At 71.0% G+C, this 57671-nt stretch carries 39 protein-coding genes (1 of these 39 only partly in view); 12 read left to right on the top strand and 27 right to left on the bottom strand.

Annotated features, from left to right (window positions below; translation table 11 throughout):
* Positions 1-252 precede the first annotated feature (252 nt).
* Both O2L01_RS13250 and O2L01_RS13255 read right to left on the bottom strand, forming a co-directional pair.
* Positions 253-9633, bottom strand: coding sequence for a ricin-type beta-trefoil lectin domain protein (locus tag O2L01_RS13250; protein WP_270122418.1), 9381 nt, complete (start codon positions 9631-9633; stop codon positions 253-255).
* Between the two features lie 187 nt (positions 9634-9820).
* Positions 9821-10645: an SDR family NAD(P)-dependent oxidoreductase gene (locus tag O2L01_RS13255; protein WP_270122419.1), complete on the bottom strand. Its 825-nt coding sequence runs from the start codon at positions 10643-10645 to the stop codon at positions 9821-9823.
* Positions 10646-10781: 136 nt separating this feature from the next.
* Between O2L01_RS13255 and O2L01_RS13260 the strand changes: the two genes are divergently transcribed.
* From O2L01_RS13260 to O2L01_RS13270, 3 genes are all read left to right on the top strand, one after another.
* The gene (locus O2L01_RS13260) at positions 10782-11450 is read left to right on the top strand and encodes a TetR/AcrR family transcriptional regulator (RefSeq protein WP_270122420.1); all 669 of its coding nucleotides are present in this window, start codon (positions 10782-10784) and stop codon (positions 11448-11450) included.
* Positions 11451-11615: 165 nt separating this feature from the next.
* A complete protein-coding gene (locus O2L01_RS13265; protein ID WP_270122421.1) occupies positions 11616-12347 on the top strand; it encodes a hypothetical protein in 732 nt (243 codons plus the stop codon).
* 465 nt (positions 12348-12812) lie between these two features.
* Entirely contained in the window at positions 12813-15755 is a 2943-nt protein-coding gene (locus tag O2L01_RS13270) for an AfsR/SARP family transcriptional regulator (protein ID WP_270122422.1), read from the top strand.
* On the opposite strand, the gene O2L01_RS13275 is transcribed toward O2L01_RS13270, so the two are convergent.
* The 17 genes from O2L01_RS13275 to O2L01_RS13355 form a co-directional block, all read right to left on the bottom strand.
* Entirely contained in the window at positions 15673-16449 is a 777-nt protein-coding gene (locus O2L01_RS13275) for a hypothetical protein (RefSeq protein WP_270122423.1), read from the bottom strand. The genes O2L01_RS13270 and O2L01_RS13275 overlap by 83 nt on opposite strands.
* Before the next feature lie 9 nt (positions 16450-16458).
* Positions 16459-17109, bottom strand: a complete 651-nt coding sequence (locus O2L01_RS13280) for a hypothetical protein (protein ID WP_270122424.1) — start codon at positions 17107-17109, stop codon at positions 16459-16461.
* A 47-nt stretch (positions 17110-17156) separates the two neighbouring features.
* Complete coding sequence (locus O2L01_RS13285; protein WP_270122425.1) at positions 17157-17933, bottom strand: hypothetical protein; 777 nt, start codon at positions 17931-17933, stop codon at positions 17157-17159.
* 9 nt (positions 17934-17942) lie between these two features.
* A complete protein-coding gene (locus tag O2L01_RS13290) occupies positions 17943-18596 on the bottom strand; it encodes a hypothetical protein (RefSeq protein ID WP_270122426.1) in 654 nt (217 codons plus the stop codon).
* Between the two features lie 254 nt (positions 18597-18850).
* Positions 18851-19663, bottom strand: coding sequence for a dienelactone hydrolase family protein (locus tag O2L01_RS13295; RefSeq protein WP_270122427.1), 813 nt, complete (start codon positions 19661-19663; stop codon positions 18851-18853).
* 185 nt (positions 19664-19848) lie between these two features.
* Positions 19849-23214, bottom strand: a complete 3366-nt coding sequence (locus tag O2L01_RS13300) for an alginate lyase family protein (RefSeq protein ID WP_270122428.1) — start codon at positions 23212-23214, stop codon at positions 19849-19851.
* A 23-nt stretch (positions 23215-23237) separates the two neighbouring features.
* Complete coding sequence (locus O2L01_RS13305) at positions 23238-25004, bottom strand: glycosyl hydrolase family 28 protein (RefSeq protein WP_270122429.1); 1767 nt, start codon at positions 25002-25004, stop codon at positions 23238-23240.
* Positions 25005-25108: 104 nt separating this feature from the next.
* A complete protein-coding gene (locus O2L01_RS13310) occupies positions 25109-26326 on the bottom strand; it encodes an alginate lyase family protein (protein WP_270122430.1) in 1218 nt (405 codons plus the stop codon).
* Between the two features lie 177 nt (positions 26327-26503).
* Complete coding sequence (locus O2L01_RS13315; protein ID WP_270122431.1) at positions 26504-28960, bottom strand: glycoside hydrolase family 2 protein; 2457 nt, start codon at positions 28958-28960, stop codon at positions 26504-26506.
* Between the two features lie 149 nt (positions 28961-29109).
* Entirely contained in the window at positions 29110-30753 is a 1644-nt protein-coding gene (locus O2L01_RS13320; RefSeq protein ID WP_270122432.1) for a type 2 periplasmic-binding domain-containing protein, read from the bottom strand.
* 119 nt (positions 30754-30872) lie between these two features.
* On the bottom strand, positions 30873-31847 hold the full coding sequence (locus O2L01_RS13325) for a carbohydrate ABC transporter permease (RefSeq protein WP_270122433.1): 975 nt from the start codon (positions 31845-31847) through the stop codon (positions 30873-30875).
* A 13-nt stretch (positions 31848-31860) separates the two neighbouring features.
* Positions 31861-32811 carry an ABC transporter permease gene (locus O2L01_RS13330; RefSeq protein WP_270122434.1) on the bottom strand — a complete coding sequence of 317 codons (951 nt, stop codon included), beginning with the start codon at positions 32809-32811 and terminating at the stop codon, positions 31861-31863.
* A gap of 161 nt (positions 32812-32972) precedes the next feature.
* A complete protein-coding gene (locus O2L01_RS13335) occupies positions 32973-33962 on the bottom strand; it encodes a LacI family DNA-binding transcriptional regulator (protein WP_270122435.1) in 990 nt (329 codons plus the stop codon).
* Positions 33963-34108: 146 nt separating this feature from the next.
* Complete coding sequence (locus tag O2L01_RS13340) at positions 34109-35056, bottom strand: glycoside hydrolase family 43 protein (RefSeq protein WP_270122436.1); 948 nt, start codon at positions 35054-35056, stop codon at positions 34109-34111.
* A gap of 199 nt (positions 35057-35255) precedes the next feature.
* Positions 35256-37295: an alpha-galactosidase gene (locus O2L01_RS13345; protein ID WP_270122437.1), complete on the bottom strand. Its 2040-nt coding sequence runs from the start codon at positions 37293-37295 to the stop codon at positions 35256-35258.
* A gap of 69 nt (positions 37296-37364) precedes the next feature.
* Entirely contained in the window at positions 37365-37625 is a 261-nt protein-coding gene (locus tag O2L01_RS13350; RefSeq protein ID WP_270122438.1) for a hypothetical protein, read from the bottom strand.
* Positions 37625-38443, bottom strand: a complete 819-nt coding sequence (locus O2L01_RS13355) for a phytanoyl-CoA dioxygenase family protein (RefSeq protein ID WP_270122439.1) — start codon at positions 38441-38443, stop codon at positions 37625-37627. The genes O2L01_RS13350 and O2L01_RS13355 overlap by 1 nt, the downstream gene beginning before the upstream one ends.
* 70 nt (positions 38444-38513) lie before the next feature.
* On the opposite strand from O2L01_RS13355, the gene O2L01_RS13360 reads away from it, so the two are divergent.
* Positions 38514-39302: a helix-turn-helix domain-containing protein gene (locus O2L01_RS13360; RefSeq protein WP_270122440.1), complete on the top strand. Its 789-nt coding sequence runs from the start codon at positions 38514-38516 to the stop codon at positions 39300-39302.
* Between the two features lie 106 nt (positions 39303-39408).
* Here the strand turns inward: O2L01_RS13360 and O2L01_RS13365 are convergent, their stop codons facing one another.
* The 4 genes from O2L01_RS13365 to O2L01_RS13380 form a co-directional block, all read right to left on the bottom strand.
* Positions 39409-41088, bottom strand: coding sequence for a CBM35 domain-containing protein (locus O2L01_RS13365; RefSeq protein ID WP_270122441.1), 1680 nt, complete (start codon positions 41086-41088; stop codon positions 39409-39411).
* A gap of 110 nt (positions 41089-41198) precedes the next feature.
* Positions 41199-42260 carry a Gfo/Idh/MocA family protein gene (locus tag O2L01_RS13370; RefSeq protein WP_270122442.1) on the bottom strand — a complete coding sequence of 354 codons (1062 nt, stop codon included), beginning with the start codon at positions 42258-42260 and terminating at the stop codon, positions 41199-41201.
* Between the two features lie 13 nt (positions 42261-42273).
* Positions 42274-42987, bottom strand: a complete 714-nt coding sequence (locus O2L01_RS13375) for a cupin domain-containing protein (RefSeq protein ID WP_270122443.1) — start codon at positions 42985-42987, stop codon at positions 42274-42276.
* Entirely contained in the window at positions 42984-44114 is a 1131-nt protein-coding gene (locus O2L01_RS13380; protein WP_270122444.1) for a Gfo/Idh/MocA family protein, read from the bottom strand. Before O2L01_RS13380 ends, O2L01_RS13375 begins: the two co-directional genes overlap by 4 nt.
* Before the next feature lie 112 nt (positions 44115-44226).
* Between O2L01_RS13380 and O2L01_RS13385 the strand changes: the two genes are divergently transcribed.
* Positions 44227-45222: a LacI family DNA-binding transcriptional regulator gene (locus tag O2L01_RS13385; RefSeq protein ID WP_270122445.1), complete on the top strand. Its 996-nt coding sequence runs from the start codon at positions 44227-44229 to the stop codon at positions 45220-45222.
* Positions 45223-45282: 60 nt separating this feature from the next.
* Here O2L01_RS13385 and O2L01_RS13390 read toward each other — a convergent pair whose 3' ends face one another.
* The gene (locus O2L01_RS13390; RefSeq protein WP_270122446.1) at positions 45283-46368 is read right to left on the bottom strand and encodes a DUF5937 family protein; all 1086 of its coding nucleotides are present in this window, start codon (positions 46366-46368) and stop codon (positions 45283-45285) included.
* A 99-nt stretch (positions 46369-46467) separates the two neighbouring features.
* Between O2L01_RS13390 and O2L01_RS13395 the strand changes: the two genes are divergently transcribed.
* A complete protein-coding gene (locus O2L01_RS13395) occupies positions 46468-47658 on the top strand; it encodes an MFS transporter (RefSeq protein ID WP_270122447.1) in 1191 nt (396 codons plus the stop codon).
* 209 nt (positions 47659-47867) lie between these two features.
* Here the strand turns inward: O2L01_RS13395 and O2L01_RS13400 are convergent, their stop codons facing one another.
* A complete protein-coding gene (locus O2L01_RS13400) occupies positions 47868-50168 on the bottom strand; it encodes a hypothetical protein (protein WP_270122448.1) in 2301 nt (766 codons plus the stop codon).
* A 229-nt stretch (positions 50169-50397) separates the two neighbouring features.
* Between O2L01_RS13400 and O2L01_RS13405 the strand changes: the two genes are divergently transcribed.
* From O2L01_RS13405 to O2L01_RS13425, 5 genes are read left to right on the top strand one after another with little or no spacing between them, the layout of a single operon-like run.
* A complete protein-coding gene (locus O2L01_RS13405) occupies positions 50398-51426 on the top strand; it encodes a LacI family DNA-binding transcriptional regulator (protein WP_270122449.1) in 1029 nt (342 codons plus the stop codon).
* Positions 51423-53030, top strand: coding sequence for an FAD-dependent oxidoreductase (locus O2L01_RS13410; protein ID WP_270122450.1), 1608 nt, complete (start codon positions 51423-51425; stop codon positions 53028-53030). Before O2L01_RS13405 ends, O2L01_RS13410 begins: the two co-directional genes overlap by 4 nt.
* A gap of 12 nt (positions 53031-53042) precedes the next feature.
* Positions 53043-54299: an ABC transporter substrate-binding protein gene (locus O2L01_RS13415; RefSeq protein WP_270122451.1), complete on the top strand. Its 1257-nt coding sequence runs from the start codon at positions 53043-53045 to the stop codon at positions 54297-54299.
* Positions 54296-55255, top strand: a complete 960-nt coding sequence (locus O2L01_RS13420; RefSeq protein WP_374727692.1) for a carbohydrate ABC transporter permease — start codon at positions 54296-54298, stop codon at positions 55253-55255. The genes O2L01_RS13415 and O2L01_RS13420 overlap by 4 nt, the downstream gene beginning before the upstream one ends.
* Positions 55245-56111, top strand: coding sequence for a carbohydrate ABC transporter permease (locus tag O2L01_RS13425; protein ID WP_270122453.1), 867 nt, complete (start codon positions 55245-55247; stop codon positions 56109-56111). The genes O2L01_RS13420 and O2L01_RS13425 overlap by 11 nt, the downstream gene beginning before the upstream one ends.
* Positions 56112-56223: 112 nt before the next feature.
* Here O2L01_RS13425 and O2L01_RS13430 read toward each other — a convergent pair whose 3' ends face one another.
* Together O2L01_RS13430 and O2L01_RS13435 are read right to left on the bottom strand one after the other, a co-directional pair.
* Complete coding sequence (locus O2L01_RS13430) at positions 56224-56937, bottom strand: hypothetical protein (protein ID WP_270122454.1); 714 nt, start codon at positions 56935-56937, stop codon at positions 56224-56226.
* Positions 56938-57010: 73 nt separating this feature from the next.
* Positions 57011-57409, bottom strand: a complete 399-nt coding sequence (locus O2L01_RS13435) for a YbaB/EbfC family nucleoid-associated protein (protein WP_270122455.1) — start codon at positions 57407-57409, stop codon at positions 57011-57013.
* Between the two features lie 187 nt (positions 57410-57596).
* Here O2L01_RS13435 and O2L01_RS13440 point away from each other — a divergent pair, with 187 nt between their 5' ends.
* A protein-coding gene (locus tag O2L01_RS13440) for an AfsR/SARP family transcriptional regulator (RefSeq protein WP_270122456.1) crosses the window boundary here: on the top strand, positions 57597-57671 show its beginning. Its footprint extends 2682 nt past the window's final position; only the first 75 of its 2757 coding nucleotides appear in the window; it begins with the start codon at positions 57597-57599; its stop codon lies beyond the right edge, outside the window.

Raw genomic sequence — 57671 nt, forward strand, 5'->3', positions numbered from 1 at the left:
CCGAGTCGCCTTCGCGGACCGGCGCGCCCGGGTCGCCGTCGCGGACGACGGTGATGGCGATCGGACCCTCGTCGGCCGCCTGCGCCGGGGCCGCGCCGCCCAGGAGGGCCGCCGCGACTCCCGTCGCGCCCGCAGCCGTCCGAATCCAGTGCAGCATGGCCTTCTCCTCGCCCTCCGAGTACCGTTCCCGTGCCTGTTGTAGCCCACGCGGGCGCGCGGAGCGGCGCGACACGACCGAAACCTCCGCAGGACCTACCGTCGCCGGGCCCGCGGACGCGTCGCAGCCGTCGCGATGACCAGACCCGCCAGGATCGCACCGAGGCCGGTGAGGACGAGGGCGAGCGAGTCGCCGCCGGTCCGCGCCAGGCCGTCCGCGCCGTCGGAGTCGGCATCGCCGGAGTCGGAATCGCCGGGGTCACCGGCGTCCGCGTCGTCCGCATTCGATGTCCGGACGCCCCAGGTCGCCGTGTCCGAGCTGCCGTCCGGGTCGTTCGGGTCGAGGTTCAGCGCCGCGGTCCCGCCGTCCAGGTAGGCCGATTCGGGGGCGTCCTCGTCGACGCCCACGGTGATCGAGGCGGTCCAGCTCGTGGCCGGAGCGGCCTCGGCGATCGCCAGCGACTCGGTCGGCCGTGCCGCCTCGGGCAGGCCCGTCGTCGCGGCCTCGGCCTGCGGAGCCAGGTCGGTGTCGAAGGCGCAGACCACGGTGTCGCCGTCAGCCGTGCACCCGTTCGGCAGGTGACCGGCCACCGCGACGTGCTCGGGCATCCCGATCGCCACTGTGACCGGGCCGTCGAGGGTCGAGGGTCCGCTCGACTCGACGGTGAACTCCACTGTGGTCGTGTCCCCTGGTGCGGTCGCGGAGCCTTCGTTCACGCTGATCCTCCGGTCGTAGACGGGATCGCCCACGCCGCCGGGCACTCCGGTCTGGGAGGCGGTGTCGTTGCCGGCGTCGGGATCGACCGCGTCCGAGGCCACGGCGACGGTGTTGGTGATGTCCTGGCCGTCGCCCCGGTAGGACGGGTCGAGTCGCACGGTCATCGCGGCGGTCGCCGAAGCGCCCGGTTCCAGGTTGTCCGTGAGGGCGCACGAGACGGCCTGTCCCGCAGTGCTGCAGGCGATCGGCTCGCCGGTGTCGGCGTCCGCGGCCGCGACGAACGCGAGTTCGTCGGGCAGCGTGTCGGTGACGGTCACGTTATCGGCCGTCTCGGATCCGCCGAGGTTGGTGACGGTGACCAGGTAGCCGAAATCGGTGCCCGGGGTGACCGGCCCGGCCGTGTCGGGGTCGAACTCCTTGGCGACGGCGAGATCGGTGACGACCCGCACCGGCGGGCCGACGGCGGTCGCGCTGTCGCCCTCCGGATCGGTGTCGGCAACGACCATTGCGGTGTTCTCGATGGTCGTACCGCTGTCGACCGCCTCGTCGACCAGGACCGTGAGCTCGATCGTGGCGTCGTCACCGGGATCGAGATCGTCGAGGGCGCAGGAGACCTGCTGCCCGGAGGCGGAGCAGACGTCCGGGGACGCGGACACGAACGTCGTGCCCGGGTCGAGCTCATCGGTGACCGTGACGCCCGTGGCCGTGGACGGGCCGGCGTTGGCGGCGTCGATCGTCCACACCGCCTCCCGACCGGCGATCATCGTGTCCGGCGCGGTCTTGGTGATCGACAGGTCCGAGACGGCGTCGCTCACGCCGCCGTCCATCGTCGCGGGCGCGTCGTTGTTCGGCAGGGCCGGGTCGTCGTTCGAGGAGTCGACGCCGGCATGGCTGCTGATGTCCGAGCCGTCGCCGACGTAGTCCGGCTTGAGCCTGACGGTGACGATGAAGAACACCGACTCGTTCGGCTCGAGCCGGTCGATCGTCGGGCAGGTGATGGTCCCGCCGTAGACCCCGACCTCGCCGGTGCACCCGTCGATCGAGGACACGAACGCGAGCTCGGGCGGGAGCTGGTGGGTGACGACCACGTCCGTCGCCGTCGAGATCCCGTAGTTGTTGAGGCTCAGCAGGTTGTTCGTGGTCTGGCCGGGCGCGATCGGGCTCCCCGGGAAGGCCGCGAAGCCCTGCGTGAGCATGAGGTCGCCGCTGGGGCCGTTCACCGCGACCGCGGCGGCGGCCGCACTGTTGTTGCCGGGCACCGGGTCCGCGGTGGCGGACGAGACGACCCCGCTGCTGACCAGGTCGGAGCCGTCACCGGTGTACGAGGCGTCGAGCTCGACGGTCACGGTGAAGGTCCGAGTGGCCCCGACCGGGATCTCCCTGTCGGTGGCGCATGCGACCGTGTTGCCGTCACGCCGGCAGGCGGCGGCGGGCGGAACCGACTGGACCCAGTGGAGCGGAGCGGGCAGCGTGTCGGTGAAGGCCAGGCCCGCGGCGACCGAGGGCCCGGCGTTGGTGAGGGTCAGCTCGTACGTGAAGGTGTCGCCGGGCGTGACCGGGTCGGACGACGTGAGGGTCTTGACGACCGACAGGTCGGCGATCGGGGCCGCGGCGGCGCCCGTGGGCAGGCCGGCCCTCGCGGTGTCGTTGTCGCTCACCGGGTCGGGCGTCTCGCCGTCGACCGTTGCCCTGGCGCGGTACCGCTCGCCGCTTCCGGTGAACCGCGGGTGGAGTTTGACGGTGAGGGTGAAGGTCAGCTCGTCGCCGTTGGCCAGTGGCGCACCGGCCGCGCAGGTCACGGCCCTGCCGAAGGTCCCGGCGGTACCGGTGCACCCGCTCGGGGAGGCGACGAAGCCCAGCAGGATCGGCAGCTCGACGGTGACGACCGGGGCGGCGGCGTCCGACGGGCCCTCGTTCGCCACAGTCACCTGGTAGTCGAAGGACTGGCCAGGCGCGACTGCCTCGGTCCCCAAGGGGGCCATGGCCACCGAGAGGTCGGCGCTCACGCCGACCTCGGGGCCGGTCGCCGTCGCCGTCGTGTCCGGCGACGTGTTGGCGGTGGCGGTCGCCAGCTCGGCGGTGTTGTCGATCCGCGTGCCCGCCGGCGTGTCGGCGGCGAGCCGGACGGTCACCGCGACCGAGGCCGGCACTCCGTCCGCGACGGTCCCGATCTCGCAGGTGAGCAGGTTCGAGCCGTCGGCCGTGCAGGTCGCGCCGGTGGCGGACGCGAAGGTCAGCCGCGGGTCGAGCTGGTCGGTGATCACGACGCCGGTGGCGTCGGACGGCCCTTGGTTCTGGACGGTGAAGGTGTACTGCGCTTCAGCTCCGGCGGTCATCGATCCGGGCGGCGTCTGCGCGAGGGACACGGCCGCTTCGGCGATGGCCGTGAAGTCGGCGCTCGTCGTGGTGTCGTCCGCGGTGTTGGCGGTGGCCGTGGTGACCTCGGCCGTGTTGGTCAGCACCTCCCCGGCGGCGGCGGCCTCGTCCACGTCGGCGGTGAGCGTGAGGGCGACTGCGGCGCCGGGGCTCATCGCGCCGAGGGCGCAGGTGACGACGGCGCCGTCGGCGGTGCAGTCCGCACCCGTGGCCGAGGCGAAGGCCAGACCGGCGGGCAGCGTGTCGGTGACCGTCACGTCTTGGGCGGTCGAAGGCCCGGTGTTGGTGACGGTGAGTGTGAATGCGGCAGTGCTGCCCGCGACCGCCGAAGCGGGCGCGGTCTGCGTGATCGACACGGCGGCTTCAGCGGCCGCGACAGTGCCGCCGGGGACGCCGGCGGCGGCGGCGGTGTTGTTCGCCGTGTCGGGGTCGGCGCTGGCCGGTGTGGCGACGGCGGTGGCGGCGATGTCGTCTCCGGTGCCGTTGTAGGCGGGATCGAGCCGGACGGTGACGGTGAAGGTGGTCTGGTCACCGACCGCGAGTTCGTCCACAGTGGCGCAGATGACGGTGGCGCCGAAGTCGGCGTCCGCGGTGCAGTCGTCGCTCTCGACGAAGGCGAGCGCGGCGGGAAGCGCGTCGGTGACGGCGATGCCCGTGGCGGTCGAGGGCCCGGCGTTGGCCACGGTGAGCGAGTAGCCGAAGGTCTGTCCGGGCAGGACAGGGTCGCTGCCGATCACGGCGGCGGTCAGGCTGACGTCGGCGCGCGCGGCCGCGACCGATCCGCCGGGGACGCCGGCGGCGGCGGTGTTGTTCGCGGTGTCGGGATCGGCGGTGGTCGGCGTCGCGGTCGCGGTGCTGACCAGGTCGTCCCCGGTGCCGGTGTAGGCGGGGTCGATGCGGACCGTGACCGTGAAGGCCCGCTGCGCGCCGACCGCGAGTGAGTCCACTGTGGCGCAAGTGAGGTCCTGGCCGGTGGCGGTGCAGTCGTCGGACGCGACGAAGGCGAGCCCGGTCGGGAGCGCGTCCGTGACGGCGATGCCCGTGGCGGTCGAGGGACCGGCGTTGGCGACGGTGAGCGTGTAGTCGAAAGACTCACCGGGGGCCGCCTGGTTCGCACTGGCGGCGTTGGTGATCGCGACGTCCGCGCTCGGGGCGGCGACCGTGGGTGAGGCCTCGGCGGTGCCGGTGTTGTTGCCGCTGTCCGGATCGGCGGTGTCCGCGGTGACGGCGGCCGAGTTGGCGATGTCCGAGCCGTCCCCGGTGTAGTCGGCGGAGAGCCGCACGGTGAGCACCCAAGTGTGCGATCCGACCGGCAGCGCGTCGTCATGCGAGCAGGTGACCGTCTGACCCGAGACCGTGCATTCGTCCAGTGTGGAGGAGATGAAGGCGAGGTCGTCGTCGAGCGTGTCCGTCAGGGTCGCGCTCTGGGCGATGGACGGGCCGAGATTGTCCACGGTGAGCGCGTACCGGAAGGTCTCGCCGGGCCGCACCTCGGCGGTGGAGTCGAGCCGCTTGGTCAGCCGGAGGTCCGCCCCGGGCGCGCCGATGCTCGGGACGACCTCGGGCGCGGTGTTGTTCGCGGTGTCCGGGTCGGCGGTGGCGGCGGTCGCGGTCGCGGTGCTGCCGAGGTCGGCGCCGGTGCCCGTGTAGGCGGGGTCGACGGTCGCCCGGTAGAGGTGGGTGCGGGTGTCGCCCGCCGCGATCGCGGCGGTCGGGCCGCAGGTCACGGTCTGGCCGTCGGCGGTGCAGGCGTCGTTCGCGGCGCCGGCGAAGGTGAGGCCGTCCGGCAGCGTGTCGGTGACGGTGACGTCCGCGGCGTCCGAGGGCCCGGCGTTCGCGACCGAGACGCGGAAGTCGATGACGCCGCCGGGGATGACCTCGCCGGATGTGGTGATCTCCTTGGCGGTCTGGAGGTCCGCGGACGGGTCGGTCACGGTGACGCCGCCCGTGGCGGTCGCGGTGTCGTTGGCGGCCACCGGGTCGTCGGTGTCGGAGGCGACGGTCGCGGTGTCGGTGAGGTCGCTGCCGTCGCCGGTGTAGTCGGCGTCCACTTTGGCCGTGGCGTCGAAGCTCGCGGTGGCGAGCCTGGCGAGCTGGAGCGCGCCGAGCGCTTCGGGCGGGCAGGTCAGCGTCTGCCCGGCGAGGGTGCAGCCGCTCGGGTAGGCGTCCCAGCTCATGCCGGCCCCGAGCGTGGCCGTGACGGCGGGGTTGACGGCGGTGGACGGGCCGTTGTTGTGGACGCTGGCCCGGTAGGTGAAGGTCGCGCCGGGGGCGATCGACGGCGAGCCGACCACGGCCGCGTCCATCGACAGGTCGGCCTCCCCGGCGGCGAGGGCCGGGACGCCGGTCAGATCGGTGCTGTCGTTGGCGCTGTTCGGGTCCGCGGTGCCCGAGGCGACCGCGGCGGCGTTCACCACGTCCGTGCCCGACCCTGTGTACGCGGGGTCGAGTTCCACGGTGACGGGGTACGCGACCGTGTTGCTGCCAGCCGCCGCGGGCAGCGACCCGAGCGGTCCACAGGTGACAGTGCCGCCGAGTTCGCCCACGGTGCCGGTGCAGTCGGCGGCGGACACGAAGGAGACCGAGGCGGGCAGCGTGTCGGTCACGGCGACGTCCGCCGCATCGCTCGGGCCGAGGTTCTCGACGGTGAGGGTGTAGGTGAACTGCTCGCCGGGAGCGACGTGTCCGGCGTCGGCCGCACTGGACTTGGCGATCGCGAGGTCGGCGGACGGGGCGGACACGCCGCCCGCGGAGAGCTGCTCGGAGTCGGAGTTGTTCGCGGTATCGGGGTCGGCGGTGGCGGCCGAGGTCGCGGTGGCGGCGTTGGCGAGGTCGCCGCCGTCGCCGGTGTAGTCGGCGTCGACGGTCGCCGCCAGGTGGTAGGCGACGGCCGCGCCGGGCGCGAGCGAGGCGATCCGCGGGCAGGTCACGTCCTGACCGGAGGCGGTGCATCCCTCCAGTGAGGATGCGAAGGTCATCCCGTTCGGGAGCGTGTCCGTGATGTCCACGTCGACCGCCGTCGACGGGCCGTCGTTGAGGGTGTTGAGGGTGTAGGTGATGGTCTCGCCGGGGGCGACCGGGCCGGGCGTGATCTGGGCCTTGGACATCGAGACGTCGGCGCGCGCGGCGGCGACGGTGCCGCCGGGCAGGCCGGCAGCGGCGGTGCTGTTCCCGCCGTCCGGGTCGGCGACGTCCGAGACGGCCGCGGCCGAGCTGGTGACGGCGGCGTCCGAACCGGTGCCGGTGTACGCCGGGTCGAGCCTGACCGTGATCAGCAGGGCGGCCTCATCGCCGCGTCCGAGCGCGCCCGGTTCGCAGGTGACGGTGCCGCCGTATTCGCCTGCGGCGCCGGTGCATCCGGACTCGGAGGCGACGAACGCCAGCGCCGACGGCAGGTCGACGGTGACGACGGTGCCGGGGGCGGCCGAGGGCCCCTGGTCGACGACGTCGACGAGGTACGTGAAGGTCTCGCCGGGCGCGATGGGCGTGTCGGTCGTGGTCTGGTTCGTCAGGGCTAGGTCGGCGCTCGCGTCGCCGACGGCCGGGACGGCGGTGCCCGAGGTGTTGTTCGCGGTGTCGGGGTCGGCGGTGGCGGCGGTGACGGCAGCGCTGTTGGGCAGGTCGGTGCCGGTGCCGGTGTAGGCGGGGTCGACCTGCGCGGTGAGCGTGATGGTCTGGGTGCCGGGCGCGAGCGCGGCGTAGTCGCAGGTGACCGTGGGGCCCGCGGCTTCGCAGGTCGCTCCGGTGCCGGTGGCGGACACGTAGGCGAGCTGGGCGGGGAGCGTGTCGGTGACGGCGGCGTCGACGGCGGTGGAGGGGCCGTCGTTGTGGACGGTGAGCGTGTACTCGAACTGGTCGCCGGGCGTGACGGTGCCTGCGGCGGCGGTCTTGTCGATGTGGAGGTCGGCGGAGGCGGCGGCGACGTCGATCGCCCATTCGGCGGTGTCGTTGCCCGCGTTGGCGTCCTCGCCGCCGGCGACCAGCGCGGTGCCGGTGGCGGTGCCTTCGGCCGCGGCGGGGTCGACGGTGTAGGCGAGGGTCAGGTCGGTCTCGGCGCCGGGTGCGACTCCGGCGGGGACGGTGCAGGTGAGCTCCCGTTCCGTGCCGGTGCATCCGGTGGGTTGGCTGCCGGTGTCCCAGGTGGCGGCGGGAGGGGCCTGGAGGGTCACGGTCGCGTCGGTGACCGAGGTGGAGGGACCCTGGTTGCGGAGGGTGAAGGTGACTTCGCCGCCTTGACCGGGGACGACGGTGGCGGGGTCGGTGGCGGTGAGGCCGAAGTCGGCGGCGGCGTCTCCGGCGGTGACGGTCAGGTCCGCGGTGTTGTTGCCCGCGTTGGGGTCGAGCACGTAGTCGACGGCGGCGGCGCCGGTGAAGACGGTGCCGGCGGCGGTGTCGGCGGGCACGGCGGCGGTGAAGGCGAGGCCGGTCGAGGCGCCGACGGTCAGGGTCGCGGCGGGGATGGTGCACGTGGCGGTGCCGTCCCCGTTGTCGGCGCAGCGGGAGTCCAGATCGGAGACGGCGGCGCCGTCGGGGAAGGTGAGGGTGACGACGGCGCCCTCGGCGGCGTCGGCCGGGCCGTTGTTGCGGATGGTGGCGGTGACGGTCCCGGAGGTGCCGGGCGCGAGCGTGACGGGCTCGGAGGTGACTTCGAGGTCGGTGTAGTTGCTGACGGTGGTGTGGGTCGAGGCGCCGGCGGCGCCGTTGTTGCCGATGCCGGAGGGCATGGTGATGCGGGCGGTGTTGGTGACGGTGGTCCCGGCGGCGGCGGTCGCGACGGTGCCGGTGACGGTGATGACGGCCTGCCCGCCGGCGGGGACGTCGACGGTGGTGGCGATGTCGTTGCCGGTGCCCGAGGCGGTGCCGCACGAGCCGGAGCCGGTGGCGGTGCAGGTCCACGAGTCGACGTCGATGTCGGCGGGGACGGTGTCGGTGACGGTGGCGCCGACCAGTCCGGTGGCGCCGTCGTTGGCGACGGTGAGGGTGTACTCGATGGGGCCGCCGGGGAGGGCGGTGTCGCCGCCGGTCTTGGTGACGTCCAGCGTGACGTCGGCGTCGACGGCCAGGGTGTGGGCGGCGGTGTTGTTGCCCGATTCGGCGTCCCTGGACTTGCCGGAGACTGAGGCGGTCGCCGTGACGTCACCGATGGTGCCGCCCGCGCTCAGGCCCGAGGCGACGGTGCCGGTGACGGTGAACGCGGCCGCGGCGGTGTTCGCGAAGGTGTTCGTGGGCCCGGTGCAGGTCTTGGCGGCGAGCGCGCAGGTCCAGCCCGTGGGCCCGGTGATGCCGGTGACGGTGAACCCGTCGGGCGCGGCGAAGACGGCTTTGGGGACGCCGGCGGTGTCGGGTCCGTTGTTGGTGAGGGTGAAGGGGACCTCGACGGCGGTGCTGGGCTCGACGGTGGTGCGGGTGGCCCTGCCGCCGGTCGCGGTGTTGGACATGGCCAGGTCGGAGGCGAGGTAGCCGACGGTGATCTTGGAGCAGGCCGTGTCGTTGCTCGCGACGACATCGTTTGTGGGGGCGAGGGTGTTCGTGCCGCAGACCTGGTACTCGGCGCCGGGGACGGCGTCGGCGGGGATCGCGGTGTTGACGAGGACGGTGCCGGTGCTCCCGGTCGTCCAGGTGGCGCCGGCCGGGCAGGACGCGGCGGTGGCGGAGGCAACAGTGCAGTCGGCGTAGCCGGTGCTGGCGGCGTTGTAGCGCTGCAGGTTCGCGATCGTGAGGCCGGTGTCGGCGGTGACCGCGAAGCTGTTGTAGCTGGCGGCCTGCGGCCCGGAGTTGAACACGGTGAACTGCGGTTGCACGGTCGCGCCGGGTTTGCCGGTGGTGTTCGCGGCCGTGACGCGCATGTCCACGGAGCCGATCGAGAACTGCTCGTACGCGGCGGTGGTCGCGCACGGGCTGCGCACGACCGACGCGGTGGAGGTGATGGCGCCGTCCTTGATGGCCATGCAGACGCCCGCGTAGGTGTTGATGAAGCCGCCCGCGGGGGCGCCGGTGGCCGAGTTCGCCTTGAGCTGGTACGGCCAGGTGGCGTTGGTCGCGCCGGAGGCGCAGGAGGTGGTGAGTGTGAGCGGGTTGTTCGCGCTGCTGTTGTTGCCCGGGTTGCCGATGCACCGGGTGGTGTCCGACTGGAGCTGGATCCGGTCGTCGCCGGTGATGGTCCACCGCTGCATCGAGTCGTCCTCGCCGCAAGGACGCAGGCGCAGGGCCGCCGTACCGACGGCGGCGTTGGCCGTCACGCACAGGTCGGGGTGCTGGGTCGGGGTGATGTAGACGTCGGTGACGGCGGAGCTGAACGTGCCCGCCCGGGCGGGCGCGGGGACGGCGAGCATCCCGACCGCCGCGATGGCGGTCACCGCCACGAGCACCCCGACGCGTCGCATTCCTGCGATCGAATCCACTGTCGCCACCCCGGTCCCCGCGCTGTCACTATGAGCGACGAAAGAATAACAATGAGGATCGATTACCGTCCCATTTAGGACGAAACAGCGGCGCAAGAGGCGGTTCGCGGGTGCCGGCATGGCCCATGCGCGGACCGGCACCCGCCCGTATTCCGATCGGACCCGGGTCTCAGAAGTCGACGGATTCGGAGACGGCCCGCCAGCGTTCGTCGGACTCGGCCTGTGCCGCGGCCGTCGCTGCCGCGAGCGCGTAGGCGTCGGCTCCTATGACGAGGCGCAGCGGCGCGTCGTCGCGGCCGGCCAGGTCCCGCACGACATCGGCCACTTTGGAGGGGTCGATGGGCTCGGTGCCCGCGGCGGCGCGGCGGCGCTCGGCGGAGGCGCCGACGGTGGGCAGGTACGGGTCGCTGATCGGCGGGATGGCCATCGAGGAGCCCGACCAGTCCGTGCGCATGCCGCCCGGCTCCAGCACGGTCACCTTGACGCCGAGCGGGGCGACCTCCTGGGCGAGGACGGTGGAGAAGCCGCCGACGGCCCACTTCGCGCTCTGGTAGGCGGCCAGCCCGACCGAGCCGACGCGGCCGCCGATCGAGGAGACCTGGAAGAGGTGGCCCGCGTCCTGCTCGCGCAGGATCGGGAGCACGGCCTTGGTCACGTGGACCACGCCGTAGAAGTTGGTGTCGATCTGCGCCTTGAAGTCGTCGAGCGCGATGTCCTCGACGGCGGCGAGGTCGCCGTAGCCGGCGTTGTTGACCACGACGTCCAGGCGGCCGAACGCGTCGACCGCTGCCTTGACGGCGCTTCGGACGGCGGCGTCGTCGGCCACGTCGAGCGCGATCGGCAGGACGCGGCTTCCGTACCGCTCGACCAGATCCTGGAGCTGTCGCGGATCGCGGGCGGTGGCGGCGACGCGGTCGCCCGCGTCGAGCGCCGCGGTGACGATGGCGCGGCCCAGACCGCGGGAGCTGCCGGTGACGAACCAGACCTTGGACATGGTTTCCCTCGTTTCGTGATGCGAACGGCCGCCGCCCTAGAAGTCGGACGTTTTACAGACCGTCGGTCCGTTGTCTCTCGAATCTAACGCACCTTCGGTCTGTTATCAAGAGACCGGAAGTCTGTAAGCTGTGTCCATGACGACATTCCAGCGCGCACGCTCGGCCGAACAGCGGGAGCACCGCCGCGAGGCCATCCTGGAGACCGCCGCCGGCATGCTCGAGGCGATGCCGGTCGCCGAGCTGTCCCTCAACGAACTGGCCCGCCGCGTCGGCCTCGCCAAGTCGAACGTGCTGCGCTACTTCGAATCACGCGAAGCCGTCCTGCTCGAACTGCTCGACCGGGCCGAGGGGCGCTGGCTCGCCGAGCTGCCGCCCCGGCTCGAGGAGGCGGTCACGGCCGACGTCGCCGCCGAGCGCGCCGAGCAGCTCGCCGCGGCCGTCGCCGCCTCGCTCACGGACGAGCGGATCCTGTGCGACCTCCTCAGCGCCCAGGCCGCCGTGCTCGAACGCAACGTCTCCGCCGAGGTCGCCCTCCGCTACAAGCGGGCCGCCACCCGCCACCGCGCCGTCCTGACCGACCTGATCCGGCGCCACCTCCCCGAGACCGGCGACGCCGCCGAGCAGCTCTGCCGCCACATCATCCTGGTCACCGGGGCCGTCGCCACCCACGCCCGTCCTTCGGCTAGCGTCGTCGCCGCCTACGAGGCCGACCCCGCGATCGGGGCCATGCGCATCGACTTCACCGAGTACCTCCGCACCACCATCGCCACCCTCGCCGCAGGCACCCTCGCCCGGGCGTCCTGACACGACCGTCGCCGCACCGGACGGACCTGTCCGCCGATTTTCCAAGCCGGTTTCACGCATGAATATTCGGGACAGCGCGCAGGAATGCGAGATTCGCTGACGAAGCGTCCAACTGGGACTAGCTTCAATTCGTCAGCTTGGCAAATCCAATGGAGGAACATGCCGATGAAGACGTCCACGAAAAAGAAACCGCAGGTCAAGCGGGCCCTGATGATGCGGAAGCCGCCGTCGAAGGCGTCCGCGCGCGGGCGCTCCAAGCTCAATCGCCGAGTGGCGACGGGCGCGGCGGTGGCCGGTGCCGTAGGCATCGCCGCGGCGGGCATCGCGATCGCCGCGAGCCGGACCGAACGCCCGATCCCGAAGCTCCCGGCGCCCGGCGCGACCATCGAGATGGATCTCATCTCGAAGGGCATCGAGCTGGTCTTCGTCGGCCACAAGGTCAACACGGGACCGCTCAAGGGCAACATCACGTTCGAGGTCAGCGCGAACACCGGCGACCCGACCTCGGTGCAGACGAAGGTGAGCGAGTTCTTCCTGACCTCGCCCGCCAAGCAGGGCGGCATCACTATCGCCATCGAGCCGAGCAAGCGCGACGACGGCGACCAGTCGGTGCTGCGGCACCACCGGACCCAGTCGCCGACCTTCGAGCACACGCTCAACCTGCCGCTCAAGATCACGGTCAGGTACCCGGAGGTGCTCGGCCTGCCGGCCGACACCGAGGAACCGCTCTCGCTGTCGGTCCGGACTCCCGCCGTCCTGGTGGGAAAGCTCGCCGGGTTCCCCGACAAGGGCGCCCGCTACCGGCTGAAGGAGACGATCGCCCTGGCTCTGCCGGGCCAGCCGAACACGGACGTGGCGACGATCGAGAAGTTCCCCGTCAAGGTCGAGGGACTTTAGACCGACGTCCACCTGCGGCACCCGATCCGGGACGCCGCAGCAGCGCGCGGCCCCTGCTCTCCGTTCCCCACAAGGGATCGCATGAGAGCGGGGGCCTCGGCCCATCCCCCGGAGCGCCGCCGTCCCGTCTTGTACGGCCCCCGCAAACCTTCCCCCTTCTGCTCGGCGGGTCCTCTGGATCCCAGCCGTTCGCCACGGGTGGCGACATCGACCCCGAGTACATGGCGTTGATCGAAGCCGCCTCGCGGTCCTGACGGGGCCGCCCGGCCCGGCGTGCTCGACAGCGCCGAGCCCGCCTTCGAGACCGAAGGCCGGGTCAGCTGGGAGCGCCCTGGGACTTCGCAGACCCCTGTGCACGCCAAGGCCATCGGTCCACTCCCCCCGATGCAACCAGGGCGAGCGACGCGGCGTATGACGTCTGAGTGAACGCATACTCCGCCCGCACCCACACCGCAGGGAGTCGCCATGACCGCCAATGCACAGGAGTTTCGAGTGCTGGGGCCGGTGGAAATAGTGGTGGACGGCAGGCCGGCCGCCATCGGCGCGGCCAAACCGCGGACCCTGCTGGCGCTGCTGCTGCTCGACGCGAACCGGCCGGTCGAGCGCGACTGGCTGATCGAGCAGCTCTGGGGCGAGAAGCCGCCCAACAGCGCCGAGGCGACACTGCGAACCTATGTGTACCAACTGCGAAAGCGCCTGCGCGGCAATGACGCCGTGGCTCTGCACAGCCGGAGCCAGGGGTACGTCCTGGAGGCCCCCGCCGGAACGGTCGACGCGCAGCGTTTCGACGCGCTGGCCAAGCGCGGTCGGCAGGCGTTGCAGCGCAACCGGTCCGACGAGGGCATCACGGCACTGCGCGAAGGCCTGGGGCTCTGGCGCGGCCCCGCCTCGTTCGCGGACATCGACGCCGCAGCTGTGCGGGACAAAGCCCGGCTGCTCGACGACCTGCGGCTGGAGGTCGTCGAGCAGTGCCTGGCCGCGGAGCTGGAAGCGGATTCGCCCGTGACCACCGTCGCGGAACTGGAAGCGCTCACACTCGCGCACCCGCTGCGGGAAGGCTTCTGGCGCCTGCTCATGCTCGGCCTGTACGGTGCCGGACGGCAGGCCGAAGCGCTCGCGGCGTACCAGCGGCTGTACCGACTGCTCGACGCGGAGCTGGGCATCAAACCCTCACCGCCGATCGAGGAACTGCACCGCCAGATCCTGCAGTACGACCCGCGACTGCGACCCGCTGCTCCCGAGAACGCCACGGCGGCAGGCGGGTCGCGGCCGACGGTGCCGCGGCAACTCCCGTCCTCGGCCCCGCACTTCACCGGCCGGGAAGCCCAACTGTCCTCATTGGATTCCTTGCTCGCCGCTCCGGTCGAATCGGCCGGAGCGGCGACGGCCGCGATCATCACCGGCGCCGCCGGAATGGGGAAGACCGCGCTCGCGGTCCACTGGGCGCACCGGGTCGCCGACCGCTTCCCCGACGGCCAGCTGTACGTCAGCCTGCGCGGATTCGATCCCGTCGGGCAGCCGCTCAAGGCCGGCGAGGCGCTCCGGTCCCTCCTCGAGGCGCTGCACACGCCGCCGATGCGGATACCGCGCGACCTGGACGCGCAGGCCGCCCTGTACCGCAGTCTGCTGGTGGGCAGACGGGTCCTCGTAGTCATCGACAACGCCCGCGACCTCGACCAGGTCACCCCGCTCCTGCCCGGCACCGCCACGAGCCTCGCACTGGTCACCAGCCGCAACAGCCTCTCCGGGCTCTCCGCCCACGGCGCCGTCCCGATCACCCTGACGGGCCTCGCCGCCGAGGACGCGGAGCGGTTCCTGGAGCACCGCATCCGCGACCGGCGAACGGCCGCCGAACCCGAAGCCGCCGAACGGATCATCGCCGCCTGCGACGGGCTCCCACTCGCGCTGGCCATTGTCGCCGCACGCGCCGCCGCGCGGCCGGACTTCTCCCTGACCGCCCTCGCCGCTTCGCTCGACGACGCCAACGACCGCCTCGACGCGCTCGCCGACCCCGACCCCACGGTCGATCTCCGCGCCGTCTTCTCCTGGTCGTACCAAGCCCTCACCGCCGATGCGGCACGGCTGTTCCGGCTCCTCAGCACTCATCCGGGCCCGGAGATCACCACGGCGGCCGCCGCGGCCGTCGCGGGCATCACCGCGCACGCGGCGAACCGGCTCCTCATCGAACTGTCCCGCGGCAACCTGCTCAACGAACCGACACCCGGACGGTTCGCCTTCCACGATCTCCTGCGGGCATACTCCGCCGAGCTCGCCGAGACCGTCGACTCGAAGCGGGAGCGGGACGACGCGACCCGGCGACTGCTGGACTTCTACCTCCACACCGCTTACGCCGCAAGCCGTCTGACCGACCCGAACCGCGACCCGATCCCCCTCGCCGACCCGCCCGCCGACATCACGCCCTTCCGTCTGGCCGACGGCGAGACCGCCATGGCGTGGTTCGCATCCGAGGGCGCGGCCCTGACGACCGCGGTCCAAGCGGCGGCCGAGCGCCGCCTCGACACCCACTGCTGGCAACTCGCCTGGACCCTCCGGGACCATCTCGACCGCGGGCCATGGCAAGAACAGACGGCCGTCTGGCAGACGGCCCTGGAGGCCGCCCGACGACTCGACGACGCCGACGCCGAAGTCCGAGTGAGCCGCCCGCTCGCCGAGGCGTACAGCCAGATCGGACGCACCGACGACGCCGGCGCGCTCCTCGACCGGACACTGGACCTGTGCCGGGACCTGAACGACCGCACCGGCGAAGCCCATGCCCACCTCATCCGCGGCCGGTTCTTCGAACGGCAGGAGCGGTTCGACGAGGCGATCGCCAGCGCCCGATGCGCGCTCGAGCTGTACCGGGCCGCGGATCATCTCGAGGGCCAAGGCAGCGCCCTCAACGCGATCGGTTGGTACCACTCCATGTCCGGCGACCACCGGACGGCGCTGGCCTACTGCGAGGAGGCCATGAAGCTCATGGAGTCGATCGGGGACCGCCACGGCCAGGCCACCGCGGCGGACAGCCTCGGCTACGCCCACCACCATCTCGGACGGCATGCCCGGGCCATCGCCTTCTATGAGCACGCGCTCGCCCTGTACCGGGACCTCGGCAGCCGAACGGGCGAGGCCGACACCGTCGTCAATCTCGGCGACGCCCAGCACGCCATCGGCGATACCGAAGCGGCGCAGCGCACTTGGCGGCGCGCCCTGGCCATCTTCGACCACCTCGGCCACCCCGGCGCGGAGAAGGTCCGGGCCAGACTCGCTCCGTTAGCCGACCGCTCCATGGTGAGGGCCCGGGTCCGGTCGGACCCGGGCCCTCCGCTTACACGCAGGAGTTCATGGTCGAGAACGCCTCCGCTTCGGACTGCGCGGCGGTGTCCGGGACGGCCTCCGCCAGGGCGCTGACGAGCGCGTCGGCGCTCTGGCCGGCCAGCAGCTCCTCGACGCCTTGGTCGGGCTCGTCTTCGGCCGCGGCGGCGAAGGCCGCCGCGTTCTGCACGGTGCCTTCGGATTCGCCGTTGCCGAGGATGCCGTCGTCGAACGGGATCTCCGAGCCTTCACCGAGGCCGAGCCATTGGGCCGGGGCGTACTCGCCGTCCTCGTCGCAGAGGGCGGCCTGCCAGCGGACGGCCATGACGTACTGGTGTCCGACCTCGACGCGGGGGAACTCCGAGAGCGCCAGCTTCACGGGATCGGCGGTGTCGCCGTCGGTGAAGTGCCATCCGAGGGCCGAGTAGTTCCAGCTCGTGGGCGCGGCTTTCGGCGCGCCGTCCCTCGACCAGAGCACGTCCTCGACCGTGAGCGCGACGGTCCGGCCGATGACGCCTTCGCCGCGTTCGATCTCCTCCGCGCCCGGGGCGATGCTCGCCTCGGAGACGGCCTCGACGACGATGACGTGGTCGGCGTAAGTGACCCAGTCGGCGGCCGTGATGCTCGGAAGGTTGTCGGTGCCCTCGCCCAGCAGCACTTCCTGGGACGCCGCGGCCGGTCGGTCGCCGGGGTCTGATGCGGGAGCGGCCAGCGCCGCGACGGCGATGCCGGTGACGGAGGCGGCCGCGATGATGCCGGCGGCGGCCGCGATGCGGTTGCGGGTTCTCACGGGTCCTCCTCAGTAGGTGGCGTTGATGTTCTCGATGTTGTTCGCCCCGAGCCCGTCCCCGGGGCTGGTCGGCGTCCTCATGCATCCGAGTTTCGGATCGCTGTTGCTGCGCTGCGGCGCGGACTTGCCGCCGTGCAGCAGGCCGACGGCGTGGCCGGTCTCGTGGCAGGTGCGGCCGTGCGTGTAGTAGCCGGCGCCGCGGATGCGGATGTACTGCTGGTCGCATTTGGTGGTGCTGGCGGCGTTGTTGCAGAAGGTGACGCCGAGGGTGCTGGAGGACATGCCCACCGAGCTCTCCTCGTAGACGATGTCGGTCTCCGCGCTGCCGGAGAACGAGGGCGTCGAGTCGTAGGAGACGCTGAAGTCGGTCGGCGCGTACTCCTGGGCCATGACCTCGAAGACGACGTCGCGGTCCACGGTCTCGAGCATGTTGGAGCCGGAGCTGTCCATGTAGTACGTGAGGGTCGCGTTGTCGGTCTGGCACGAGACCTGCCCGTCGGGGCCGCCCTCGCTGAAGCACGCGGTCGTCTCGTACTGGGTGGGGTACATGTTGTCGGTGTACGCGGCCCAGGCGACGCCCGAGGTGACCGCGACGGTCGTGAAGGCGGCGATGGAAATGCATGCGGCCCTGAGGCTCAGGCGTTTCGCTGTTCTCGGCATGGGGGTTTCCTTTCCTGGCCGATCGGGGGTGCGGTGGCGCATGTCGGTCACACGCAGGCGTTCTCGGCGGCGAAGGCCGCCAGCTCGGATTGCGCCGCGGTGTCCGGCGCTGCGCTTTCCAGGGCGCTCACGATCGCGTCGGCGCCCTGGCCGGCCAGCAGCTCTTCGACGCCCTGGTCGGGCTCGTCTTCGGCCGCGGCGGCGAAGGCCGCCGCGTCCTGCACGGTGCCTTCGGACTCGCCGTTGCCGAGGATGTCCCCGTCGTAGGGGATCTCCGAGCCTTCGCCGAGACCGCGCCACATGGCCGGGGTGTACTCGCCGTCCTCGTCGCAGACGGCCGCTTCCCAGCGGACGGCCATGACGTACTGGTGGCCGACCTCGATCCTGGGGAGGTCGTGGAAGGCCATCTCGACGGCGGCGGCGGTGTCCCCGTCGCTGAAGGCCCAGCCGAGGCCCGAGTAGTCCCAGGTCGCGGGGGCCGCGTGCGTGGCGCCCTCCCGCGTCCACAGCACGTCTTCGACTGTGAGCGAGATGATGCGGCCGATGACGCCCTCGCCGCGTTCGACCTCCTCTGCGGACGGCGCGATGGCCTGCTCCGTCACGGCCTCGACGACGATGACGTGGTCGGCGTAGGTGACCCAGTCGGCGGCCGTGACGCTCGGGAGGTGGTCGCTGCCCTGCCCCAGCATGATCTCTTCGGCGGCGGGGGCCGCTTGGTCCTCGGGGTGTGCTCCGGGCGCGGCGATGGCCGCGACGATGATGCCGGTGACGGAGGCGGCCGCGATGATGCCGGCGGCGGCCGCGATGCGGTTGCGGGTTCTCACGGGTCCTCCTCAGTAGGTGGCGTTGATGTTCTCGATGTTGTTCGCCCCGAGCGTGCGGTCGGCGTCGGTCGGCGTCGTCATGCATCCGAGTTTCGTGTCGGTGTTGCTCCGCTTCGGCGCCGCGGCGTCGCCGTGGGTCAGCCCGACGGCGTGGCCGGTCTCGTGGCAGGTGAGGCCGTAGGTGTAGGAGCCGCCGCCGCGGATGCGGATGTACTGCTGGTCGCATTTGATGCTGCTGGCGGCGTTGTTGCAGAAGGTGCCGCCGTCAGCGCTCGCGGGGACGCCGATGCCGCTCTCCTCGTAGACGATGTCGGTCTCCGCGCTGCCGGAGAACGAGGGCGTCGAGTCGTAGGAGACGGAGAGGTCGGTCGGCGCGTACTCGCCCGACATGACGTTGTTGACGACCGAGCGGTCGACGGCCTCGAGCATGTTCGAGCCGGAACTGTCCATGTAGTACGTGACCGTCGCGTTGTCGGTCTGGCAGAAGCCCGGACCGGTGGGGCTGCTGATGCTGAAGCAGCCCACCGTCAGGTACTGGGTGGGGTACATGTTGTCGGTGTACGCGGCCCAGGCGACGCCCGCCGTGACTGCGACGGTCGTGAAGGAGGCGATGAATATGCATGCGGCCCTGAGGCTCAGACGCCTCTTGGTCGTTCGCGGCATAGGGGTTCCCTTCCTGGCTGATCGGGGGTGCGACCGCGCGCGCCCGCTCGCATCGAGCGGCGATGCGCGGCGACCGTGCGGAGTGGAACCAGTCTCGCGCGGCGGTGTAGAGCCATTGTGGTGGGAAAGTGGTGCGGGCACGGCGGACCGGCCGTTCCTCGGGCGCCGCAGCGGTGCAACGCTGCACTTGCCTTGACCGGAGTCGTCGACGGCGTCTCGGATTCGGCGGCGGCGCGCTCGCGCCGTCGGCCGCTTCAGGACGGCGGGGTCAGCCGCTCGCGCAGGAACGCCACGACCCGCTCGCGCGCCGCGAGTGCCTGGTGCCCTTGCCGAGCGCGCACTTCCCTGGTCAGCACCGAGTGCGCGGACCGGTCGAAGCCGCCCGTGTTGCCGGGCGCGGCGTCCAGTTCGATCACCTCGAAGGCGTCACCGAGTCGGGCGCGCAGCGCGGCGAAACGGTCGGGCGGCGCCAACCGGTCCTCGCTGAAACGCAGGCCGAGCGCGCACAGCCCGGAGTCACGGGCGCGGGCCGCGACCCGGTCGAGCTCCTCGTTCGACAGTCCCGGGTCGGCGCGCCGGGCGGCGCTGATCGGGAAGGGCACCGACGGTTGGGCCAGCACCGGAGCCAGCACCGCGTCATCGGTGGCGGCCGCGAGCGCGAACCCGCCCGTGAAGCACATGCCGACGACGCCGACGCCGGGCCCGGGGGTGCGGGCGGCGAGATCGCGCGCGAGGGCGCGCAGGTAATCGGCGAACGGCCGGCGCGCGTTCATGGCGAACGCGCGGAACTCCGCCGAGACGCAGAGCCTGGCGATCACGCCCAGGTTGTACCCGGGCGACTCCCGGCGGCCCGGCGTGCCGAACGCCGACGGGACCACGACGGTGAACCCGGCGTCGACGAGATGGTCGGCGAGGCCGAGCACCTCGGGGGTGATGCCCGGGATCTCGGGGACCAGCACGACGCCGGGGCCGGAGCCCTTCTCGTAGCAGTCGTGGCTGACACCGCCGGCGGCGAACGGCGCTCGCCGCCATCCCGTGAGGTCCGATGCCGGTGCCGCTGAAGCCATTTCCAGACCCTATCGTTCCCGACGCGGAAGGCCTCCAGCGCTCGAATCGGGACGGCGCCCCGATGGCCCTGCCCGCGAGCGCTCGGGATTCGTCCGATGTGCAGCGACTCGGCTTCTCCGATCCACGCCGGGAAGACGGACCGACGGGAGGGCGTCCGGAGGGGGCGGGTCCGGACGCCCGCAACTCATGCGCCGGCGGTCGGCGCCACGGACACCTGGTCGAAGACCGCGGTGCTCAACGCGGCCGGATCGCCGGAGACGACGGCGAGTCCGACGTGGTACAGGGCGGTGCCGAACGCCGGGATCGCGTGCGGCTCGCCGATCGGGGTCCAGGTCTCGCCGTCGGTGGATGTGGCAGCGCTGAAGGCGTCCCCGGTTCTGCTGAGCCGCAGCCAGATCGGCGCGCCGACGCCGACCGGTCCGTCTGTCGTGGTCGGGCGGAAGGCCACGCGCGTGCGCCGGAAGAACTGGACGGTCCCGTTGGCGCCCAGAACAGTCCCGGCCATCTGGTCGAACGGGTTGAGGGACTTGGCCATCACCAGCCCGGCGCGGCCGGTCGCCGCAGCTCCCCGCCAGTCGGCCAGGCGCGCGATGATCGAGCCGTCGCCTTCCAGCGGCACGGACGCGAAGTGCACGGTCATGCCCTGGTTGATGACGTTGAGGTCCGAGCCCGCTCCGCGGAGCGTGAACATACCCGTCGCCTCGTCATGGCAGGTGATGCCGGGAACGCGGATGTCGACGACGCTGCGGGATCCGAGCAGCCTCTCGTCGGGCACGTGATCGCCGATGTCGCGATAGGCCCACGGCGCCGGCGGCGAGCTGCCGACGACGACGGCGAGGTTCGCGGCGGCCGCTCCAGTCGCGTTGGCCGCACTCAGTGCCACAGTGGACTCGCCCGGCACGGCGGGCGTACCCGAGATCAGGCCGGTCGCCGCGTCGAGACAGAGCCCGTCGGGCAGGCCGCCCGCGGTGAAACCGGAGGGGTCGCCCGTGGCGCGGATCAGGTACTCGAACGGCTTGCCCGCGTTGCCGAAAGCCGTGCCGGCGCTGGTGATCTCCGGAGCCGTCGGGGTCGGCATCACCGCTCGGGCCTCGGTCGACGCCGGGCCTTCGCCGGTCGCGTTCGCGGCGCACACCAGGTAGCGGTATTCGGTGCCGGGCGTGCCCGTGGCGTCCGTGTAACGGGTCTGCACGCCGTACCCGACCGGGCCGATGTCGCGGGCGAGGACGGCGAAGCGGCCGCCGCTCGCCGGGGCGCGCTTGACGGTGAAACGCGCCGCGAGATCCGCACTGGCCCAGGCGAGTTCGACGGCGTTCGCTCCCGCCCGCGCCCGCAGGTCTCCCACCGGAGCCGTCGGCGCGTCGGAGGACCAGCCTGGCGCGGTGACGTTGTCGAAGACCGCCGTCGTGGTCTCGGCCCAGTCCGCGTCCGCGCCCAGCACTGAGCAGACGGCGAGCCCGACGTGCAGTTCGCGGTCGAGCTCCAGCCTGGTGGAGCCGACCTTCCGCCAGTCGCGGCCGTTCGGCGAGATCCAGCCGGTGAACTTGGAATCCTTGCGTTCCAACCGGACCCAGTAGGGGCGGCGCCACCGGTAGCCGTCGCTCGCGCCCTCGACGTGGGGCGCGGGCAGCGGCGTCGCCGACGCCGGGAGGGAGCCGTGGCTCGCGATCGGGAACCCCGCGTTGACGGTGATCTCCGTCTGCTGGGTGGGCGGGACGGGTGTGCTGCCGGTGCCGGTGGTCGCGGCCCCGGTCGCGGCGCGGGTCGTCCAGACGCCGCTCCAGGTGTGGAGCGGGAGGCCTTGGATGAGCATCGAAGCGTGCGCGGCGTCCGGCTCGAGGGACTCCCGCATCATCAGGCCGACCTTCGCGTACTGCGAGCTGACGGGGTGGGCGATCCGCGCGGTCAGGGTGCCGTCGCCGCTCATCGGCAGGTAGGTGAAGCGGAACGCGTCGCCCGCCCCGGCGATGTCGGCGCCACCGCCCTCGATGCGGAACGCCTGGCCGTCGAAGTTCGTGCTCCCGGAAGGCCCAGGCTCGCCGACATCCATACTCGCCCAAGGCGAGGGCAGTCCGGCGGAGACGGCGATGCCGAGCGAGTCCGGGCCTTCGCCCGCCTCGTTCGCGGCGGACACGACGTAGACGTAGGTCTGCCCGGCGCGGGCCGACTCGTCAGTGTAGGTCGTTTCGGTGACTCCGGTTGCGAGCGTGGCGAAGTCGCCTTCAAGGCCGGCGCGCTTGACCGTGTAGGACGCGGCCGGGGCCATGCTCGCCGGTTCGACCGCGGCGGCCCAGGCGAGGGTGATCCCGGCAGAGGATCCGTCCGCGGCGAGGCCGGCGGGCGCGGGCGGGGGCGCCTGCGGCGCCGCGGGTTCGACCGGTTCGCGCGCGAAGGTGAGTGTGCCCCAGGAGGGATGGTCGTCGTTGCCGCCTTCGATGAAGCGGTTCCCGCCGCTCCCTCGGAAGACGACACGCTCGGTGTACGGGACGGCGAGGCCGAGTCGGCCCGCGTAGTGGCCGTAGGCGAGTTCGTGGATGGGCCGGTACTGGCCGCGGTTGCTCGCCGAGATGGCGGTCTTGAGGTACTTGCCGGTCCGGTCGAGGTCGGCGGTGAACGGCACGTCCTCGCCGAGGTTGTATTTGGCGGTGTACTCGAACCCGGCGAGAATGCGGTTGCCTTCATGGCCGTAAAGATCGACCCCTTGGTTCCAGGCGACCTCGGCGGTGTCGCTGAGCAGCCCGAGCGCGAGCTGCGCGTACGCCTGCGTGCGCCCGCTCTCCTGGCCCTGCCCGGACTCGTCGACGACGATGCCGGTGATCGAGCCGTTCCCGGAACCGTGCCGCGCGTAGCGGACCGCGTCCTCGAACATGACGCGGTCGTCGCAGAACACGGCGACCGCGATGATCGTCTGGAGGGCGGCGACGTCCCAGTTGCCGTTGGCGAACAGGGCGTACCCGGAGATCGACGGGTACCAGACGTCCTTGAAGGACCGTTCGCACCGGGCGATGTCCGCGTCGGCCCAGCCGTCGTACTCGCTGTGCCGCAGGATCTCCGCGGCGTTGACGAGCTTGAAGCCCTGGAGGCCCGCGCCGAGCTGGCCGTCGGCGCCGGTGATGGTCTGCAGGCTGGCCGACCAGGCGTTGAGGATGTCGCGGGTCTTGTCCGCGTGCCGCTCGTCGCCGGTGATCGCCCACATGAGCGCGTTCTGGTAGGCGGCCCCGGCGTCCTCTGCGGCCTCGGCCGTGTGGTCGGTGGGGCCGCGGCCCCACGAGGTGATCTGGCCGGTGTTGCGGATCCGGTAGTCGTGGGCGGAGCGGCCGTTCGCGGCCATCGCCGCGAAACCGGAGTGGATCGGCTCCTCCCCCGCCGTCACCGCGGCCCGCATCCGCTCCAGGTCCGCGGCCGTGTGCAGGAGACCGGGGTGCGCGAAGGCGAATGCGGGCGCGGCGAATCCGGAAGCGGACGGCAGCGCCGCACCGGTGCCGACCGCGATCAGGGACCCCGCGGCGCCGCGCAGGAACACGCGGCGGGTCGGGCGGTACTGGTTCATCATGGCTCCCTAGTGGCGGAGGGTCAGGCGACAGTGAACGTGGTGGTGTGCTCGACGGTCCCGGCTCCGTTGGCGGCGCTGAAGGTCACGTCGTAGGAACCGGTTTCTACCGCAGCACCGGACACTACACCCGCGGCGGTGTCGAAGACCAGACCCTCGGGCAGGCCCTCGGCCTCGAACGCCTCGGGGAACCCGGTGGCGCTCACGGTGTAGACCGTGTTGGCCCCCGTCTTCGTCCTCGCTTCACCGGCCGCGATGATCGCGGGCGGCGTCGTGCTCGGCGCGGTCTCCGGCTTCAGGAACCGCACTCCGGTCACGTGCTCGTTGACGTGCATCGGCACCATGTCCGAGGCCTTGTACCAGCCCGGCTTCGCCATGTTGTCAGCGATGACCTTGCCGTTGACCTTGAAGTTCTGGAAGACCACGTCCTTGATGCCGTGGTCGGCGTCGTACCCGAGCAGGAGCGCGGTGTCGGCATGCGTGCCCTCGTAGCTCATGTCGCGCACGAACACCGACTCGATCCCGCGCCCGGCCGAGGTGTTGTAGGACTTGTTGTAGGCCACTCGCATGTGGATGATCTGGCCGATGCGGAAGTCCTCGACGCGCACGTCCTGGATGCGGACGTTCCGCACCAGGTTGCTGTCGCCGGGGTTGATCGCGATGCAGCCCTGGTAGTTCTGCTGCGGCTCGCGGTGGTCGAGGATGTCGAGGTCGCTGATGACGATGTTCTCCAGCACCTCGGGCTCCTCGGTGTTGCCGTGGGTGCCGATGTTGATCGGGTGGGCGAGGTCGGCCCACAGCGCCGAGCCGCGGATGGTGATGTTGCGGACGTCGCCGTAGTAGTCGTTCCGGTGGGCGTAAAGGGCGATGCAGTCGTCGGAGCTGCGCATGAACATGCCCTCGATGAGGACTTCGCTCGAGCAGAACACATCGATGCCGTCGCCCCACTTGGCGGAGCTGAAGTACGACACGTCGCGGACGGTCACCTGCTCGGACTCGCCGATGTCGCACAGGTTCCCGGTCGGGTTGTTCATGACCGTGACGCCCTCGATCAGGATGTTCTTCGAGGACCTGACGGGGGCGGCACCCCAGTCGACGCCGGTGATCACGCCGCGCCCGCGCAGCGAGGCGTTCTCGACGCCGTTGAACGCGATCTTGCGCTTGACGACCGCGCCCCCGGCGAGGTAGACGGTCTGGCCGCTCTGGACGGCGAGCTCCCCGCCCGTGTGCACGCCGGGACCGAAGTAGACGACGCCCGGGTCCTCGGGGTCGGGCGCGTCGTCGTCGATCGCGTTGGCGAGGAGGTGGAGGCAGTCGTAGAGGAGGCCGTTGACCTCGACGACGACCTTGCGGGGCTCGGTGAGCGTGAAGTGGATCGAGCGGTCCTCGACTTCCGATTCGATGCCGTACGAGAGCGGCCGCACCCGCGCCTGCTCGACCTCGGCCTTGGTGAAGGTCACCTTCACTTCGACGGTGCCGCTGAAGTCGAAGGAGGCCACCGAGGACTGGTAGAACTGGTCGCCGCCGGTCAGCTTGATCTCCTTGAGCCGCACGTTGTACGCCTCGACGGGTGTCCACTGGCCGCCGGGGTTCTTGACTGCGACCGTGAACGTGCTGTTGCGGGCGACGCCCTCGGGGATCGGGTAGGTCACGAGGCGGTCCTCAGCGGACGGCTCCTGTGCGGAGGCAGGGTTAGCGGCGGTGGCCAGGTAGCCGGCGACGGCGACCGCGCCGCCCGCCTGAAGCACGGCGCGCCGGGACAGGCTGGTGCGTGAAGGGTTCTCAGTCATGGTTCCTCATCTGTTCGGAAAGGGAGGGGAGGGTGCGGGGGCCGGACCGGGTCCGGTCCCCGCCTGTCGTTGCGGCGCAATGCCGCACGGGAGAAGTGTCGTGTTCAGCGGAGGCAGGCGAGCGTGCCGAAGCCGAGCTCGTCGAAGCCGCCTGAGGTGGTGCCGTAGTCGCCGCCGCCGCCTTCGGCGCCGCTCTGCTCGACCATCTGCTTCAGGTTGGGCAGGGTGAATCCCCACCGGGAGATGTAGTGGCCGTACACCCGCGCCCACACAGGCCGGGCCTGGCCGCGGCCGCCCGCGCCCATCACCGTGTGCTCGTTGTAGCTGCAGTTGACGCCGGAGCCCCAGGTGTACTTGGTGAACGGCAGGTCGTCGTAGCCGAGGTTGTAGCGGGCCACGTAGTCGGCGGCCCGGGCGAAGGCGTGGTCGCGCGCCGAGTACAGGTCGACGCCCTGGTTCCAGGCCATTTCCATGATCGTGCCCATCAGGCCGATGCCCATCATGGTGTGCCCCTGGTCGCGGCCCGACTCCTGCCACTGCGCGAGGGCGCCGTGGATGAACGGGATCGCGTTCTTGATCGAGCCGTTGCCGGCGCCGTTCCAGAAGTAGTCGACGGCGCGGTCGAACTTGGCCGGCTCGTCGTTGAAGACGCCGATCGCCATGATCGAGGCCATGCTGCACAGGTCCCAGTTGGCCCAGTAGTTGGTGATGCAGGCGCCGTTGTGGCGGTTGAGGAAGTCGTCGTTCATCGGGTAGAAGATGTTGCGCAGCATGGCTTGGAACCGCGCCCGGTCGAAGCCGGGGGCGTCGCGCACCAGCTCGGCGGCGTTGGCGGCCTGGTAGCCGTAGATGCCGGCGGCGAGCCAGCGGTCGGCGGAGCCGTTGATCTCCTGGAGGGTGCCGGACCAGGCGTTGAGGATGTTCACCGCGCAGTCGCGATGGGTCGTGGTGCCGGTGATCCGCCAGCGCAGCGCGTTCTGGTACGCGGCGTGGATGTCGTTGTAGAAGATGGCGTAGTTCTCCGGCCAGCCGCTGCCGCGGTAGATGCCGGTCTGCGGGTTGGGCTGCCAGTCCGGCCAGGAGTGGCGGTTGCCGATCAGCTTGCGCCAGCCGGAGATCCACGGCTCCGCGTTCGCGTAGACCTGCTCGCGCATCCGGTCGAAGTCGGCCTGGGTGTGCAGCAGTCCGGGATGGGCGCCGGTCTGGGCCTGGGCGATCCCGAGGCCCGCGGTGCCGGCGACCGCGAGGCCTCCTGCGACGACGGCTCCCCGCAGGAGGTGCCGCCGGGCGAGGCGCGGTTCGTTCGCGTGGTGTTGGGACATGGTGCTCCTTTGCGCCATGCGGTGACATGCCGGGGGATGCGACCGCTCGTGAACGTTCACGATAACACAATTTATCTATATGTTTCAATGAAAATCTGCGGTATCCGACATTTGCGCACACCCGGCCAGAGGCGGAGACCGAGACTGCCCCGCCCCTGGTCGGAGCTTGTGCGGAACTCAGTACACGCGGATCTCCTCGATGTCGATCGGCTGCTGCGGGAAGGCGATCCGCACCCGCGAAGCCGGCCGGGCCGGGAAGTCCAGGTGCACCGAGAGCGAATCGGCGCCGGGCTCGCCGCGGTGCAGCGGCTCGAACCGCTGCCCGTCCGCGCTCGTCTCGACCGCCCACGGATGCGCGGGGGCCTCGGCGAAGACCACCTCAATCCGGCTGATCTCGTACGGGAACTCCAGATGCGCGGTGATCCACTCGCCGGGATCGCGGTTCGCGGCCCGCCAGAACGTGCCGCTCCCGCTGCTCGTGGCGTTCCCGCCCTCGAACCGCGGCTCGGCGCTGCTCACCGAGACCGGCCGGTACGCGGCCAGCGAGGTCTTCCCCTGCCCGCGAGGGGGCTCGGCTACCGACGGCGCGGGCGGCGGCAGCCGCCTCGCGCGCGGCGCCTTGCGCTCGCCGACCGCCTCGGCAACGAGCTCGGCCGGGACCAGACCGTCAGCGGTGGCCCGAATGCGTTGCACCCCAGGCACATACGAGCGCAACTCGATCGCCCCCGCACCGCCCCACAGACTGTGGGTCTCGGGCGCGAGCGTGATGCTCCGGCCCGAGGGGAACACGCCTTCGCCTTCGACCACGGTCAGCGTCACGGCCCGGTCGTCCACGACCCGGACGCCGCGCGTGTCGACCAGTTCGACCTCGATGCGCACGTCACCGGTGCCGTCGGTCGGGATCGTGTCGACATCGGAGGACAGCCGCAGCGCGACCGCCCACCCGGGCTTGGGGAACTCGGGCGGGGCGATGCCGCGCAACCGCTCGCGGTACCAGTGGTACGGCCGCCGGGGCCTCCGCCAGTAATCGGCCAGGCCCTGGAGACCGGCGCCGTCCGCGATCGACTTGTAGTGGAACGCGCACCAGAAGATCTTGCCCGAGCGCCACGGGTAGTCGACCTCGACGCCGTGCTCCCACTCCACTTCGTACTCCCCCGGCCCCTGGCCGCGCACGCCGTGGTACTCCGACACCACGTTCGGGATGCCGGGATCGTGGAAGAGCTCCGCGCCGTCGCCGTTGTAGCCGGCGATGTCGCCGAGACGGTCGAAGCCCTTGCGCTGCGCGCCGCCGACCGCCACCGGACGGGTCGGGTCGAGCTCGCGCGCGAGTTCGACCAGTTCGCCGGTGAGCCGCTTGGCCTTGTCGATCACCTTGTCATCGCTGAAGAACGCCTCGTTGCCGATGCTCCACGTGACGATGCTCGGGTGGTTGCGGTGGGTCCGGACCATCTCGCGCAGGGCGCGCCGCAGGCTCTCCTCGAACGCGGGCTCGTCCGCCTCCTCCACGGGGTAGGCGCTGGCGAACCAGTAGCCCTCGACGTCCTCGCCGCCGATCCCCCAGAAGTGGAGCTCGGACCAGAACAGCAGGCCCTGGCGGTCGCATTCCTCCGCGAAGAACGGGTGGTGCGGGTAGTGCGAGCCGCGGATGATGTTCATGCCCAGGTCCTTGACCATGGCCACGTCGCGGCGGATCGAGGCGCGGGTGCCCGCGTCGCCCCAGCCGCCGCGGTTCTGATGGACGTTCACGCCGTGGAGGTCGAGGTGTTCGCCGTTAAGGAAGAACCCGCGGTCGGCCGTGAACTCGAAGCTGCGGATGCCGAATGCGGTCTGCTGCGAATCCCTCGCTGTCCCCTCGACGGAGACGGAGGCCGTCAGCCGGTACCGGTGCGGCTGGTCCGGGTGCCACAGGATCGGACGCGCAACGGCCCCTTCGAGTTCGACGACGGCCCGTGAGCGTGCCGGGATGGTGCGGGTCACGGGAGGGAGCGCGGCGACGGTGCGCCCGGGATCGGCGATCACGGCCGCCACGTCGACCTGGACCGGATGCGGCTCGTCGTTGACGACCTCCACGCTCGCGGCGACGGTCGCACGTTCGCGGCCGACGTCGGGCGTGGTCACGCCGATGCCGTACCAGTCGATGCGCACCCGGTCGGCCACGATGAGGCTGACGTCGCGGTAGATCCCGCCGGCGAAGCTGTAGTCGCCCGCGCGCGGAGCGAGTCGCGGGTTCCAGAGGTTGTCGACGCGCACGAAGACCTCGTTGGCCCCGGCGACGACGGCGTCCGAGATGTCCACTGTGAACGGCGTGTAGCCGCCTTCGTGGCGGCCGACGGGGCGGCCGTTGACGAAGACCTCGCAGGCTTGGAAGACCCCCAGGAACTCCAGGGCGATCCACTGGCCTGTCCATTCAGGATTGATCGTGACGGTGCGGCGGTAGCAGCCGTGGCCGACGTAGAAGCGCTGTTCGCGGAAGTCGGGCAGGTCGAAGGAGTGCGGCAGGCCGATGTCGTACCAGGCGGCGTCGTGCCGGGCGGCTTCTGGCCGTGGCGGGTGCGGCGGCTCGGACTCGGCACCGGGATGCTCGCCGTACGCGAACGTCCAGTCGTCGTTGATGAAGCGCTGTTCGCGGATCATGCGGTCGGGACCTCTCAGCACATGGGTGTTGTCGGGGAGGCGGGCCGCGTCTCCCGGTGCGGCTCGATCACGGCTCGCAAGCGTCGCCAAGGCTGCTTGCGAGCCGTGCATTCGCGCAGAGTCGCGGCCCGCCTCGGATTGCGGCGGGACTACTTGGTCTCGTCCCAGGCCTGTTGGTAGATCTCGACGTAGCGTTCGGCGCCGAGGTCGGTCAGGTTCTGCTGGAACTCGGCCCAGTCCTCGTCGCTCTCGATGTCGCGGGTGCCGGTGGCGAACTCGGCGCTCGCCTGGACGACGGCGCTCTCCACGTTGGTCTGGATCGTCGCCAGCTCCGAAGCGGTGTCACCGCTGATCCGGATGTCCCAGTACGGGAACGCCTCGCCGGACTCGTGGCCCTCGTAGAGCTTCGTGGCCTCGAAGAGACGGCGCTCGTAGCCGGCCGGGTCGTAGACGTCGGTCGACACGATCTGGCCGCCGCGGAAGGTCTCGTCGCTGAAGTACTGCGTCATCGCGCCCCAGGCGTTGTTCAGGCCCTCGCCCTCGGGCAGGGTGAGCGTCTTGTACAGCGGCTCCACGGTCTCGTCGAGGGGCACGTCGCCGGACTCCGGCGGGGCCCAGTTGACGCCTTCGATGCCGAACTCGCCCTGGAGGTGCCCTTCGTACGAGTAGATGAAGTCCATGATCTGCATGAGCTTCCTCTGCTTGGCCTCGCTGGCGCGGTTCGTGATGACGAAGGACGCGCCGCCGGCGCCGCTCGGACCGTTCCAGGACGTGTCGCTGCCGTTCGGCCCGGTCAGCGGCGGAACCGCGTCGTACTGCGCACCGCGGCCGTCCGCGGCGGCGAGGTCGACGAAGACCGCGGGGTGCAGCGTGGCGACCGATCCGAGGATCACGCCCTCCGCGCTGTTGCCCTTGGCGTACAGCGCTTCACCGTTCTGCGTGAAGGTGCCCTCGTCGATCAGGCCGTCCTCGTACAGGGAGTTGACGTAGGCGATGGCGGTCCGCCACTCGTCGCGGGTCGGCTGCAGCACGACCTCGCCGTCGACGGCGGCGAGCGAGGCCGGCGTGGTGCCTTCGGCGTTGATGCCCGAGGTGTAGACGAACGGGTTCATCAAGTACTGGAGGACCGTACCGCCGAGGTCTCCGGAGAGGGGGATCTCGTCGGCCTTGCCGTTCCCGTTGGGGTCCTGGGTCTTGAACGCCTCGAGGACCGTGCGCATCTCTTCGGGCGTGGTCGGCTGCTCCAGCCCGAGGGTGTCGAGCCAAGCGGAGTTCATCCACAGCTTCGTGCCGTACGAGCAGTGGAAGCACTCGTTCCACTGCGGCAGGCCCCAGATGTTGCCGTCCGACGCCGTGGCCGCTTTCTTGTAGTCGGGCTCGTCCTCGAACGCTGCGGCGATGTTGGGCGTGTCCTCGCCGATCAGGTCGTCCAACTGGACGATGATGCCCTGCCCGCCGAGCTTCACGAGCTCGTCGTTGTTGAACTGGTCGACCCAGGGAATGAGCATGTACGCGTCGGGGTAGTCGCCGCTGGCGAGGGAGATCTGCCGCTTCTCCCCGGCCGCGGTGCCGTCGTACGTGGTGGTCTCGAACTGGAGGTCGACGTCGAACTTCTCCTCGATCACCTTCGTGAACGCGTTGTCGTCCAAGTCCATGTCGGGGTTCTCGGGCGCGAAGATGGTGATCACGTCGTCCGGAGTGGTCTCCGGCTCCGAGGAGCACGCGGCGAATGCACTGGCTGACACGGCCAGTGCCGCTCCGGCCGCCGCCGCTCGGGCGAATCTGCTGGTCATCGTTGACTGCCTTTCACTGAGGAGTTGATGGGCTTGAGGGGAAATCTGTGGGGGCGTTCAGCCGGCAAGGCTCGGAGTCGCTGATCAGCCGCGTCACGGCGACGCTCGCGAGCCGCGGATCAGCCCTTGACGGAGCCGAGCATCACGCCCTTGGTGAAGTGCCGCGCCACGAACGGGTAGACGAGCAGCACGGGCACTGTGGACACGACGATGAGGGAGAACTTCATCAGATCGGCGACCTGCTTGGCCTGCATCTGGTCCGCGAGGTTCGTGCCGCCGCTGTTGTTGTTGAGCACCAGGATGTTCCGCAGCACCAACTGCAAGGGGTACAGCTCTTCACTGCGCAGGTAGATCAGCGCAGAGAAATAGGAGTTCCACTGTCCGATGCCGTACATCAGGGCGATGACCGCCAGCAGCGGCTTCGACAGCGGCAGCACGACCGACCACAGGAAGCGAAGGTCCGAGGCGCCGTCGAGCTGCGCCGCCTCATAGAGCTCCCCCGGGATCGAGGAGCGGAAGAAGGTCATCGCGATGAGCACCTGCCAAGCCCCGATCGCGGCAGGGATGATCATCGCCCAACGCGTGTCCAGCAGACCGAGCGCCCGGACCACCATGTAGGTCGGGATGAGGCCGCCGGAGAACAGCATCGTGAACAGAACCCCACCGATGAGGACCTTGCGGCCCACCAGCTCCGAGCGGGAGAGCGGATAGGCGATCATGACCGTCAGCGTGACGCTGACCAGCGTCCCTACCAGGGCGTAGAACAACGAGTTGGCGAACCCGGTGACGATGGCCTCGTTGCCAAGCACCGCTTCATAGCCGATGAGTGTGAAGTCGACCGGCCACAGGAACACCTGCCCGCCCGAGACCGCTGCGGGGCTGGAGAACGAGCTGGCCACGATGTTGATCAGCGGCACGAGCACGATGAGCAGGAACGTCGAGAGGAGGATGTAGACGCCGACCATGAAGATCCGGTCCACAGGAGTGTCCTGCACTTGGACGGAGCGACGGCGCTTCGGCTTGCGGCGCTGTGCTTGTGATTCAGTGCCAGGTACGGATTCGAGGTCCGCCCGGGTCGCGGTCTTGAGGGTCATTGGCTGGCTCCCTTCACCAGAGCCCGTTGCCGGTCACGCGCTTGGACACGGTGTTGACCAGCAGGAGGAGGATGAGGTTGATGACGGAGTTGAACAACCCGACCGCCGTTGCGAGACTGAAGTCCGCATTGAGCAGGCCCATCTTGTACGTGTACGTCGCGATGATCTCCGACGTGGAGAGGTTGAGCGGGTTCTGCAGCAGGAACGCCTTCTCGAACCCGATCGCCATCACACTGCCGACACTGAGGACCATCACCACGACCACGGTGGGGGCGATGCCCGGCAGGTCGACGTGCCAGATCTTCCGCAACCGGCTCGCGCCGTCCAGACGCGCCGCCTCATAGAGACTCGGGTCGATACCCGCCAGCGCGGCCATGTAGATGATCGCCGAGTAGCCCGCGGTCTGCCAGATGTCCGACCAGACGTACACACTGCGGAACGCATCAGGATCAGCCAACAAGTTCTCCGACATGCCGAAGAACCCCAGCACATCGGCCATGAACCCGATCCGCGGCGAGAAGATCAGGATCAGCATCGAGACGACGATGACCGTCGAGATGAAATGCGGCGCGTACGTGACCATCTGCACGGTGCGCTTGAAGAACCGCGCCCGGACCTCGTTGAGCGCCAAGGCGAGGATGATCGGAATCGGGAAACCCGCCAGGAACCCGTACAAGCTCAGCATCAGCGTGTTCCGGATCAGGTCCAGCGCGACCGGGTTGGCGAAGAACCGCTCGAAGTGCTTGAACCCGGCCCAGGGACTGCCCCAGATCCCGTCGACCACGTTGTAGTCCTTGAACGCGATCACGTTGTTCGCCATCGGGATGTACTGGAAGACGACGAAGTAGGCCACCGGCAGCACCAGCAGCAGATAGAGCTGCCAATGCCGGCGCACGTTCCGCCTGCGAGTCTGGCGGCGGCGTTCGCGGAGACTCGTCGCGGCCTGCGCCGCTGCGGCGGTCACCGTTCCGCCCTGATCGCCGTACGTGCCCTCTCCGGGCACTCTCCGGTCTTGAAATGCACCTTCGCTCCTTCGCGAAAACCGATCCGTGAACCTTCACGGGAATGCCCGTGAAGGTTCACGGTAAAGACCGGCTTCGATCTTGTCAAGCGGTGCTCTTCAAATCAGGCGGACTCGCGCCACAAGACCTTCGAGCGAACGGTCCGATGAATCGGTGCGATCCGGGCGAAATCAGCCTTGGCGATGATCTCGACGATGTCGAGGGTGTTCGAGGCCAGGCTCTGCTGGTCCAGGGAGATCGTGGTGAGCGGCGGATCGACCGCGTCACCGAGGGCGAGGCCGTCGACACCGATGATGCGGACGTCTCCGGGGACGGCGATGCCGATCGCATGAGCGCTCTGGACCGCGCCGAGCGCCATCAGGTCGTTGAACATGAGCACCGCGTCGATGTCCGGGTGCAGGCGCATGAGCTCCGCGAAGGCGCGGCCGCCGCCGGAGATCGACTCCTCCCCGACGACGACGCCGGCCAGGCCGTCGCCGACCGCCGCTTCGAACCACTGGCGCTTGGGCGTGGGCTCGTACGCGCCGCGGATCCGCTCGGAGTACGCCGAGTCGACCATCCCGAACCGCCGGGCCCCCCGCGCGCGCAGAGCGCTCACCGCGTCGCCGATCCCGGATTCGATGTCGACTTCGACCGAGTGGACGCCGGGCAGGTCGCTCCGGCCTTCCAGGAGCACGATCGGCAGCCCTTGGGCGGCGTCGCGGATCTCGGCGTCGGGCAGCCCGAAGTGCCCGACGATGACGTCGACCTGGGTCGACAGCAGCTGCAGCAGCTCGGGGCTGTCGCGTTCCGAGGCCGCGATCATCAACTGCCACTTGCGGGCAGCGGCCTCCGAGAGCATGTCCGCGGCGATGTCGGTGAAGTACGGGTTGCGCAACGAGGCCACGACCAGACCCACCGCGTGGGTCTTCTGCCTGGTGACGAGGCTCCGGGCGAACCGGCTCGGCCGGTAGCCCAGCCGCTCGGCGGCGGCGAGGACCTTGCGTTTCGTGGGCTCGCTGATGTCCCCCATGTCGTTGATCGCCCGCGTCACCGTCTGCCGCGAAACCCCTGCCGCCGCTGCGACATCGAGGATCGTCACCCGTTTGCCCACTGGGCCACCATTCCCCTGCACAAGCTCATGCTATTGGCCGCCTGGGCGGGGGCGGACCGGGCGGTCGGCCCGCACTCAGACGATATTGAATCGTGAAGGTTCACGGTAACGTTATCAGGCGGCTTTGGCAAGGCGCTTTCACGGCTTCAACCCCAGACGGCACGGAGCCGCTCCACCTCCTCGGCGGTCACCGGCAGCACGACGCCGTGGCAGGGGTCCTTCGGCAGGCGGTGGTCGCGGCACGGCATCCATTGGCCGGAGGCGAGGTCGGTGGTCTCGAACGGGACGTAGCGGCGCCCCGAGGTGAACTCGTCGATCCAGAGGTACCACTTCTCCTCGGTGTTCGACTTGTAGACCAGCGGCCCCTCGCCCTGGGCGATCGTGCCGAGGCCGATGCCCTCCGCCAGCGGCTTCCAGTCGGCCGCGGTGAGCGACGCCGCGGTCTCGGAGAACACCGACTTGCCGTGCGGCGCTTCGCCGTCGCGGCCGCGCTCGTCCTTGAGGAAGCGGTAGTGGACGCCCTCGTGCCCGATCACGGTGGCGTCGATGGTGTTCCAGCCCCGATCGACCCAGACCCGCGGCTCGGAGAACTCGCGGAAGTCGCGCGTGGTGGCGTACATGATCCGGTTGTAGCTCTCGCCTTCGTGCGCGGCGTCGGCGTAGAGCTTCGAGGACCAATGGACGAGGTACGCCTCCTGCTCCGGGTCCCACACCGCTTCCGGCGCCCACGTGTTCCCGGCCTCCGGCGGGGCGATCTCGACGAGCCGACCCTCGCCCCAGTCGACGAGGTCCCGGGACTCCCAGACCATGATCGAGCGGCTTCCCCTGCGCTGCATCTCGTCCCAGTCGGTGCGCCCGTGCACGCGGAGGTCGGTCGCGACCAGGTAGACGCGGTCGCCGTCGGGCGAGCGCACGAGATGCGGATCGCGGACGCCGCGTTCGCCCAGCGTGGAGTGCAGGACCGGCTTGCCGCCGTTGAGGTCGTCGAAGCGGAGCGGGTCGCCGCCCTCGCTCAACGCGAAGTGGATCTGCTCGCCGTCCACCGATTCGCGCTTGAAGTGCGCGTAGAGGTATCCGGCATAGCTGTGGTTCATCGTCCCGTACCAAGCCTTCCAGGGTTCCGATCGGGCCGCTCATGGGCCCGTGAAGGTTCACGGTACCGCATCCCCGAACGCTCACAGTGAGCGATGGATGACCGGACCGCGTGCAGAGGTTCCCCTTGCGCCCGTTCAAGAGGTGCGGCGGCCCGGAGACGCGATCGTCTCCGGGCCGCCGTTCGCTGTGCGGCGCCGGCTAAGCGGGGGTCACTTCGAAGACGCGGGCGGCCGGGCCCGCGGGCGCCTCGATGACGGGCACGCCGTCGTCGGTGCGGACCTTCCAGGCCGCCAGGCGCGCAGGGTAGACCTGGTCGAGGGCGCTGCCGCGCAACTGCGGCAGGGCGACCTCTGCGGCCTCGCCGCGCGACCACACCGCGAGCAGCGAGCGGTCCCCGGCGTCGAGGACGAGGGCGATCACGTCGTCGTTCCACCCGGGCAGGCCCAGCGGCCAGCTCGGGCGGCTCGCGGCGATCCGTTGCCGCCAGTCCTGGTGCAGCGCAACGGCCTCGTGGACGAGACCGGTCTGCTGCTCGTCGAGCCGGTGCAGGAACCCGGAGAGGTAGAGGCGGCCCATGATGCCCGCGACCATCGCGAACGCGGTCTCCTCGGGGCTCATCCCCTCGGCCGGGTAGGCCCAGTTCCCGGCCTGTTCGGGGACCACGCTGAGGGGCGCGGCGGCGGCGATCGGCGGGTAGAGCCGGAAGTCCTGCTGGTCGCTGGTGGACTGCAGGTGCGCCGCGGAGAGGAGCCCGTAGTCCATGCGCATCGCCCCGGAGGAGCAGCTTTCGAACAGCACCTCGGGGTGGCGGGCCTGGACGGCGAGCAGCCAGTCCCGGTAGGCGCGGGTGTGGGCGAGGAGCCCGCCGCCGGGGGCCGCCGCGTCCACGTCGGTCCCGGCCCCGGGGTTGATGTTGTAGTCCAGCTTGAAGAACGAGACACCGTAGTCGGCGATGAGCCGGTCCACCGTGGCGTCGAGATGGGCGCGGGCGGCGGGGTGGCGGAAGTCGAGCTGGTGGGCCCCGCTCTCGATCACGCGCTCGCCGAAGCGGCAGAAGAACGCCTCGTCGGGCAGGGTCTGCGCGAGCGGTGCGCTCGCGCGGAGGACTTCGGGTTCGAGCCACAGGCCCGCGCGCATGCCGGTGCCGTGGATGGCGTCGATGACCGAGATGAGGCCGCCGGTGAAGCGCCCCTCGCCTTCGCGCCATTCGCCGGTGCCGCTCCACCAGCCGTCGTCCTTGCCGGCGAACCAGCCCGCGTCGATGCAGAAGTACTCGGCCCCGGCGTCCGCGGCGGCCTCGATGATCGGCAGCAGCTTCTCGGTGGTCGGGTCGCCCATGAGGGTGTTCATGAAGTCGTTGTAGACCACCGGGAGCGCGGCGTCGGCGGGCCGCAGGCGCCGGATCGCGCGGCGGTAGCCGGTGAGCGCCCCGATCGCGGCGTCCCGGCCCCCGTCCGCGACGACGAGACCGGCCGGGACCGAGGTGAACTCAGCGCCCGGCGCGAGCCGTTCGGCGAACTGGTGCTCGAGGTCGGTGGGGCCGAGCACGCTGACGATCACCGCATCCCGGCGCTGGGAGACCTCCCAGTGCCAGCCGGCGCTGGTCTCGATCTGCCAAGCGGCGGAAGGACCTTCGGGGTTCGCGAGGACGCCGGTGGGCAGGACCGTGCCGCTGGACCACGCGCCGACGCTCGTCAGGGCGAAGTGGCCCCGGGCGCTCTGGCCGTGGAACTCGAGGTTGAGGTCGGGCAGGTACTCGGTGAGCGGCCGCTGGTGCCAGCGGCCTTCGCCGAGCCATTCGCCTTCGCCCCAGAGCAGGTCCAAGTCCCCCAGCGGCACCGCGAACTGCGCGGAGGTGACGGCGGTGAGGACGACGTCGGCGTCCGAGGTGTTGCGGACCGTGTGGCTGATCTGCAGGCCGGGTCCGGCCGAGCGGAAGCGGGAGGCGACCTCGAGGCCGGTCCGCGCATCGCGCTGGCGCACCACGAGTTCGGTGTCGCCCGCGGTGTGGTCGACGTAGCGGAGCCGCGCGCCGACGTGCGACCAGACGTAGGCCTGGCTGGAGCGGGCGCGCATCTCGGCGGCGGTGAAGAGGTCGACGATCTCCTGCGGCGCGAGCGCGGACGGCGCGTCAGGGCCGGTCGACAGGCCGGTGAGCCGGACGGGGCGGTCCCCGTGCGCGAAGCTCAGATGCAGGTCGGGCAGGCGCCAGGTGAAAGCGCCGTCGGCGAGGGTCATCAGTGCGGCTTTCTGTTCGTGGGGCGCCGCCGGACGCCGGGGGCGGCGTCCGGCGGCGGAGGGTCTCGCCTATTCGATCTTCTCGAACCAGAACTCGTGCTTGAGGAACGAGGTGTCGTACTCGTGCCCGGGGTACGGCGGGATCAGTTGGGACGCTTGGAAGAGTCGCCAGCCGTCGCGCAGCGCCTCGACGCCGGTCTCGTACGGCGGGTCGTCGCTGTCGCCGGTGGTCGGGTCGGTCCTGCCGGTGCCGTCGTAGTTGGCCCAGGCGAGCACGTGCGAGTCGAGTCCGGACGTGTTGAGGTAGAGGACGAGGACTTGCTGCTTCATCAGACCCTCCCGGGGCGGTTGGCGACACGGGTCGCCCAGTAGTCGATGTCGAACGAGGGGTCGTTGGTGAGCGCGCGCCACACCTTGATGCGGTTGTGGATCTCCAGGCGGCTCGTGGCGTGCTCGCTCCACGGGTGGTAGGCGGAGAGCTCGGCTGACACCTGCGGGTCGTCCAGATCGGACACGTCCCAGGTGCGCACCTGCGGCACGGTCGGGTTGAAGCGGATCTTGTACATGTACCGGCGGATGTCCGAGTCGTTGCGGCGGCCGCCGTGCCAGATCCCGTGGTGCAGCAGGACGACGGTGCCGGCCGGGCAGGTCAGGCGGGTCTGGCCGCGCAGGTTCTGGTAGCGGCCGGTGTCGGACTCGTTGGTGCGGCGCAGGTGCGAGCCGGGGACCGAGAGGGTCCCGCCCATGTCCGCGGTGACCTCCTGCGGGTAGTACATGAGCTGCACGTCGAACGCGTCCTGGCGGGTGTCGATGATCGCGTCGCCGTGGAGGGGCTGCGCGCTGCCCTCGTGCGGCTCGCGGATGTGGATCGCGTGGTGGTCGACCGTCGGGTCGGCGCCGATGAGGCTCTGGAGGGCCCCGGCGACCTCGGGGAGCTCCACGAGCTCGCGCGAGATCGAGCCTTCGGGGAAGGCCCGCTTCACGGGGGTCCCGTAGTCGACGTGCGGGAGGGACTGGTGCCCCGCGTCGAACACGGGGAGGGCCCGCTCGTTGAGGTCCGAGGGCACGATCGCGTCCATCCGGTGGAACCCGTTGGCGACGAACCGCGCCATCTCGACCGAGGTCAGGAGATGCTTGGTGGTTGTCATACGATGAGACTAGAAGGGCATCTGCCCTTTGCAATTGGATGTTTTCACCAACTAGTGGTCGGTTTTCACTGTGCAACGAGTTCGACTCCACCTGGACCAACCGCCCGAGGTCGTCGGCGCGGGCATCGCCGTCCACGGCCTCACCACCGCCGAGGACCGCTTCCGCCTGCCCGAGCTGTGGCAGTTGCACCTGTTCGACTACGAGGCGGACCTGTGGATCGGCGGCACCCACCATCTGATCCGGCCGGGCCACATCAGCCTCATCCCGGCCGGCGTCGAGGCCCGTTTCCTGTACCGCGGCCCCTCGCAGCACCTGTACCTCCACCTGCGCCTGAGCGAGCGGGGCCGGACCGTCGAGACGCCGGCCATGCGGGACGCCGGACCGGCGGCGCCGGCGCTGGCCGACGTGCTGCGGCGCGCGATCACCGCCGCCCCGGACGCACCCGCGCAGGCGTCCGCCGAGGCCTGGGCGGCGTTGTGGCGCATCGTCCGCCTGCCGTCGAGCGAACACGCCGGAGGCAGCCCGCAGGCGGTGACGGCGGCGCTCGCCCACATCGAGCAGCACCTGCCGCTGCCGATCACCGTGCCGGAGATCGCCGCCGCGGTCGGCTTGTCCCACAACCACTTGACACGGCTCTTCCACGCCGCGACCGGCACCACCGTCGTCGCCCACATCCGGCGCCGCCGCCTCGAACGGGCCGGGCACCTGCTGCGCGAGTCGACCCTGTCGATCCCGGCGATCGCGGCCGCCGTGGGCATCCCGGACCTCCAGGCGTTCAACAAGGCCTGCCGCCGCGAGCTCGGCGCCTCCCCCAGGGCGCTCCGCAAGCCCTTGGGAAGCGACCCGCCCGCGCCTTGACGCGAACGCCGGGGCTCGGGCCGCGCCTGGCTGTCCGACTCCCTATAAGGCCCCACCGCGAAACGCGGCGGGGCCACTCCGCAGCGAGTGTTCTGAGGCCCCTGCCTTAGGCCGACACGACGAAGGTCGTGACGCTCTCGGGCGGGAGCGACGCGGTGAAGCCGTCGCCGCGGCCCGGAACGGCGGGCTGCTCCGCCATGTCGCGGGTCGCGTCGGTGAGCCACGGCTTCGCGCAGCGGACCCGGTGGCCCCGCACCGCGAACGACTGGCCGACCGCGGCGGTCGTCGTGTTCACGGCTACCACGACGAACGTCCCGTCGTCGCCGGCGTACGCGGAGGTGAGGACGCCGGCCTGCGGCTCCTTCTGGGCCTCGACCCGCACGCAGCCGGGACGCACGAACTTCGAGAAGTGCGCGAGCATGTTGCCGCGCTTGCTGATCGTGCCGTCCTCGAGGAGCGGCCCGTAGTAGCGGCGCAGGTACCACCAGACGTACGCCTGGAACTCGGCGTCGACCATCGCGTGGTGGACGTGCTCGGCGACCTTGAGCGCCTCGGGCCAGAGGTTCGCCGAGCTGGAGCTGTTGGGGTGGTACACCTCCGTCATCCACAGCTCCTTGCCTTCGCCCTCGTCCTCGAAGCGCGGGTACGGGAAGTCCTCGTACGCCGTGCCGTAGAGGTGCGCGCCGACGATGTCCACATTCGCCAGTGCCGCGGGATCGTCGAGGATCGGGTCGGAGACCGACTTCACGTATTGGAAGGACTCCGGGGCGATGACGCGGCAGTCGATCCGGTCGGCGAAGTCGCGCAGGAAGCGGTTCATCTCCGCTGCGGTCCACCAGGTCCAGTCGTGCGCGTAGTCCGGTTCGTTCTGGACCGAGATTCCGTACAGCTCGACGCCGTTGTCGCGCATATGAAGCACGAAGTCGTTCAGGTGCTGCGCGTAGGCGCCGTAGGCGTCATAGCGCAGTCGGCGGGCCTCGGTCGGCGGGGTGTACGGCGCGGCCATGAGGAAGTCGAGGTCCGGCCCGCCCTCGCCGGTGGCCGCCACTGTGACCGGCCATCGGCCGGGCGTCATCGCGGCTTGGACCGACTTCCAGGCCCAGGTCTCGGTGCGCGGGAACAGCACGCTCTGGGCGACGAGGACGCCGGCGACGTAGACGTCCGCGTGCACGTCCGCGGTGGGCGCCGAGTAGCGGAACGCGAGGTTCTTGGTGCCCGTCGATCCGATGAAGACGGTGCCGAACTCGACGCTCGCGTCCGTTGCGCCGTCGAAGTGCGCGTACCCCTCGCCCTGGTAGCCGGGGGTGTCGGTGGCGATGTGCGCGTTCACGAGTGTCGCGGTCTCGGCCTCGTACTGGCTGCCGGCCGGGGCCTCGTCGACGCGCTCGAACATCTCGACGAGGTCGCTGGGCGGGTTCCACGGCGAGGCGAAGACGAGCGCCCCCTTGGCGGCGGCCGCCTGCGCGGTGGCGAGGTCGACGCTCCAGTTCGCGCGGTCCTCGGGGACGGGGATGCGCAGGATCGTGAAGCCGAGGTCCTTGCTGCCGTTGTCGAACGCCGTGTCGCATTGGGACGGGGTCAGCTCCCCGATCCAGCTCGCGTGCGTCATGCCGCCGAATCCGCGGATGACCTGGCGGCAGCGCCGCGGCTCGACGAGGACGGACGGCGGCTGGGCCGTGCCGGCCTGGGCCGGCGTCGCGGTCAGCCCGATCGCGAGGGGCGCCGCGGCGCCGGCCGTGAGGACCGAGCGGCGGTTGAACGGGGTTGCGGATGGCGTCTTCGCCATGTCTTGCTCGCTTTCTTCAGGGGTCCCCGGCCGTGGGGGTCACGGCCGGGGTCGATCGCGGATCGCGCACCGCGCTGCGTCGGCGCCACAATGCTTGTGGCCGTGGCCGGTTACGGAGCGAGGACGGCGGCGTCGCGCTGCGCCAGCAGGCTGAGTTCGGCGGCCTTCAGCGCGTGCGCCTGGGTCATGGCCGTCTCGGTGCGGTCGATGCAGTCGCGGATGAGCCGCCCGAAGTACGGGAAGCCGACCATGCCGTTGGCGTTGAACCGGTACTGGCCCTTCTGGTCCACGAGGAGGACCTGGCCGCCGCCGTTGTCCGTGCCGACGTCGATGTACTTGCGCAGCTCGATGTAGCCGTCGGTCCCCAGCAGGAGGGTGCGGCCGTCGCCGAAGACGCCCAGGCCGTCCGGGGTGAACCAGTCCACGCGCACGTATCCCGTGGTGCCGTTGTCGAGCACGACGTGGGCGTCGCCGAAGTCCTCGAGGCCGGGGGTCTCCGGGTGGGCGTAGTTCGCGACCGAGGAGGTCGACACGCGCCCGTCGGCCGCGCCGGTGAAGTACAGCATCTGCTCGAAGTTGTGGCTGCCGATGTCGCAGAGGATGCCGCCGTACTGCGCGGGGTCGTAGAACCAGTCCGGTCGCCCGTCGCCGATGCGGTGGGGGCCGAAGCAGACCACCTGCAGGACCTTGCCGATCGCGCCGCGCTCGATGAGCTGGCCCGCGAGGATCGCGGCCTCGTTGTGGATCCGCTCGCCGTAGTAGACCGCGTACTTGCGGCCCGTGCGCGCGGTCGCCTCCCGGACGGCCTCGAGCTGCTCGAGAGAGGTCATGGGCGCCTTGTCGGCGAACGCGTCCTTGCCGGCCTCGATGGCGCGCAAGCCGATCGGGGCCCGTTCGGAGGGGATGGCCGCCGTCGCGACGAGCCGCACCTCGGGGTCGTCGAGCACTTCCTGCTCCGAGGACGCGACGCGCGCGGTCGGATACCGCTCCGCGAACGCCGCGGCCCGGTCGGGATCGCGGTCGTAGACCATGGTCACGGTCGCGCCGGCGCCGATGAGGCCTTCGGTCATGCCGAAGATGTGGGGGTGGTCGAGGCCGACGGCCGCGAACGCGAACTCCCCCGGCTCGACGACGGGCTGCGGGAGGGGGTCGAAGGTGTACGGGTGGTCCATTTGGAAGTGCTCCTTAACCGGTGACGTCGTAGGTGCGGAGGCGGCCGCACATGCCGTACTTCCGTTCGCCCGCAGCGGGAACGGCCTGCTGCACCCGGGCCTCGCCCAGGTGCGCGAGGTCGCCGCGGGCGATCGCGTCGGCTTGCGCGAGCGACTGCTCGGCCTGCGCGAGGGGGCGCTCGCGCACGAGCCGGCCCCAGTCGGCGGCGCGGTCGCGGACGAGCGCGCCCGCCGCCTTGTAGAAGTCCTCGAGCGGTCCGCGGTCCCCGGCGACCACCGCGTCGCGCAGGATGGCGAACCCGTCCGCGGCGAGATCGCGCCGCCGCGCCGCGCGCTCGCCGCGGCCGTCGGGGTCGCCGAGATCGGCCGTCGCCGCGTACGCGGCCGGATCGGCGACGATCGCAGCCGGGAACGTCATCACCGCGTCGCCCGCTTCGGGCAGACCGGCGTTGCTCATCAGCACGATGACCTTGAGGCCGCCGCGGTTCACGGCGCGGTGAATCGTTCCAGGCGTGAACCACACGACCGATCCCGCTTCGAGCGCGGTCTCGCGGAAGCCTTCGCCGTCGATCGTCTGGAGCGCGCCCTGGCCTTCGGTCACGAGGTACGCCTCGGTCGAGACGAGGTGCATGTGGGGGCTGCCGCCGCAGACGCCGTCGGGTGCGGCGCCTTCGTAGACCGCGAGGTGCGACAGGGAGGTCCCGCCGGGGAAGGACGACGCGCTCATTGGGCCGCCTCGGCGAGGGAGCGCTGCTTCTCGTAGAAGTGCGGGGCGCGCTCCACCAACCGGCCGGCGCGGTAGTAGGGGTCGTCGGGCCGCAGCGGCAGCGACACGAACGCCCGCTCGATGCCGGCCTTGTAGATCGCCGTGACGATCTCGATCGCCGCGCGGCCGTCCCGCCCGTCCGCGATCGGCGCGCGGCCCTCGCGGATCGCGGCGAGGAGGTCGCCGATCTGCCCCTCGTGCCCATGGTGGCGCAGCGGCTCGCGTTGCGCGACAACCGCTTCGATCCGGGCGACCAGCTCGGGGTCGCCGCCCTGCGCGGGGAACCCGCTCTCGGTCGAGCGCTCGGCCATGACCTTCCACGGCTGGGAGACCCGGGCATGTTCGCCCTGGATGACGATCTCCTGCTCCTCGCCGTGGTGCACCACCGAGCTCGTCAGCTGGGCCAGGCCCCGCTCGAACCGGAACACCGCGACCGAGAGGTCCTCGACCTCGCTGTTGTCGTGCTGCGCGTTCGCGAGCATCGCCGTGACCTCGGTCGGGCTCCCGAGCAGCCACAGCAGCAGGTCGATGTGGTGGATCGCGTGGTTGAGGGTGCAGCCGCCGCCCTCCTTCTCCCAGGTGCCGCGCCACCACAGGTCGTAGTACGGCATGCCCCGCCACCACGCCGAGTCCACCCGCACATGCGAGACCGAGCCGAGGAGCCCGGAGTCGAGCACGTGCTTGAGGGCGGCGAGGTCGTCGCGGAAGCGGTTCTGCGCCACCACCGAGAGCAGCCTGCCCGAGCGCTCCTGCGCCGCGAGCATCGCGTCGCACTCCTCCAGCGACGGCGCCATCGGCTTCTCGACGAGGACGTTCACCCCCGCGTCGAGGGCCGCGACCGCCAGCGCCGCATGGGTGGACGGCGGGGTCGCGATGCTCACGAGGTCAAGTTGCGCCTCCGCGAGCATCCGCACGGGGTCGTCGTATCCGACGGCGTTCGCCAGCCCGAACGAGGCGGCCTTCTCCGCGGCCTTGCCCGGCACCGCGTCGGCGAGCGCGACGATCTCGCACTCCTCCGGGAACGCGAGGTACCCGTCGACGTGCGCTCCCGCGATCCCGCCGGTCCCGATGATTCCAACTCTCAGCATGGTTCCCCGCAACTTCTACTACGTATTACTAAGACGTAGTAGGTAGTATGAGCACGGCACATCCGCCCGGTCAAGAGTTCCGCGCGGGATTCTCACGATGGAGGATGCAGGCATGGGGAAACGGCCGACCAGTCACGACGTCGCGCGGCTCGCGGGGGTCTCGCAGTCGACCGTCTCGTTCGTGTTCACCGGGCGCGAGGGCATCTCGGCCGCGACCCGGGAGAAGGTCCTGCAGGCGGCCGCGGAACTCAACTACCGCCCCAACCTCGCCGCGCGCTCCATGCGCACGCAGCGGACCGGGCGGCTCGCCGTCGTCGTCCCCTTCTCGGGTCTGAACCTGGTGCCGCTGCTCGAGGGCGCGGTGGGCACCGCGCGCGAGGCCGGCTACACGGTCGAGGTGGTGAACCTGCCGCTCGAGTCCGAGGGGCACGCGCAGGAGGTCGACGACCTCCTCGCCTCGTACGAGTACGAAGGGGTCCTGTCGTTCTCGCCGATCCCGACGCCGCGGCTGCCGGCCGCGGACTCGGCGCCCGCGTTCCTCGCGCTCACCGAGTTCGACGAGGAAATGCACGCCACGGGCGCGTTCAGCGACGCGACCCCGCTCGTGGAGATGATGGAACGCCTTGTCGGCCTTGGGCACCGGCGGTTCCTCCACATCGCGGGCCCTTCCACGTACCCCGCGGCCGTCGCGCGCCGCGACGCCTACCTCTCCACGGTCGAGCGGCTCGGGTTGGAGTCCGTCGGTGTCGTGGGGGGCAACTGGAGCGGCATGACCGCGAAGGCGTGCGTGCACGCGCTGCCCGGCGACGTGCTGCCGCTCGCGGTCATCGCGGCGAACGACATCCTTGCGGCAGGGGCGATCCGAGGTTCGGTCGAGCGCGGGTGGAGCGTCCCGGGGGACGTGAGCGTGACCGGCTGGGACGACGCCCTCCTGAGCAACCACTTCATCCCGTCCATCACGACGGTGTTCCAGGACCGGCAGCGCCTGGGCGCCCACTCGATGCGCCGCCTCATCGCCGCGATCCGCGGCGACGAGGCCCCGGAGCAGGAGACCGATCTGCAGACGATCGTGTGGCGCGAATCGGTCTCGGCACCCCGCGCGCGCTGAGTATCGACTGGCTGCCGACTGGTTCGCCCTGGTACGGCGCTGAGTGGCGGACGACCGCGCTCAGCGCAGGACGGCCGCAAGGAGGTCGGATCCCAGGGCCGTCAGGTCGGTGGTGTTGAGGCTGTAGCGGACGTAGCGGCCGTGCCGCTGGGACGAGAGCAGTCCCGCGCGGCGCAGGACGGCCAGGTGGCGGGAGACTTCCGGAGGCGAGAGCTCCCAGGCGTGGGCCAGCTCGCCGGTGGTGTGCGCCCCGCGGGCCAGGGTGCGCAGCAGCCGCAGCCGCACCGGATGTGCAAGCGCCTCAAGCCGAAGCGTGACCGCCGCGAGCGATATCGGGGTCGGCGCGTCAGGTTCGGTGACCGGGTACTGCACGACCGGATTCCACCCGGGGGCGTAGACCGCGACCAGGTGCGGGCGTCCGAAGACGCTGGGGAGGAACGTGACTCCGGCGTCGCCGGCGGTGGTCGCGGAGTCCTGCAGCTTGTCCACGATGACGGCGTCGCCGTCCGGCGCCAGGCCGATGGCACCGGAGACCGATGCGAGCGCCGCGCCGAGGCCGCGGCGCTGCAGCAGATCGTGCTTCAGTCGCCGGTCGTCGGCGAGTCGCACGGCGACGTCCGCCCATGCCTCGTCGAAGAAGGCCTCGGCGCACTCCTCGAGGGTGCGGCGCACCCTCGCCCGCACGGTCGCGGGGTCGGCGAGCAGCCGTTCCGCGAAGGCCTCTTGGACGGCGCCGCGGGCTTGCGCGAGGCCCAGCGCCCGGTCGCGCGCCGCCGCGTCGGCGAGCGGTGACGGGGCGGCGAAGTGGATCCGGTTGCTGCCGCAGGTGGTGATGAGCGCGGCGGTCACGTAGGCCTCGTCGTCGATCCGGTCCACATCGTCCAGTTCCTCGGCGAGCGTCGGCCGCGGACGGGCGGGAATCAGGAAGTCGGCTCGTGAAGAGCGCCAGAGGAACTCCGCTTCCTTGAGCAGTTCGGCCAGCTCCGGCCGCAGCCCGGCCCAGACGCTCCCGGCCCACGCCACGTGCTGCGGGTGGTGCGCGGGCTCCGCGAGCACGTGCAGCATCGCGGTCAGTTCGGCGAGCGGGGAGACCGAGAACCGCACCCGCCCGGGCGGCAGCCCGCCGATGTCGATCCTCAACGCCATGCCCTCATTCTCGCCGGTCGGCGGGGCGGGCTCCGCACGGGTTGACGAACACCGTCAATCGACGCGGTCGCTTCGGCGGCCGCACGCATCGTTGTCGCCATGCCGACCACCGCCGAGATCCGGCCGCGCGCGCTCGTCCGCGCCTCCGGAGGCCCCCGCTACGCCATCGCCCTGACCGTTGACGCGCTCGGAACCGGGCTGCTGCGGCCGTTCCTGCTGCTGTACGGGGTGACGGTGCTGGAGTTGTCCGCGCCGGTCACCGGCGGCGCCATGACGGCGGGGATCATCGTGGCCCTGGCGTGCACGCCCTTCGTAGGCCGGTGGCTGGACCGGGGCGCCCGCAGCACGGTCGTGGCGGCGTCGATGCTGGTGCGCGTGTTGGGAGTGGCGCTGCTGCTCGCCGCTCCCGCGGGGAACGTCGCGATGTTCACGGCGGCGGCGCTCTTCCTCGGCGTCGGCAACCAGGCGTGGCCGGCCGCCCATGCGGCCCTGGTCGCCACGGTCGCCCATGGCCGCGAGCGCGACGCCGCACTCGCGGCCGGGCGCGCATTGCGCAACGGCGGCATGGGCGCGGGCGCGCTCCTCGCCCTCGCCTTCCTGACCGGCGGTGCCGCCGCCCTGCAGGGGCTGGCGGCCGTCACCGGGCTCGCCTACGTCGCGGCGGCCGCCTTGACGTGGTCGGTCCGCCTGCGAGCGGATCCGGCCGGCGCCCAAGTGGTCGAGCACGAAGGACCGCCGCCTCGGATGCGCACGCTGCTGGCCGCGAACGTCGTCTACACGTTCTGCCTCAACGTGCCCGAGATCGCGCTGCCCCTGGTCCTGGTGACCCAGTTGGACGCCTCCCCGGCGTGGTCGGCGGTCGTGTTCGTGGCGAACACGGTCATGGTGGTCGCCTTGCAGGTGCCGGTGACCGTCCTGATGTCCCGCTACCCGCGCCGGGCCGTGCTGGCGTTCGGCGGTGTGGTCCTCGGCGGCTCGTATCTCGGCTTCCTCGCGGCCACGCTGTGGGGGCACGGCTGGGCGGCTCCGGCGATCGCGGCCGTGTCCCTGATCTGCACCGTCGGCGAGATCCTGTACGCGGGCAGCGCGACCGCGCTCGTCACCGCCCTGGCTCCGGACCACGCGATGGGGCGCGCGCTCGCCCGCTTCCAGCTCTCCACGGGCTTCGGCCTCGCCGTCTCCCCGGCGGTCATCACCACGCTCGCGGCCCTCGGCCCGACCGCCCTCTGGGGCGGACTCACCGCTGCGACGCTGCTCTCCGCTTCCGCCGTGGCCACCGAGAAGGACTGAGGAACCCGCCGCATGCCCTTGCTCGCGACCGCCGCCGCATACGCGTGCGCTTCCCGTGCCGCCGCAGCGGGTGCGGGGTGCCGGTCAAGTCCGCGGCCTGGTCGGTGCCGCAGGCGTCGGTCCGCTGCTCGATCTCCTTGCCGTTGCGGCCCTGCGCGACCGCATCCGCGGTGCCCCGGGCGGCTCGCCTTCCGGGGCACCGGCGCCTGCTAAGCGAGGTGGTCGGTGAGGTCGGTGCCGATGAACAGGCGCGGGGCGCCGTCGAGGACTGCGGTGGCGCAGCCTGCGGCGGCCGGGAGGGTGCGGCGCTGGCCGATGCAGTCGACCTGCGTCAGGGTGGACCCGGCGGCCTTGACCTTGAGCGGGGTCTTGGTGGGCCAGTGGTCGACCCACGGTTCGGGGGCCGGGAAGTAGGCGCCGGCCGGGTCGTGGTCGGCGTTGAGGACGTAGCCGTCCGCGCGGTTCCACAGGACGGCGGCTTCGCCTGCGGGCGTGTCGAACAGCAGGCCCTTGTGGTTCGGGTCGGCGAACGAGAGCCAGCCGAGCGGGGCGGCCTGGTCGAAGGCGCGGGCCGCGGTGGCGTAGGCGAGCAGGGAGGGCTTGGCGCTGGTGTCGCGGTTCATGAGTCCGAAGTGGTATTCGACGTTCTCGGGCCGGGCCACCTGCGGGCGGCCGAGGACGCTGTCGTGGAACTGGTACCAGCAGACGTTGCGGATGCCTTCGGCTTTGGCGATGGCGAGGGTGAGGAAGACGTTCTCGGCGGCGGCCCGGTAGGTGTCGTTCCACCACGCGTTGGGGCGGGTGCAGGCGTAGGCCTCGGTCAGCCAGATCTCCTTCTCGCCGTGGACGGCCATGAGCGCCTGGAGTTTCCGGAGGCCGCCGAGGAAGTTCCAGTACTTGCCCGTGGCACCGGCGTCCCAGTCGCCGTCGGGGATGTAGTCGGGGGTGAAGTTGCCGCGGCCGGGGTGGTAGGCGAAGCCGTCGACGAGGTCCCAGCCGCCGCCCGCGATGAAGTTCTCGACCCACGGCTCGTCCATGCCCGCGAGCCCGTTGTTGAGGATCTTCAGGTTCGCGCCGGTGGCGGTCACGTAGTCGTGGACGGGGCGCAGGGCCTTGTCGATGTAGGCCTGGGCGGCGGCGCCGGTGTTGAAGGGCCGGTTGAGCTCGTTGCCGACCTCGAAGTACTCGGCGCCGGCGGCCACGGCGATGTCGGTGTTGGTCTGGGCCCATTGCGCGGCAACGGTGTCGGTGACGTCGAGCGCGGGCTGGAGTTCGATGTTGTGCGCCATCCCGCGGGCGTCGAACGCGGCGGGCGGCAGGCCCGGCCCGCCGTCGTAGGCGATGCGCACGCGCGAGACCCCGGCGAGCTGCCACAGGTCCAGCAGCGCGTCGGCGGAGGGCACTTGGAGCCACGGGTAGTTCGCCATGCCGAACATGCCGTCGGCCCCGGACTGGTAGGTGAAGGGCCCGAGGACGGCGAGGTTGGTGCGGACGAAGGCCTCGTCGTCGCCGGAGGTCGCGGTGACCTCGGCGAAAGCGATGCCGGCGGCCGGGGCGGGCACGGTGAAGGTGTGGTCCCAGACGGCGGCGGCGGGCACGGTGCTCGTGACCGCGGTGTTCGCGAGCTGGGCGCCGTTGAAGTCCTTGACCAGGAAGGCGAGGTCGACGGCCCTGGTACTCGGGGCGCCGTTGGCGACCTGTACGCGGACGCTCGCGGTCGCCCCCGCGGCGTCCCAGAGGTTGAACGGCCGGTCGGTCCAGATCTCGACGCCGATCTCGCGGCCCGTGCCGATCGAGGTCGTCGCGGTGGGGCGCTTGTCGCTGAAGTGGAAGTCGGCGCGGCTCACGATGCTCTCGTCGGTCTGCGGCACGCCGGGGGCGTGGATCCAGGTGGCGTTCGTCCACGACTGGCGCGAGTCGGCGAGGAGGAACAGGCCGTGGAGCGCGCCCCAGGTGGAGGTGTGCGCGATGCCCACGGTCTCCTCGAAGGGGATGCCGCCGCCGGTGTCGCGCGCCCATTCGGTGATGGGCGCGAACCCGTCCGGCTCGGTGGGGTTCTGGATGGCGCGGCTGAACTGGAAGCCGTCGGGGACGAGGGTCGCCGGGCCGGTGACGTGCCATTCCAGGCCGACATGGTTGGTCGAGACGGTGAAGAGCCCGTACACGGCGACCGCGGTCGAGGGCATCGTGTAGTCCATGCGGATCGCCGGCGTTCCGTCGGCGAGGCTGGTGAGCGTCGGGGTGCCGCCGGTCGAGATCAGTACGCCCGCGGCGCTGTCCTTGACCTGGAACTTCGAGCCGGCGGAGCGGGTGGTGCCCTGGCCGTCGCGGATGGCGACGCGGCCGCCGACGCTGGCGAGGACGCTCACGCCGCTCGCGCTCAGGACCACGTCGCCGTCGGCGGCCCAGGCTTCGACGGGACTGGCCTCGGCGGCGAGCATGACGCCCGCGGCGAAGGTGGCGCCGAGGAGGCCGCGGCGGGTCATCTCGTGTGTTCGGTCAGACGTCATCGTCTGTCTCCCATGCTGTTCGCGCGGCCCCGGAGCGGCCGCGAGCGGGCCGGGCCGGGGCCGGTGGTCGGACCGCGGGGTGATAATTCGCATTATCAGCGGTTGCAGCACATCGTGCCGGGCGGCGAAGTCTCGTGTCAAGGGTGCTTGCGGAATTTGCTGATACGTATTATCGTTCCGGGAACCCGCGTTGCTAATGCGCATTATCGAGTTCGATGGGAAACGACAGATGACACCGAAGCCCGGCAAGGTCACCCAGCGCGAGATCGCGCGCATCGCCGGAGTCAGCCAGACGACCGTGTCGATGGTGCTCAACGACCGGGACGGCTCGAACATCCGCATCCCCGACGCCACCCGCGAGCGCGTGCGCCGCGCCATCGAGCAGTCGACCTACGTCGCCGACCCCGCCGCGCGCCGCCTCGCCGGGCTCGACAACAAGATCCTCGGCGTCTTCACCTACGAGTCGGCCCTGACCCCCGAGAGCATGGACTTCTACGGGCCGCTGCTCAACGGCATCGAGCGCGCCGCCGAATCGCTCGGCTGCGACCTGCTCTTCTTCACCAGCTCCCCCGTCGAGGAGGGCCGCCGGCGGCTGTTCCACCGCCAGACCCGGCTGCGCCTGGCCGACGGCTGCGTCCTGCTCGGCCAGCAGATGGACGGCGACGACCTCGAACGGCTCGTCGCCGAGGACTTCCCGTTCGTCGCCGTCGGCCGCCGCGACGAGACCGACGCGCCCGTGCCGTACGTGGGGATCGACTACGGCGCCCTGACCGGGGCGCTCCTGGACCGCGCCGCTGAGCTCGGGCACGAGCGGATCCTCTACATGCACCGCGACCGCAACAGCCCCACCGCGCGGGACCGCCTCGCCGCCGTCGCGCGCGCCGACGGCCCCGACGTGGCGCTCGCCGTCGTCGGGGACGACTTCGCCGGGGTGCCGGGCCTCGTCGCCGAGACCGGTGCGACGGCCGTGTTCGCCGAGGACGCGTTCCTGGTGGAGGACATCGCCCTCGCCCTGGGCGACGAGGGCGCGGGCCTCTCGCTCGCGGCGCTCGCGGAGGTGCGCGGCCACCGCATCGGGGGGCGGGCGCTCTCGGGGTTCCACACCCCGCGCCAGCAGATCGCGGCCGAAGCGCTCGCGCTCCTCCAGGAGCTCATCTCCACCGCGCCGGACGAGCGCGGCGGCATCGAGATCCAGCGCCTGCTCCAAGGCGAGGTCGCGCTCGGCGACACCCTCACCGCGCGCGGCGGTGCCCGATGACGCCGATCAAAGCGGACATCGCGGTCGTCGGCGGCGGGCTCGGCGGCGTCGCCGCCGCCCTCGCGGCACTGCGGCGCGGGCGCCGGGTCGTCCTCAGCGAGGAGTACGCGTGGCTCGGCGGCCAGCTCACCTCCCAGGCCGTGCCGCCCGACGAGCACGTCTGGGTCGAGCAGTTCGGGGTCACCGCTTCCTACCGAGCGCTGCGCGAGGGCATCCGCCAGTACTACCGGGAGGCCTACCCGCTCACCGACGCGGCCCGCCGCGACCGGCACCTGAATCCCGGACGCGGGCGCGTCAGCCGCCTGTGCCACGAGCCGCGCGTCGCGCTCGCGGTCATCACCAAGATGCTCGCCCCGCACCTCTCGAGCGGCCGACTCACCGTCCTCCAGCCGCACGTGCCCGTCGCGGCCGCCACGGTCGACGGCACGGTCCGCTCGGTCACGCTGCGGCACAAGGAGACCGGCGAAGAGACCACTGTGGAGGCCGCGTTCGTGCTCGACGCGACCGAGACCGGGGACCTGCTGCCGCTCACCGGGACCGCATACGTGACCGGGGCCGAGAGCCGCGCCGAGACCGGCGAGCCCTCCGCGCCCGAGCACGGCGACCCCGCGAACGTGCAGTCGATCGCCTGGTGCTTCGTGTTCGACCACGTCGAAGGCGAGGACCACGCCATCGAACGGCCCGCGGACTACGACCGGTGGCGGGCGCTCGCGCCCGGCTTCTGGGGGGACGCGATGCTCTCGTTCACCGCGCCGAGCCCGCGCACCCTCGAACCCGAGACGCGCACCTTCAACGTCAACCCGCCGTACGCGACCGTGGGCCGCGACGAGGCCCACGGCGACGACCCCGGCGACCTCGACCTCTGGGTCTTCCGCCGGATCGCCGCCCGCGAGACGTTCCTGCCCGGCAGCCTCGAGAGCGACATCGTGCTCGCGAACTGGCCGCAGCTCGACTACCTCGGCGGGTCCGTCATCGACACCCCCGACCGCGAGGAGCACCTGCGCGCAGCCAAGGCCCAGTCGCGGGCGTTCGTCCACTGGCTCCAGACCGAGGCGCCCCGGCCCGACGGGGGCGCCGGGTGGCCCGGGCTGCGCCTGCGCGGCGACGTCGTGGGCACCGACGACGGCTTCGCGCAGGCGCCGTACATCCGCGAGTCCCGGCGCATCCGCGCGATGCGCACGGTCGTCGAGCAGGACGTGGCGGTCGCCCTGCGCGGCCACGGCCGCCCCGCCACGTTCCCGGACTCGGTGGGCGTGGGCATGTACCGCATCGACCTGCACCCCTCGACCGGCGGCGACAACTACATCGACGTCGAGTGCGCGCCGTTCGAGATCCCGCTCGGCGCGCTCGTCCCGGTCGCCACCAAGAACCTGCTGCCGGCCGCTAAGAACATCGGCACCACGCACATCACGAACGGGGCGTACCGGCTGCACCCCGTCGAATGGAACATCGGCGAATCCGCCGGCGAGCTCGCGGCGTTCTGCCTCGACCGCTCGCTGACCCCCGCGGAGGTCTGCTCGAAACCCGAGCTGGTCAGCCGGTTCCAGGCCGTCCTCGTCGAGGCCGGCGTCGAAATCCACTGGCCCGAGATCATCGGATACTAAAAGGAACCCATCATGCCCACGACAGCAAAGAAGCTGGTCAGCGCCCTCGCGCTGGGAACCCTCGCCGCAGCGGCCGGCTGCGCCGGCACCACTGCCTCCGACGAGAACGTCGCACTGCGGATGACGGTGTGGACCTCCAACGAGGACCACCTGGCGCTGTTCGACTCCATCGCGGACGCCTACATCGCCGACCACCCCGAGATCGAGTCGATCACCTTCGAGAGCCTGCCGTTCGAGGAGTACAACACCACCCTGACCACCCAGATCGCCGGCGGCAACGCCCCCGACCTGGCGTGGATGGGCGACCTCTCGGCCGACCTCATCGACTCCGGCGCGCTCGTGCCGCTCACCGAGACCCTCGAAGGCGCCGAAGGCTGGGACTACGGGGACCTCGTCCCCAGCGTCACCGGCGAGTTCAGCCGGGACGGCGAGCTCTACGCCTACCCGTTCTCCAACTCCCCCTTCGCCCTCTACGTCAACACCGACCTCCTCGCCGAGGCCGGGCAGACCCTCGACCCCGCCGCGCTGACCTGGGACCAGGTCTCCGCGCTCGGCTCGGCCGTGCACGCCGCGACCGGCAAGGGCGGCTTCGTGGTCAACGACTTCAACTACTCCTCGTGGAACACGCTCGCGACCGTCTGGACCGCCTTCGGCGCCTCCGCCTGGAACGAGGACGGCACCGAGTGCGGGTTCGCGAGCCCCGAGATGACCGACGCGTTCACCTTCCTGCACAACGCGGTCTACACCGACGAGTCGATGCCCGGACCGGGCGTGACCGCCGACTTCTTCGCCGGGGACGCGGCCTTCGCCGTCGCGCAGGTCTCCCGCGCCGGCAACCTCGACGGCTCCTTCGCGTACGACATCCAGCCGCTCCCCCAGGGCCCCGCGGGCGACTACTCGGTGATCGGCCAGGCCGGCATGGGCGTGCTCCAGTCCAGCGCCCACGTCGAAGCGGCCACCGGCTTCCTCGCGTACCTCACCGACCCGGAGAACGCCGCGAAGCTCGCGCAGTACTTCCCGCCGCCGCGCCAGTCGCTCCTGACCGGTGAAGGCCTGGCCGCCAACAACACCAAGTTCACGGCCGAGCAGCTCCAGACCGTCGTGGTCGACCAGGTCCCCGGCGCGGTGACGCTCCCGAACCACACCAACCCCGCCGAGGTCGCCCAGAAGGCGAAGACCGCGCTGGACGCGATGTGGACCCCGGACGCGGACGTGCCCGCCGTGCTCGCCTCGGTCTGCGACGCCATCGACCCGCTGCTGGCGGCATAGCGGTGGCGGACACCCGGATCAAGCCGCGGGAGGCCGCCCCGGCCTCCCGCGGCCCCGCCGCCCGGCGGCGGCGCGTGTGGACGATGTCCCGCGCCGACGCCGCCGCGGGCTACCTGTTCATCGCTCCGCAGCTCCTCGGCGTGCTCGTCTTCGTGATCGTCCCTGTCGGCCTCGCGATCTGGTACAGCCTCAACGAATGGAACGTCTTCACCGGCGCGACGACCTTCGTGGGAGCCGCGAACTACCAAGCGGCCCTTGACGACCCACAGCTGCCGAAGGTGCTCGGCGCGACCGCGGTGTTCTCCGGCGGCGTCGTCGTCCTCAACCTGGCGCTCGGCCTGGCCCTCGCGGTGATGCTCAACCGGCGCTTCCGCGGCTCGGTGCTGTTCCGGACGCTGTTCTTCTCCCCCGTCGTGGTCTCCGTGGTCGCCTGGACCCTGGTGTGGGGCTTCCTCCTCCAGGACAACGGCGGCATCAACGGCGTCCTCGCCGCGCTCGGCGCGGACGGCCCGAACTGGCTCCAGTCCGGGCCCACGGCGATGATCGCCGTGACCTTCACGCAGGTGGTGCGCAGCGTCGGCATCAACATGGTGCTGTTCCTCGCCGCGCTGCAAGGGGTCCCGGGCGAGCTGTACGAGGCCGCGCGCCTCGACGGGGCGGGGAGCCGGCGGATCTTCTTCCGCATCACCCTGCCGCTCATCTCGCCGACGCTGCTGCTGACGGCGATCATCACGATCGTCGGCGCGCTCCAGTCGTTCGCGCAGATCGCGGTCCTCACCGAGGGCGGGCCGGGCCTGTCGACCACGGTCCTCGTCTACTACGTGTTCCAGCAGGCGTTCAGCTTCAACGACATCGGATACGGCTCGACGCTCGCACTGATGCTCCTCACCTTCGTGATGGTGCTGACGGTGATCCAGTGGCAGCTCCGCAGGAAGTGGGTGTTCTATGAGGACTGACGCAGCCGCGCGGCCCCCGCGCTTCGGGCCCCGCGCCCGCCGCGCCGCGCTCTACATCGCGCTCATCGTCATGGCCGTGCCGTTCGTAGTGCCGACGCTGTGGATGATCACCTCGTCGTTCAAGCCGCTGAACGAGATCTTCGCGTCGCCGCCGTCGTTCTTCAGCGCGAACCCCACGGGCGCCGCTTATGCGGAGGCGTTCTCGTTCCAGCCCTTCGCGAGGCAGTACTTCAACAGCGTCTACATCGCCCTGGTCGTCACCGCGACGACGATGCTCGTCTCGAGCCTGGCCGGCTACGCGTTCGCCCGCATCCGCTTCCCCGGCCGGAACCTGCTGTTCGTGGTGGTCCTCGTCGGGCTGCTCGTGCCCGGCGAAGTGACGATCGTGCCGCTGTTCCAGATGTTCAAGCAAGCGGGCCTGGTGAACACGCACTGGCCGCTGATCCTCGTGACGGCGTTCGCCGCGCCGTGCGTGCTCGCCACGTTCATCATGCGGCAGTTCTTCATCGCCCTCCCGATCGAACTCGAGGAGGCCGCCCGCATCGACGGCCTGGGCCGCTTCGGGATCTGGCGGCGCATCTGCCTGCCGCTCGCCAGACCCGCCCTGTCCGCGGTCGCGATCCTGACCTTCCTGTCCTCATGGAACCTCTACCTCGAGCCGACGGTCTACCTGACCTCGCCCGAGCTGTTCACCCTCCCGCAGGCCCTCACCCGGTTCACGGACGCCTACGGCGGCGAAATGTGGAACACCCAGCTCGCGGCGGCCACCATGACCGCCGTCCCCGTCCTGGTGGTCTTCATCTTCGCCCAGCGCCAGTTCGTCGAGAGCCTCGCGCACTCGGGTCTGAAGGGCTGACGCCGGATCCGGGCGGTCGATCACCCGGCCGCCCGGATCCGCAGGTCGACGAAGTCCGGGTTGTACCCGGCGATCCAGCAGTTTCCTTTGCGCCCCTTCACATGCGGCGCGACTAGACCTTGCCGTCCGCCGCCTCGGACGGGGTGGGGTCGAGGGAGGCGTTGTCGTACCCGTCGAAGTCCTTGTAGGCGACGACGTTCCGGGACCGCAGGATCCGCAGCGCCCGCCACCGGACCTTCCGCAGGATCTCGACGTCCCGCGGCGACAGCGATTCGACGCTCACCACCGGGGGCTTCTCGGTGGACCGGAGCCGGGCGTGCGCGACCATGACGCCGACCGCGAACGCCGCCAGCAGGATGAACGGCACCGCCAGTGCCGATTTCGAGGCGTACTCCCAATGCCTGACGAGCACCGCCCCGAGCGAGACCGCCGCGATCGCGAGGATCATCACCGCGATGCCGTTCAGGGTCCGGTCCCACTGCCGGTACGGCGTCAGCAGCCACGGCACGAAGAACCCGAGGAGCGCGCAGCCCGAGAGCCCGGCGCCCGCCCGCACCACCGTCGGCAGCGCCTCGTCCTCGATGCCGCCGGCGAGCATGAGGAACCCCAGCCCCACCGCGACCATCAGGCAGATGATCGTGCAGCTGAACCCGGCCACCGCCAGGGTCCGGCCCAGCGCCGTGCGCCGGTACCAGCGGTTCGCGAGCGTCAGTTCGACCTGCGCGTAGTCGAGCACGACCCGGTTGAGCGCCCCGATGTCGAACGGGGTGAAGACGTCGTGGGTCGTCGCCCATTCGTTGGGCTGGACGGCGGCGGCCTTCGGCATGGGACTCCCTCGATCGCGATGGCAGGGGGCATGGAGACCTTAGCCGTTCGCGGCGAGAACGCCGACGCCCTGCCTACCTGCCGCCGTCGAGCTTCGCGAGGACCTGCGTGATCGACTCGCTCATGGCCTGGAGCCGCCGCACGCCGGTGTCCTGCACGGCGGCGAGCGACTCGCCGATCGAGGCCAGGTCCGGGACTCGCTCGTCGGGGGCCATGGCGGCGCGCTTGTCGAGCGCCTCGTTCAGCGCCAGGAGCACGTGCTCGGCGATGAAGTCGGTGCCCTCCTTGAACGCCTTGGGGTCCGCCTCGATCCGGTCGACGCGGCCGTCAACGCCGAGCGTCACGCGGACGCGGCCCTTCGCGGACTCCCCGGTGACCGGTTCGACCTGCACCTGCTCGGGCGCGGCGGTCGTGTTCGCCAGTGCCGCACGCGCTTCGGCGAGCTGCTGGGCGAAATCGCTCTCTGCGGCCATCGGTCCATCCTCTCTGGAACACGAAACGGCGCAATCGTAGCGCGGGGGGCGGAACCGATGCCGCCCCGCTTCGAGCCGGGCCGCGAGGCGCGTTGGCGCGCACATAGATTCAGGCTCGACCGTATCCGAACGGGTCCCGGAGCACCGCTCGTGGGGCCGGCTCGGCGGAAGGTGAGAGGATTCGGCGGTGTTCGCGGATGCTGCGGTGTTCCTGGTCCTGGGTACGGTCGAGACCCACGCGGCCGGGCGCGCCGACCGGTCG

Origin of the sequence: Glycomyces lechevalierae (assembly GCF_027622945.1) — a bacterium.
Taxonomy (GTDB): domain Bacteria; phylum Actinomycetota; class Actinomycetes; order Mycobacteriales; family Micromonosporaceae; genus Glycomyces; species Glycomyces rutgersensis.

Excerpts from the sequence above, each read along its gene's own strand:
- O2L01_RS13250 (WP_270122418.1), bottom strand. The coding sequence starts at position 9,633 with ATGCGACGCGTCGGGGTGCTCGTGGCGGTGACCGCCATCGCGGCGGTC.
- O2L01_RS13255 (WP_270122419.1), bottom strand. The coding sequence starts at position 10,645 with ATGTCCAAGGTCTGGTTCGTCACCGGCAGCTCCCGCGGTCTGGGCCGC.
- O2L01_RS13260 (WP_270122420.1), top strand. The coding sequence starts at position 10,782 with ATGACGACATTCCAGCGCGCACGCTCGGCCGAACAGCGGGAGCACCGC.
- O2L01_RS13265 (WP_270122421.1), top strand. The coding sequence starts at position 11,616 with ATGAAGACGTCCACGAAAAAGAAACCGCAGGTCAAGCGGGCCCTGATG.
- O2L01_RS13270 (WP_270122422.1), top strand. The coding sequence starts at position 12,813 with ATGACCGCCAATGCACAGGAGTTTCGAGTGCTGGGGCCGGTGGAAATA.
- O2L01_RS13280 (WP_270122424.1), bottom strand. The coding sequence starts at position 17,109 with ATGCCGAGAACAGCGAAACGCCTGAGCCTCAGGGCCGCATGCATTTCC.
- O2L01_RS13290 (WP_270122426.1), bottom strand. The coding sequence starts at position 18,596 with ATGCCGCGAACGACCAAGAGGCGTCTGAGCCTCAGGGCCGCATGCATA.
- O2L01_RS13295 (WP_270122427.1), bottom strand. The coding sequence starts at position 19,663 with ATGGCTTCAGCGGCACCGGCATCGGACCTCACGGGATGGCGGCGAGCG.
- O2L01_RS13300 (WP_270122428.1), bottom strand. The coding sequence starts at position 23,214 with ATGAACCAGTACCGCCCGACCCGCCGCGTGTTCCTGCGCGGCGCCGCG.
- O2L01_RS13305 (WP_270122429.1), bottom strand. The coding sequence starts at position 25,004 with ATGACTGAGAACCCTTCACGCACCAGCCTGTCCCGGCGCGCCGTGCTT.
- O2L01_RS13310 (WP_270122430.1), bottom strand. The coding sequence starts at position 26,326 with ATGTCCCAACACCACGCGAACGAACCGCGCCTCGCCCGGCGGCACCTC.
- O2L01_RS13315 (WP_270122431.1), bottom strand. The coding sequence starts at position 28,960 with ATGATCCGCGAACAGCGCTTCATCAACGACGACTGGACGTTCGCGTAC.
- O2L01_RS13320 (WP_270122432.1), bottom strand. The coding sequence starts at position 30,753 with ATGACCAGCAGATTCGCCCGAGCGGCGGCGGCCGGAGCGGCACTGGCC.
- O2L01_RS13325 (WP_270122433.1), bottom strand. The coding sequence starts at position 31,847 with ATGACCCTCAAGACCGCGACCCGGGCGGACCTCGAATCCGTACCTGGC.
- O2L01_RS13340 (WP_270122436.1), bottom strand. The coding sequence starts at position 35,056 with ATGAACCACAGCTATGCCGGATACCTCTACGCGCACTTCAAGCGCGAA.
- O2L01_RS13345 (WP_270122437.1), bottom strand. The coding sequence starts at position 37,295 with ATGACCCTCGCCGACGGCGCTTTCACCTGGCGCCTGCCCGACCTGCAT.
- O2L01_RS13350 (WP_270122438.1), bottom strand. The coding sequence starts at position 37,625 with ATGAAGCAGCAAGTCCTCGTCCTCTACCTCAACACGTCCGGACTCGAC.
- O2L01_RS13355 (WP_270122439.1), bottom strand. The coding sequence starts at position 38,443 with ATGACAACCACCAAGCATCTCCTGACCTCGGTCGAGATGGCGCGGTTC.
- O2L01_RS13365 (WP_270122441.1), bottom strand. The coding sequence starts at position 41,088 with ATGGCGAAGACGCCATCCGCAACCCCGTTCAACCGCCGCTCGGTCCTC.
- O2L01_RS13370 (WP_270122442.1), bottom strand. The coding sequence starts at position 42,260 with ATGGACCACCCGTACACCTTCGACCCCCTCCCGCAGCCCGTCGTCGAG.
- O2L01_RS13375 (WP_270122443.1), bottom strand. The coding sequence starts at position 42,987 with ATGAGCGCGTCGTCCTTCCCCGGCGGGACCTCCCTGTCGCACCTCGCG.
- O2L01_RS13380 (WP_270122444.1), bottom strand. The coding sequence starts at position 44,114 with ATGCTGAGAGTTGGAATCATCGGGACCGGCGGGATCGCGGGAGCGCAC.
- O2L01_RS13385 (WP_270122445.1), top strand. The coding sequence starts at position 44,227 with ATGGGGAAACGGCCGACCAGTCACGACGTCGCGCGGCTCGCGGGGGTC.
- O2L01_RS13390 (WP_270122446.1), bottom strand. The coding sequence starts at position 46,368 with ATGGCGTTGAGGATCGACATCGGCGGGCTGCCGCCCGGGCGGGTGCGG.
- O2L01_RS13395 (WP_270122447.1), top strand. The coding sequence starts at position 46,468 with ATGCCGACCACCGCCGAGATCCGGCCGCGCGCGCTCGTCCGCGCCTCC.
- O2L01_RS13400 (WP_270122448.1), bottom strand. The coding sequence starts at position 50,168 with ATGACGTCTGACCGAACACACGAGATGACCCGCCGCGGCCTCCTCGGC.
- O2L01_RS13405 (WP_270122449.1), top strand. The coding sequence starts at position 50,398 with ATGACACCGAAGCCCGGCAAGGTCACCCAGCGCGAGATCGCGCGCATC.
- O2L01_RS13410 (WP_270122450.1), top strand. The coding sequence starts at position 51,423 with ATGACGCCGATCAAAGCGGACATCGCGGTCGTCGGCGGCGGGCTCGGC.
- O2L01_RS13415 (WP_270122451.1), top strand. The coding sequence starts at position 53,043 with ATGCCCACGACAGCAAAGAAGCTGGTCAGCGCCCTCGCGCTGGGAACC.
- O2L01_RS13425 (WP_270122453.1), top strand. The coding sequence starts at position 55,245 with ATGAGGACTGACGCAGCCGCGCGGCCCCCGCGCTTCGGGCCCCGCGCC.
- O2L01_RS13430 (WP_270122454.1), bottom strand. The coding sequence starts at position 56,937 with ATGCCGAAGGCCGCCGCCGTCCAGCCCAACGAATGGGCGACGACCCAC.
- O2L01_RS13435 (WP_270122455.1), bottom strand. The coding sequence starts at position 57,409 with ATGGCCGCAGAGAGCGATTTCGCCCAGCAGCTCGCCGAAGCGCGTGCG.